At 71.3% G+C, this 57,671-nt stretch carries 47 protein-coding genes (1 of these 47 running past the window's edge); 26 read left to right on the top strand and 21 right to left on the bottom strand.

What is annotated here, in order from left to right; genetic code table 11:
- Positions 1-219, bottom strand: the 5' end (the start) of a protein-coding gene (locus tag ACFUK0_RS16600) for a cation:proton antiporter regulatory subunit (protein WP_380250640.1). The gene continues 267 nt to the left of window position 1, outside the view; 219 of the gene's 486 nt are visible here — the first part of the coding sequence; its start codon is at positions 217-219; the stop codon falls past the left edge of the window.
- A gap of 468 nt (positions 220-687) precedes the next feature.
- Between ACFUK0_RS16600 and ACFUK0_RS16595 the strand changes: the two genes are divergently transcribed.
- The 5 genes from ACFUK0_RS16595 to ACFUK0_RS16575 all read left to right on the top strand — a co-directional run bounded on the left by ACFUK0_RS16595 (position 688) and on the right by ACFUK0_RS16575 (position 11,228).
- Positions 688-3,708 carry a lectin gene (locus tag ACFUK0_RS16595; RefSeq protein ID WP_380250638.1) on the top strand — a complete coding sequence of 1,007 codons (3,021 nt, stop codon included), beginning with the start codon at positions 688-690 and terminating at the stop codon, positions 3,706-3,708.
- Positions 3,709-3,820: 112 nt separating this feature from the next.
- Positions 3,821-5,860 carry a ricin-type beta-trefoil lectin domain protein gene (locus ACFUK0_RS16590; protein WP_380250636.1) on the top strand — a complete coding sequence of 680 codons (2,040 nt, stop codon included), beginning with the start codon at positions 3,821-3,823 and terminating at the stop codon, positions 5,858-5,860.
- Positions 5,861-6,009: 149 nt separating this feature from the next.
- Complete coding sequence (locus ACFUK0_RS16585; RefSeq protein WP_380250634.1) at positions 6,010-7,458, top strand: glycoside hydrolase family 76 protein; 1,449 nt, start codon at positions 6,010-6,012, stop codon at positions 7,456-7,458.
- Positions 7,459-7,626: 168 nt separating this feature from the next.
- Entirely contained in the window at positions 7,627-10,011 is a 2,385-nt protein-coding gene (locus tag ACFUK0_RS16580; protein WP_380250632.1) for a ricin-type beta-trefoil lectin domain protein, read from the top strand.
- Positions 10,012-10,103: 92 nt separating this feature from the next.
- Positions 10,104-11,228, top strand: coding sequence for a ricin-type beta-trefoil lectin domain protein (locus tag ACFUK0_RS16575; RefSeq protein ID WP_380250630.1), 1,125 nt, complete (start codon positions 10,104-10,106; stop codon positions 11,226-11,228).
- Positions 11,229-11,329: 101 nt separating this feature from the next.
- Here the strand turns inward: ACFUK0_RS16575 and ACFUK0_RS16570 are convergent, their stop codons facing one another.
- The 4 genes from ACFUK0_RS16570 to ACFUK0_RS16555 all read right to left on the bottom strand — a co-directional run bounded on the left by ACFUK0_RS16570 (position 11,330) and on the right by ACFUK0_RS16555 (position 15,585).
- Positions 11,330-12,373 carry a LacI family DNA-binding transcriptional regulator gene (locus tag ACFUK0_RS16570; protein WP_380250628.1) on the bottom strand — a complete coding sequence of 348 codons (1,044 nt, stop codon included), beginning with the start codon at positions 12,371-12,373 and terminating at the stop codon, positions 11,330-11,332.
- Positions 12,374-12,630: 257 nt separating this feature from the next.
- A complete protein-coding gene (locus ACFUK0_RS16565; RefSeq protein ID WP_380250626.1) occupies positions 12,631-13,632 on the bottom strand; it encodes an ABC transporter substrate-binding protein in 1,002 nt (333 codons plus the stop codon).
- A 61-nt stretch (positions 13,633-13,693) separates the two neighbouring features.
- Positions 13,694-14,680: an ABC transporter permease gene (locus ACFUK0_RS16560; protein ID WP_380250624.1), complete on the bottom strand. Its 987-nt coding sequence runs from the start codon at positions 14,678-14,680 to the stop codon at positions 13,694-13,696.
- 65 nt (positions 14,681-14,745) lie between these two features.
- A complete protein-coding gene (locus ACFUK0_RS16555; RefSeq protein WP_380250622.1) occupies positions 14,746-15,585 on the bottom strand; it encodes an ATP-binding cassette domain-containing protein in 840 nt (279 codons plus the stop codon).
- A gap of 287 nt (positions 15,586-15,872) precedes the next feature.
- Here ACFUK0_RS16555 and ACFUK0_RS16550 point away from each other — a divergent pair, with 287 nt between their 5' ends.
- Both ACFUK0_RS16550 and ACFUK0_RS16545 read left to right on the top strand, forming a co-directional pair.
- Positions 15,873-19,001: a GH92 family glycosyl hydrolase gene (locus ACFUK0_RS16550; RefSeq protein ID WP_380250620.1), complete on the top strand. Its 3,129-nt coding sequence runs from the start codon at positions 15,873-15,875 to the stop codon at positions 18,999-19,001.
- A 176-nt stretch (positions 19,002-19,177) separates the two neighbouring features.
- Entirely contained in the window at positions 19,178-19,990 is an 813-nt protein-coding gene (locus ACFUK0_RS16545) for a phosphotransferase enzyme family protein (RefSeq protein ID WP_380250618.1), read from the top strand.
- A gap of 62 nt (positions 19,991-20,052) precedes the next feature.
- Here ACFUK0_RS16545 and ACFUK0_RS16540 read toward each other — a convergent pair whose 3' ends face one another.
- Together ACFUK0_RS16540 and ACFUK0_RS16535 are read right to left on the bottom strand one after the other, a co-directional pair.
- Positions 20,053-20,751: a substrate-binding domain-containing protein gene (locus ACFUK0_RS16540; protein ID WP_380250616.1), complete on the bottom strand. Its 699-nt coding sequence runs from the start codon at positions 20,749-20,751 to the stop codon at positions 20,053-20,055.
- A gap of 310 nt (positions 20,752-21,061) precedes the next feature.
- Positions 21,062-21,796 (bottom strand): TetR/AcrR family transcriptional regulator, encoded by a 735-nt coding sequence (locus tag ACFUK0_RS16535; protein WP_380250614.1) that lies wholly within the window; start codon positions 21,794-21,796, stop codon positions 21,062-21,064.
- 155 nt (positions 21,797-21,951) lie between these two features.
- Between ACFUK0_RS16535 and ACFUK0_RS16530 the strand changes: the two genes are divergently transcribed.
- Complete coding sequence (locus ACFUK0_RS16530; RefSeq protein WP_380250612.1) at positions 21,952-23,475, top strand: FAD-dependent monooxygenase; 1,524 nt, start codon at positions 21,952-21,954, stop codon at positions 23,473-23,475.
- A 10-nt stretch (positions 23,476-23,485) separates the two neighbouring features.
- Here ACFUK0_RS16530 and ACFUK0_RS16525 read toward each other — a convergent pair whose 3' ends face one another.
- Positions 23,486-23,941, bottom strand: a complete 456-nt coding sequence (locus ACFUK0_RS16525) for a MarR family winged helix-turn-helix transcriptional regulator (protein WP_380250610.1) — start codon at positions 23,939-23,941, stop codon at positions 23,486-23,488.
- A gap of 83 nt (positions 23,942-24,024) precedes the next feature.
- Here ACFUK0_RS16525 and ACFUK0_RS16520 point away from each other — a divergent pair, with 83 nt between their 5' ends.
- Positions 24,025-24,954, top strand: coding sequence for a zinc-binding alcohol dehydrogenase family protein (locus ACFUK0_RS16520; protein ID WP_380250608.1), 930 nt, complete (start codon positions 24,025-24,027; stop codon positions 24,952-24,954).
- Between the two features lie 498 nt (positions 24,955-25,452).
- On the opposite strand, the gene ACFUK0_RS16515 is transcribed toward ACFUK0_RS16520, so the two are convergent.
- Complete coding sequence (locus ACFUK0_RS16515) at positions 25,453-25,878, bottom strand: hypothetical protein (protein ID WP_380250606.1); 426 nt, start codon at positions 25,876-25,878, stop codon at positions 25,453-25,455.
- A 156-nt stretch (positions 25,879-26,034) separates the two neighbouring features.
- Positions 26,035-26,361 carry a carboxymuconolactone decarboxylase family protein gene (locus ACFUK0_RS16510; RefSeq protein WP_380250604.1) on the bottom strand — a complete coding sequence of 109 codons (327 nt, stop codon included), beginning with the start codon at positions 26,359-26,361 and terminating at the stop codon, positions 26,035-26,037.
- Positions 26,362-26,609: 248 nt separating this feature from the next.
- Here ACFUK0_RS16510 and ACFUK0_RS16505 point away from each other — a divergent pair, with 248 nt between their 5' ends.
- The 4 genes from ACFUK0_RS16505 (at position 26,610) to ACFUK0_RS16490 (ending at position 33,897) form a co-directional block, all read left to right on the top strand.
- Positions 26,610-28,352 (top strand): SulP family inorganic anion transporter, encoded by a 1,743-nt coding sequence (locus ACFUK0_RS16505; RefSeq protein ID WP_380250602.1) that lies wholly within the window; start codon positions 26,610-26,612, stop codon positions 28,350-28,352.
- 101 nt (positions 28,353-28,453) lie between these two features.
- Entirely contained in the window at positions 28,454-29,407 is a 954-nt protein-coding gene (locus tag ACFUK0_RS16500) for a polyphosphate kinase 2 family protein (protein WP_380250646.1), read from the top strand.
- A gap of 53 nt (positions 29,408-29,460) precedes the next feature.
- Positions 29,461-32,169 (top strand): cation-translocating P-type ATPase, encoded by a 2,709-nt coding sequence (locus tag ACFUK0_RS16495; protein WP_380250600.1) that lies wholly within the window; start codon positions 29,461-29,463, stop codon positions 32,167-32,169.
- Between the two features lie 150 nt (positions 32,170-32,319).
- A complete protein-coding gene (locus ACFUK0_RS16490; RefSeq protein WP_380250598.1) occupies positions 32,320-33,897 on the top strand; it encodes an alpha/beta hydrolase in 1,578 nt (525 codons plus the stop codon).
- Positions 33,898-33,976: 79 nt separating this feature from the next.
- Here ACFUK0_RS16490 and ACFUK0_RS16485 read toward each other — a convergent pair whose 3' ends face one another.
- The 4 genes from ACFUK0_RS16485 to ACFUK0_RS16470 form a co-directional block, all read right to left on the bottom strand.
- Entirely contained in the window at positions 33,977-34,426 is a 450-nt protein-coding gene (locus ACFUK0_RS16485) for a molybdopterin-dependent oxidoreductase (RefSeq protein ID WP_380250596.1), read from the bottom strand.
- A gap of 695 nt (positions 34,427-35,121) precedes the next feature.
- Positions 35,122-35,655 carry a GNAT family N-acetyltransferase gene (locus tag ACFUK0_RS16480; protein ID WP_380250644.1) on the bottom strand — a complete coding sequence of 178 codons (534 nt, stop codon included), beginning with the start codon at positions 35,653-35,655 and terminating at the stop codon, positions 35,122-35,124.
- 221 nt (positions 35,656-35,876) lie between these two features.
- Positions 35,877-36,239 carry a hypothetical protein gene (locus ACFUK0_RS16475; protein WP_380250594.1) on the bottom strand — a complete coding sequence of 121 codons (363 nt, stop codon included), beginning with the start codon at positions 36,237-36,239 and terminating at the stop codon, positions 35,877-35,879.
- A gap of 612 nt (positions 36,240-36,851) precedes the next feature.
- Positions 36,852-37,217 (bottom strand): hypothetical protein, encoded by a 366-nt coding sequence (locus tag ACFUK0_RS16470; RefSeq protein WP_380250592.1) that lies wholly within the window; start codon positions 37,215-37,217, stop codon positions 36,852-36,854.
- 143 nt (positions 37,218-37,360) lie between these two features.
- On the opposite strand from ACFUK0_RS16470, the gene ACFUK0_RS16465 reads away from it, so the two are divergent.
- The 5 genes from ACFUK0_RS16465 to ACFUK0_RS16445 all read left to right on the top strand — a co-directional run bounded on the left by ACFUK0_RS16465 (position 37,361) and on the right by ACFUK0_RS16445 (position 41,701).
- Positions 37,361-37,720: a hypothetical protein gene (locus ACFUK0_RS16465; RefSeq protein ID WP_380250590.1), complete on the top strand. Its 360-nt coding sequence runs from the start codon at positions 37,361-37,363 to the stop codon at positions 37,718-37,720.
- Positions 37,717-38,724, top strand: a complete 1,008-nt coding sequence (locus tag ACFUK0_RS16460; protein ID WP_380250588.1) for a hypothetical protein — start codon at positions 37,717-37,719, stop codon at positions 38,722-38,724. The genes ACFUK0_RS16465 and ACFUK0_RS16460 overlap by 4 nt, the downstream gene beginning before the upstream one ends.
- Complete coding sequence (locus ACFUK0_RS16455; protein ID WP_380250586.1) at positions 38,724-39,113, top strand: roadblock/LC7 domain-containing protein; 390 nt, start codon at positions 38,724-38,726, stop codon at positions 39,111-39,113. The genes ACFUK0_RS16460 and ACFUK0_RS16455 overlap by 1 nt, the downstream gene beginning before the upstream one ends.
- A gap of 504 nt (positions 39,114-39,617) precedes the next feature.
- Positions 39,618-40,343 carry a dienelactone hydrolase family protein gene (locus ACFUK0_RS16450; RefSeq protein ID WP_380250584.1) on the top strand — a complete coding sequence of 242 codons (726 nt, stop codon included), beginning with the start codon at positions 39,618-39,620 and terminating at the stop codon, positions 40,341-40,343.
- A gap of 434 nt (positions 40,344-40,777) precedes the next feature.
- The gene (locus ACFUK0_RS16445; RefSeq protein ID WP_380250582.1) at positions 40,778-41,701 is read left to right on the top strand and encodes a Gfo/Idh/MocA family protein; all 924 of its coding nucleotides are present in this window, start codon (positions 40,778-40,780) and stop codon (positions 41,699-41,701) included.
- Positions 41,702-41,844: 143 nt separating this feature from the next.
- On the opposite strand, the gene ACFUK0_RS16440 is transcribed toward ACFUK0_RS16445, so the two are convergent.
- Positions 41,845-42,219: a nuclear transport factor 2 family protein gene (locus tag ACFUK0_RS16440; protein ID WP_380250580.1), complete on the bottom strand. Its 375-nt coding sequence runs from the start codon at positions 42,217-42,219 to the stop codon at positions 41,845-41,847.
- A 320-nt stretch (positions 42,220-42,539) separates the two neighbouring features.
- On the opposite strand from ACFUK0_RS16440, the gene ACFUK0_RS16435 reads away from it, so the two are divergent.
- The 5 genes from ACFUK0_RS16435 to ACFUK0_RS16415 are packed head-to-tail and all read left to right on the top strand — an operon-like array spanning position 42,540 to position 48,374.
- Positions 42,540-43,913 (top strand): TrpB-like pyridoxal phosphate-dependent enzyme, encoded by a 1,374-nt coding sequence (locus ACFUK0_RS16435; RefSeq protein ID WP_380250578.1) that lies wholly within the window; start codon positions 42,540-42,542, stop codon positions 43,911-43,913.
- Between the two features lie 16 nt (positions 43,914-43,929).
- Positions 43,930-45,729 (top strand): gamma-glutamyltransferase family protein, encoded by a 1,800-nt coding sequence (locus tag ACFUK0_RS16430; protein WP_380250576.1) that lies wholly within the window; start codon positions 43,930-43,932, stop codon positions 45,727-45,729.
- Positions 45,730-45,746: 17 nt separating this feature from the next.
- The gene (locus ACFUK0_RS16425; RefSeq protein ID WP_380250574.1) at positions 45,747-46,235 is read left to right on the top strand and encodes a VOC family protein; all 489 of its coding nucleotides are present in this window, start codon (positions 45,747-45,749) and stop codon (positions 46,233-46,235) included.
- A complete protein-coding gene (locus tag ACFUK0_RS16420; protein ID WP_380250572.1) occupies positions 46,232-47,203 on the top strand; it encodes an L-tyrosine 3-hydroxylase in 972 nt (323 codons plus the stop codon). Before ACFUK0_RS16425 ends, ACFUK0_RS16420 begins: the two co-directional genes overlap by 4 nt.
- Positions 47,193-48,374 carry an NAD(P)/FAD-dependent oxidoreductase gene (locus tag ACFUK0_RS16415; RefSeq protein ID WP_380250570.1) on the top strand — a complete coding sequence of 394 codons (1,182 nt, stop codon included), beginning with the start codon at positions 47,193-47,195 and terminating at the stop codon, positions 48,372-48,374. Before ACFUK0_RS16420 ends, ACFUK0_RS16415 begins: the two co-directional genes overlap by 11 nt.
- A gap of 17 nt (positions 48,375-48,391) precedes the next feature.
- Here the strand turns inward: ACFUK0_RS16415 and ACFUK0_RS16410 are convergent, their stop codons facing one another.
- The 3 genes from ACFUK0_RS16410 to ACFUK0_RS16400 all read right to left on the bottom strand — a co-directional run bounded on the left by ACFUK0_RS16410 (position 48,392) and on the right by ACFUK0_RS16400 (position 51,107).
- Entirely contained in the window at positions 48,392-48,877 is a 486-nt protein-coding gene (locus ACFUK0_RS16410) for an aminoacyl-tRNA deacylase (RefSeq protein ID WP_380250568.1), read from the bottom strand.
- Positions 48,878-48,888: 11 nt separating this feature from the next.
- On the bottom strand, positions 48,889-49,434 hold the full coding sequence (locus ACFUK0_RS16405) for a flavin reductase family protein (protein ID WP_380250566.1): 546 nt from the start codon (positions 49,432-49,434) through the stop codon (positions 48,889-48,891).
- A 125-nt stretch (positions 49,435-49,559) separates the two neighbouring features.
- On the bottom strand, positions 49,560-51,107 hold the full coding sequence (locus ACFUK0_RS16400; protein ID WP_380250564.1) for a tryptophan halogenase family protein: 1,548 nt from the start codon (positions 51,105-51,107) through the stop codon (positions 49,560-49,562).
- A gap of 245 nt (positions 51,108-51,352) precedes the next feature.
- Here ACFUK0_RS16400 and ACFUK0_RS16395 point away from each other — a divergent pair, with 245 nt between their 5' ends.
- Entirely contained in the window at positions 51,353-52,045 is a 693-nt protein-coding gene (locus ACFUK0_RS16395) for a LuxR C-terminal-related transcriptional regulator (protein ID WP_380250562.1), read from the top strand.
- A 142-nt stretch (positions 52,046-52,187) separates the two neighbouring features.
- Here the strand turns inward: ACFUK0_RS16395 and ACFUK0_RS16390 are convergent, their stop codons facing one another.
- Together ACFUK0_RS16390 and ACFUK0_RS16385 are read right to left on the bottom strand one after the other, a co-directional pair.
- Positions 52,188-52,823, bottom strand: a complete 636-nt coding sequence (locus ACFUK0_RS16390; protein WP_380250560.1) for a LysE family translocator — start codon at positions 52,821-52,823, stop codon at positions 52,188-52,190.
- A gap of 334 nt (positions 52,824-53,157) precedes the next feature.
- Positions 53,158-54,108 carry a LysR family transcriptional regulator gene (locus ACFUK0_RS16385; protein WP_380250558.1) on the bottom strand — a complete coding sequence of 317 codons (951 nt, stop codon included), beginning with the start codon at positions 54,106-54,108 and terminating at the stop codon, positions 53,158-53,160.
- A gap of 115 nt (positions 54,109-54,223) precedes the next feature.
- On the opposite strand from ACFUK0_RS16385, the gene ACFUK0_RS16380 reads away from it, so the two are divergent.
- Complete coding sequence (locus ACFUK0_RS16380; RefSeq protein ID WP_380250556.1) at positions 54,224-55,738, top strand: MFS transporter; 1,515 nt, start codon at positions 54,224-54,226, stop codon at positions 55,736-55,738.
- Here ACFUK0_RS16380 and ACFUK0_RS16375 read toward each other — a convergent pair.
- A complete protein-coding gene (locus ACFUK0_RS16375; protein WP_380250554.1) occupies positions 55,659-56,165 on the bottom strand; it encodes a hypothetical protein in 507 nt (168 codons plus the stop codon). The two genes, ACFUK0_RS16380 and ACFUK0_RS16375, sit on opposite strands and share 80 nt — an antisense overlap.
- A 371-nt stretch (positions 56,166-56,536) precedes the next feature.
- On the opposite strand from ACFUK0_RS16375, the gene ACFUK0_RS16370 reads away from it, so the two are divergent.
- Positions 56,537-57,403, top strand: coding sequence for an SDR family oxidoreductase (locus tag ACFUK0_RS16370; RefSeq protein ID WP_380250552.1), 867 nt, complete (start codon positions 56,537-56,539; stop codon positions 57,401-57,403).
- The last annotated feature ends 268 nt before the right edge of the window (positions 57,404-57,671 follow it).

The raw sequence follows: 57,671 nt of genomic DNA, 5'->3' as shown, positions 1-57,671 counted from the left end.
GTGAGCGGGCATCAGCGCGTCGACCAGTGCCGTCGACTCGTCCGCGGTCAGGCGCAGCGCCTCGGCGCAGGCGTCCGGGTCGTCGTTGCGGTAGAAGTTCAGGCTGCGCGTACCGTCCCGGTGCGCGATCACCGACAGCTGCCGGTGTTCTCGGGTCGTCAGGTCGTACCGGACCCCCACACCGGGCAGGCTCGTCGTCCGGACACGCGGAATAGGCACGTCACTGGTCCTCTCGGTCGGCGGTCTCAGGGGAGTGAGGCCAGCCTAATAGTAATGGGAAAGTAAAAACCCCCTCGGGGTCGTCAGTGAGCCTCCGCCGTGGCGCAGGAGGCGATGCCCCGCGAGACCGACGTGCCGGGCGGTCGCGTCGGGCTCCGGAATGTCGTCGGAACTTGAAGGCGATTGCATTTGATTCGTTATGGTTCGCGGCTTTTGTCCTTATTTCTGACTTCACGGCTTTATCTGCCGGGCGCGGCCGTCTGCCCGGATGTCGTCGACTGCCGACCAGCAGCCGGTGATTGCTGCCGGTCGGGATCCGGGGACCATCGCCGGAGTACAAGTCCTGAAGGCTCGCGATTGATTCGGTCCGGTGCGTTGACAACGTTGCCATGCTCATCTTTGCTTACCGGCATACGAGCCCCACCCGGTTCGGTGACAGTCCGTCTGTTCAGCTCTGGAGCCGCAAAGATGAAACGATGGCGCCTTCCGCTCGTCTGCTGTCTCGTGGTCCTCGGGCTCGCCGCGCCCGCCTCCGCCCAGGCCGCGCCCGCCTCCCTCCGGGCCGTGGCCGAGGCGGTGGCCGCGGTGTCCGATCCCGCCTCGCTGGTGAATCCCCTCCTCGGCACCTCGCACGAGGGCAACACCTTCCCCGGCGCCGACGCGCCGTTCGGCATGGTGCAGTGGAGTCCTGACACTCCGTCACGTCCGCCCGGGGGTGACTACGCCTACTCCGACACCGTGGTGACGGGGTTCAGCCTGAACCACCTGTCCGGGCCGGGCTGCGGGGCGATGGGCGACATCCCCGTGCTGCCGACCGTCGGCGGCGTCGACGGCGGTGCGACGGTCGGCTTCTCGCACACGGCCGAGTCGGCGAGCGCGGGTGCCTACTCGGTGAACCTCGCCAACGGTGTCAACACCGAACTGACCACCACCGCCCGCTCCGGGATGGCGCGTTTCACGTTCCCCGCGACCACCCAGGCCAACCTGCTGTTCAAGCTGAACGCGGACAAGGCCACGAACCTGCACTTCGACAGGGTCAGCAGCACCGAGGTCAGCGGTTCGGTGGACGCCGGCCTCTTCTGCGCGTCCAGCCCGTCGTACACGGCGTACTTCGACATGGTCTTCGACCGGCCGTTCACCTCCACCGGCACCTTCAACGGCGGGAACTCGGTCACCTTCGACACCACGGGCAGCCGGACGGTGCAGGCGAAGGTCGGGCTCTCCTACGTCTCGGTCGCCGGTGCCACCGCCAACCGGGTGGCGGAGAACCCGAACTGGGACTTCAACGCCGTCCGGAGCGCCACCCACAACGCCTGGAACGACGTCCTGGGCCGGATCTCGGTCGCCGGCGGCACCCCGGACCAGCGAAAGGTGTTCTACACCGCGCTGTACCACGCACTGTTGCACCCGAACCTGATCAGCGACAGTGACGGGAAGTACCGGGGCTTCGACCGCCAGGTGCACACCGTCAGCGGCCGCCAGAAGGCCCAGTACGGCACCTACTCCGGCTGGGACATCTACCGCACCCAGGCGCAGTTGGAGGCCCTGGTCGCCCCGCAGCAGGCCAGTGACAGTGCCCAGTCGCTGGTCAACGACTTCGCGCAGAGCGGTCAGCTGCCCAAGTGGTCACTGAACTCGGCCGAGACCAACGTGATGAACGGCGACCCGGCGCCGGCCGTCATCGCGGACTACTACGCCTTCGGCGCCCGGGACTTCGACACCGCCGCGGCGAAGAACGCCATGGTGCAGCAGTCCGTGGCCGGCAACGGCATCCGGCTGGGGCTCGACTACCAGACCAACTACGGCTACCTGCCGTCGGACGGCTCGTACGTGCGCGGGTTCGAGGGTTCGGTGGCGACCCAACTGGAATACGCGGCACAGGACTTCGCGGTCTCCGCCTTTGCCGGTGCGCTCGGTGACACCACCACCCAGAGCCAGTTCGCCAACCGTGCGCAGGACTGGCGCAACGTGTTCAACCCCGCCTCCGGCTTCATGCAGCCGAGGCTGAAGGACGGCTCCTGGCGCCCGGGGTTCAACGCGGCAAGCAGCGACCAGTTCGTCGAGGGCACCTCCTGGCAGTACACCGGCGCCGTTCCCCACAACATCCGCGGGCTCGCCGACGCCATGGGCGGCAACGCCAAGCTCGCCGCCTACCTGGACAGCGTCCTCTCCGACTTCCACGGCGCCGGCGGCTCGCACGCCGACCTCGGGAACGAGCCCTCCATCGAACTCCCCTGGGAGTACGACTACATCGGCCAGCCCTGGAAGACCCAGAAGATCGTCCGCGACGTCCAGAACCAGCTGTGGCCCAACAACCCGGCCAACTGGAGCGTGGGCAACGACGACCTCGGCACCATGAGCGCCTGGTACGTCTTCTCCGCCATGGGGATCTACCCCGAGACCCCCGGCACCGGCGACCTGGCCCTCGGCTCACCCCTGTTCACCAACGTCACCGTCACCCTCGCGGGCGGCGGCAAGCTCACCGTCAACGCCCCCCAGGCCGCGACCGACGCCCCCTACGTCCAGAGCGCCACCCTCAACGGCACCAACTGGAACAACGCCTACCTGCCCGCCGACGCCGTCATCAACGGCGCCACCCTCAACCTCACCCTGGGCACCACCGCCAACACCAACTGGGCCGCCACCCCAGCCTCCGCGCCGCCCTCCTACAACGGCAACGGCGGCGCGAAGCCGCCCGTCGTCCAGACCGGCCCGACCGGACCGCTCGGCTCGGGCATCACGGGCAAGTGCCTGGACGCGGCCGCCGGCGGTACCGCCAACGGCACCAAGGCGCAGTCCTACGACTGCAACAACACCTCCGCGCAGCGCTGGACGCTGCCCGGCGACGGCACCGTCATGCAGTCCGGCAGGTGCCTGGACGTGAACGCCGGGTCCACCGCCAACTACGCGCTCGTCCAACTGTGGGACTGCAACCAGAGCGACGGGCAGAAGTGGCAGCCCAGGGGCGGCGCCCTGGTCAACACCGGTTCGGGCAAATGCCTGGACGTGCCCAACTCCGGCACCGCGAACAGCCTCCAGCTCCAGCTCTTCGACTGCAACGGCAGCGCCGCCCAGAAGTGGAACCTGCCGAAGGTCCGCACCGGCGCCACCACCTCCGCCGTCGCCGGCAAGTGCCTGGACGACAACGCCGCCTCCACCGCGAACGGCACCCGCATCCAGTCGTGGACCTGCAACGGCTCCGCCGCCCAGTCCGTCACCGTCCCCGGTGACGGCACCCTGCGGATCCTCGGCCGGTGCGTCGACGTGACCGGCGGCGGTACCGCCGACAACACGTCGGTGGACCTGTGGGACTGCAACGCCGGGGCCAACCAGCAGTGGTCCTACGACACGGCCACCAAGGCGCTGCGGAACCCGCAGTCCGGCCGGTGCCTGGACGTGCCGAACGCGAATGCGGCCGACGGCACGCAACTCGTCCTCTGGGCCTGCAACGGCGGCGCCAACCAGCAGTGGACGCTGCCCGCCTCCTGACCCGCGCCCGGCCCGGCGGCCCCGGCAGCGGCCGCCGGGCCACCCCGTGGCGCGAGCACGTCCCTGCTCCGCGCGGGGACACACCCGACTGACACCTCCTGGAGGAACGACGATGTTCGAGGCCATCCGCGCAGGACGGCGCGGTACGGAACGGGACGGCAGCAGAGCCGGACGGGCGGGCACGGCCGCGCCACCCGCCCGGCGGGCCGGCCGACCCCGGAGAACGGCCGCGCTGATCGCCGCGGCGCTGGCGGCGGCCGCCGCGTCCGGCGTGCTGCCCTCGGCCGGTCCGGCCCTGGCCGCCGCCGACACGCCCCGGCCGGTCCTGCGGTTCGCCGACCCGGGCATCCAGGCGAAGCTCGGAGCGGCCTACACCATGGCCCTGGCGAACCTGCTGGACACGAACACGGTCGGCTACGACCCGGCGGTGTACAACTCCTCCGGCCTGATGACCGACTCCCCTCGGACGTTTGTCCGCGCCGGTGGCGGCTACGAGCAGCCGTGGACCAGGGATGCGGCCGTGAACTCGTGGAACGCGGCCAGCCTGCTGGAGCCGAGGGCGGCCGCGAACTCGCTCTGGGCTGCGGTGACCAAGCAGCCGAACGGACAGCTGATCGTCCAGCAGGACAACCAGCAGTGGGACCAGGTGGTCTGGATGACCGGAGCCTGGAACCACTACCTGGTCACCGGCGACCAGAGCTTCCTGGCCAGTGCCTACCAGGTCGCGACGAACACCCTCGACGCGCGCCGGAGCCAGAATTACAACGCGTCGTACGGGCTGTTCCAGGGCCCGTCCTTCTTCAACGACGGCATCGCGGGCTACCCGGCCCCGCCGGCGGACAGCACCGAGAGTCACGGCGGCTTCGTCGGCAACTACTCGGCGACCGGCACGATGATGGCACTGAGCACCAACACGCTGTACTACTCCGCCTACCGCAGTGCGGCCCAGATGGCCACGGCGCTCGGCCGGCCGGCGGCCGAGGCCGCCGCGCTGAACTCGGCGGCCGACACTCTGAAGAACCGGATCAACCAGTATTTCTGGATCCCCGGCAAGGGTCTGTACGGCTACTTCGTCCACGGCAACGACAGCATGGCCGGCCAGTTGGACCAGACCGAGGAGGGCACCGGCCTGTCGTTCGCCGTGCTGTTCGGCATCGCGGACAGCAGCCAGGCGCAGTCGGTCATGCGCAACGCCCACCTCCAGCCGTACGGGATCGCCGACACGTACCCGAACTACGCCCGCTACAGCGATGCCAGGCCCGGCCGTCACAACAACGTCGTCTGGCCGATGGTGCAGGGCTACTGGGCCGACGCCGCGGCCCGTACCGGCAACCAGGCCCGGTTCGCCAACGAAGTCCGGACGCTGGCGGGCCTCGCCGTCGGCAGCAACCAGTTCGCGGAGATCTACAACGCCCAGACCGGCGCGGTGGACGGCGGCTGGCAGACCGGCGGCCACTGGGGCGCCGCCCCTGACCAGACCTGGTCCGCCACCGCCTACCTGCGCATGATCGACAGCGGCCTGTTCGGAATGACCTTCACCCCCGGCGGCATCAGCTTCCAGCCGACCCTGCCCGCCGGCTGGGGCGACGTCACCCTGTCCGGCGTCGCGTACCGGGGGGCGAAGCTCACCGTCGCGCTGCACGGCTCCGGCAACACCGTCGCGGCGTTCAAGGTCGACGGCGCGACCACCGAGGGCAACACGGTGCCCGCCTCCCTGACCGGGGCGCACTCCGTTGACATCACGCTGACCGGAGGCCAGTCCGTCCAGGGCACCGGCACGCTGCTGTCCGCCGTGAACAGCGGCAAGTGCGTCGATGTCAACGGCAACGCGTCCGCCAACGGCACGGCCGTCCAGCTCTGGGACTGCAACAACACCACCGCGCAGAGCTGGACCAGGCAGCCGGACGGAACGGTCCGGGCCAACGGATCGTGCCTCGACGTCAACGGCGGCGGCACGGCCGACGGCACCCTGATCCAGCTGTGGACCTGCAACGGGACCGGCGCCCAGCAGTGGCAGGCCGTCAACGGCACGCTGGTCAACCCGGCCTCCGGCAAGTGCCTCGACGATCCCGGCTACAGCACGACGAACGGTGTCCGGCTCGACCTGTGGACCTGCGACAACGGGTCCAACCAGCACTGGGCCATCCCCTGAGTCCCCAGCAGTCCCCAGCAGTCCGTAGCAGCCGGCCGCACCGGCGGGCCGTGGGCTGACGACGCGGCCCGCCGCAGCCCCCCGCAGAGCGCCCCAACGTCCATCCCCCCACGGATGACGCCCCACAGTCGATCTGTCAGGAGTCCCCCATGCGCATGCCCCGATCACTCGGTGCCGCACTCCTCTCCCTGGCCATGGCGGCCGCGCTGCCCGGCATCGCCGGGGCGGCGGCCGCCGCCGCCCCGACCGCGGCCGCCGCAGCGGTCTGCAACAAGTACTGCGACACCCGGGACCCGGCACTCAGCCCGCAGGACCGGCAGCCGGTGTCCGCGGCCCTGTCCGGACGCTCGGTCGTGCTGCACTTCGACGACACCGACGCGATGGGCTGGGCGTCGATCGCGGGCGCCGCCGCGGGCGACGAGGTGTGGCTGGACCGCTCGACGGACGGCGGCCGCACCTGGGCCGGCGGCAGCAAGCTCGGCGACACCAGCGTGCCGGCCGGCGGCAACGGCTGGCGCACCCTGATGTACAACGTGGACGACTGGAACACCCAGGGTGTCGGCGCGCTGCGGGCGTGCGGGCGGGTGGGCACCGGCATCACCTGTACGCCCTGGGCGCGGACCACCTGGAACGCCGGCGACCGCCGCACCGCCGCGGCGACCGCGCTGATGATGTCGTTCGACCGCGGCAGCAAGCTCTTCGGCGGCAACGGCTGGTGGACCAGCGCCAACGCGCTGACGGCGATCATCGACAACGCCCGGGTCAGCGGCATGGGCAGCTACACGTACGCGATCGCCGACACCTATAACAGGAACATCGGCGCCCAGGGCGGCAACTTCACCAACGAGTACCTCGACGACACCGGTTGGTGGGGTCTGGCCTGGGTGGCCGCCTACGACCAGACGGGTGACAGCCGGTACCTGGCCACGGCCCGCGCCGACGCCGACCACATGTTCGCGAACTGGAACGGCACCTGCGGCGGCGGGGTGCGCTGGAGCACGAACGGCAACTACAAGAACGCCATCACCAACGAGCTGTTCCTCCAGCTCACCGCCGCTCTGCACAACCGCACCCCCGGCGACACCACCTACCTGAACCGGGCCAGGAACGAGTGGACCTGGTTCCAGAACAGCAAGATGATCAACTCCGACCATATGATCAACGACGGGTTGAACGACGCCTGCGCCAACAACGGCCAGACCACCTGGACGTACAACCAGGGTGTGGTGCTCGGCGGCCTGACCGAGCTGTACCGGGCGACCGGCGACGCCGGTCTGCTGACCACCGCGCGTACCCTCGCCAACGCCTCCACCACCCGGCTCCAGAGCAACGGGGTCCTGCGCGAGCCCGGCGAGGGCGACGGCTGCACCGGAGACGGCCCGTCCTTCAAGGGGGCCTACGTCCGCGGCCTCGGACGGCTCAACACCCAGCTGTCCGACCACCCCTACGGCCCAGTCCTCAGCTCCTGGGCGAACTCCGCCTACACCCGGGACCGCAACGCGCTCGACCAGTACGGACCGCACTGGGCCGGCGGCCCCGGCAGCACCGACTACGGCTGCCAGCAGAGCGTGCTGGACCTGCTCAACGCCGCCAGCTGACCACCCGCGGCCCCGTCGCCCCGTCACCGGCCGCGGCCCCATCGCCCCGTCACCGGCCGGCCGGCCACGGTTCAGTCCGGCCGCCGACCGGCCGAAGCTCCGTATGTCCACCGAGGCGCGCAGGCCCCCCCATGCCGCGCGCGCATCCCGAACGGAAGGGCTCGTCCTGTGAAACACGTCAGCAAACTCGTCCCCCTGTGGCTGTTGGCGCTGCTCGCCGCCCTGCTCGCGGTCGGCGTCACGCCCGCCCAGGCGGCCACCACCACGATCACGGTGGACGGCGGCCAGAGCGGCCGGACGTTCGACGGGATCGGTGCGATCAGCGGCGGTGGCGGAAACTCGCGGCTGCTGAAGGACTACCCGCCGGCGCAGCAGTCACAGATCCTGGACTACCTGTTCAAGCCCGGGTACGGCGCGAACCTGCAGCTGCTGAAGCTGGAGATCGGTGGTGACGCCAACTCCACCGACGGCTCGGAGCCGTCGATCGAGCACAGCCGCGGTGTGATCAACTGCAACGCCGGCTACGAGTTCTGGCTGGCCGAGCAGGCCAAGGCCCGCAACCCCGCCATCGGCCTGTACGGTCTGGCGTGGACCGCGCCCGGCTGGATCAACGGCGGCTTCTGGTCCACCGACACGATCAACTACCTGATCTCCTGGCTGGGCTGCGCCAAGCAGCACGGCCTGACCATCAGCTACCTCGGCGGCTGGAACGAGCGCGGCCACGACGCCAACTGGTTCGTCCAGCTCCGTTCGGCCCTCAACAACGCCGGGTACTCCGGCGTCAAGCTCGTCGCCGACGACAGCGGCTGGGGCGTCGCCGACGACATGGCCAAGAACCAGGCGTTCAACGACGCGGTCGCGATCATCGGCGCGCACTACTCCTGCGAAGGCGGCGACGGCGGGAACGCCAACTCCTGCTCCAGCAGCACCGCCGCGAAGAACAACGGCAAGCCGCTCTGGGACAGCGAGAACGGCTCGCAGGACATGAACACCGGTGCCCCGGCGCTGATCCGGGCCATCACCCGGGGCTACATCGACGCGAAGATGGTCAGCTACTTCAACTGGCCGCTGCTCGCCGCGATCTACCCCAACCTCCCCTACAACACCGTCGGCCTGGCCACCGCCAACTCACCCTGGTCGGGGAACTACACCATCGGCGCCAGCACCTGGGCCACCGCCCAGGTCACCCAGTTCACCCAGCCGGGCTGGAAGTTCATCGACTCCGCCTCCGGCTACCTCGGCGGAGCCGAGTCGGGCGGCACCTACGTGACCATCAAGTCCAACACCGGCTCCGACTACTCCACCATCCTGGAGACCACCACCTCCAACGGGCCGCAGACCGCCAACTTCCACGTCCAGGGCGGCCTGTCGACCGGCACCGTGCACGTCTGGGCCACCAACGTGAACACGCCCGCCCCGGCGACGTCCTTCGTCCACACCCAGGACATCACCCCGAGCAACGGCTCCTACTCGCTGACCATGCAGCCCGGATACGTCTACACGGTCAGCACGACGACCGGCCAGGGCAAGGGCACCGCGACCGCGCCGGCCGCGTACCCGCTCGCGCTGCCCTACAACGAGAACTTCGACAACGTCGCCGTCAACGACGAGGCGAAGTACCTCTCCGACATGCAGGGTTCCTACGAGGTGCAGACCTGCGCCGGCGGCCGCTCCGGCCGGTGCCTGCAGCAGATGGCCCCGGTCAAGCCGATCGAGTGGCAGGACGACTCGGACTCGTACTCGCTGATCGGCGACACCACCTGGTCCAACTACACCGTCAGCGCCGACGTGTTCCTGCGCGGCGCGGGCACCACCGAGCTGATCGGCCGGGCGAACACCCAGCAGCGCCCGCAGTCGCACATGAACGCGTACTACCTGCGGATCAGGGACACCGGGCAGTGGTGGATCGAGAAGATGTACACCGACGGCTCCAACCACACGCTGGCCACCGGCACGACCGCCGCACTGGGTACCGGCAGCTGGCACAACCTGTCGTTCGCCTTCCAGGGCACCCGGATCACCGCCAAGCTGGACGGCAACCAGATCGGGACGGTCACCGACTCCTCGTTCCTCTCCGGCCAGGCCGGCCTCGGTATCCAGGGCTACCGCACCGACCAGTTCGACAACCTGTCGATCGTCGCCGGCAACGGAAGTGCGCAGCCTCCGGTCGGCCCGGTCACCTCGGGCCTGAACGCGGCCAAGTGCCTGGACGACTACACGGCCTCGAACGTCTCCGGCACCAAGATCGACCTGTGGGACTGCAACGGTTCCACGGCCCAGCAGTGGACGCAGACCGGCGGCACCCTGCAGGTCAACGGCAAGTGCCTGGACATCACCGGAGCCGCCGTCACCAACGGCAGCCCGGTCGAGCTGTGGGACTGCAACGGCGGCGCCAACCAGCGCTGGGAGCCCGCCAACGGCACCCTGGTCAACCCGGTCTCCGGCCGCTGCCTCGACGTCCCCGGCTTCGACACCACCAACGGCGTCCATCTCGACATCTGGGACTGCAACAACGGCGCCAACCAGAAGTGGAACCTGCCGGTCGCCTCCTGACCCACCGCGGCCCGGGCGGACACCCGCACCCCGTCCGCCCGGGCCCCGCCGTCGCACCCGCCGCCACACTGACTTCGAATGAGGAACCGGTGATGATCAAACACCTGGCAGGCCCGCTCACAGCCCTGCTCGCCGTGCTCGGACCGGGCGCCGCGCTGCCGGCGACGGCCGCCGCCGCGGAGGTCCCGGCCGTCGCCGCCGCGCCCGCGGCGTTGCGCCTGCTGCCCCTGGGCGACTCGATCACCTGGGGTGTCGGAAGCCCCAGCGGCAACAGCTACCGGGGCTTTCTCGCGGACCGGCTGGCCGCCGAGGGCCATGCCACGGACTTCGTGGGCTCCGGCCGCAACGGACCGATGGCCGATCCGGACAACGAGGGCCACTCCGGCTGGCGGATCGACCAGATCGCCGCCATCACGGACGCCACGCTCGCCCGCTACCGGCCCAACGTGGTGACGCTGGAGATCGGCACCAACGACCTGAACCAGGACTACCAGGTGGCCACCGCGGCAGACCGGCTCGGGGCGCTGATCGACCAGATCACCCGGGGCGCCCCGGACGCCACCGTCCTGGTGGGCTCCGTGATCGTCTCCACCAGCCCGACCGAGGAGGCGAGCCGGCCCGCCTTCAACCAGAAGCTCCCCGGCATCGTCCAGGCCAGGCAGGCCGCCGGCAAGCACGTCCGCCTCGTGGACATGGGCGCCCTGACCGCAGCCGACCTCTCCGACTCCCTGCACCCGAACGACAACGGCTTCGCGAAGATGGCCGAGGCCTTCAACGCCGGTGTCCAGGCGGCCGACGCGGCCGGCTGGATCAAGGCGCCCGTCGCCCTCGGCGGCCCGGTCGAGTCCGGTATTGCCGGCAAGTGCCTGGACGTCAACACGGGCAGCACCGCCAACGGCACCGCCGTGCAGATCTGGTCCTGCAACGGCACCCAGGCGCAGTGGTGGAACGCGTACGCCGACGGCACCCTGCGCTCGCTGGGCAAGTGCCTGGACGCGACCGCCGGCGGTACCGCCAACGGCACCAGGATCGAGATCTGGGACTGCAACGGCGGTGCCAACCAGGTCTGGCAGGCGTACAACGGCGGCTACCGCAACCCGGTGTCCGGGCGCTGCCTCGACGACCCCGCCGCCGCCACCACCGACGGTACGCAGCTGGCGCTGTGGGACTGCAACGGCGGCGCGAACCAGCGCTGGACGGCGCTGCGGCCCGGCTAGTACCTCGCCGGGTGCCGGCCGCGTCCGGCACCCGGCACCCGGCGCTCCGTGTGAACCGGGGGCCGGGGGCCGGGTACCGGTGCCCCGGACGCGGCCAGGGCTCAGCCGGGCACCGGCGGCGGGTGCGGTACGCCCGCGGACCCTCCTGGAACGGGCTGTTCACCCGACCTGCGGACGACGAAGCGGGTGAGCAGGATGACCTTCCGCGGCGCGGAGCGGTCGCCGGCGATCCGGGAGAACAGCAGGTTGGCCGCGGTGCTGCCGAGCGCGACCGGGTCCTGGCTGACGACGGTCAGCGGCGGGTCGAGCTGCTTGGCGAGCGGCAGGTCGTCGAAGCCGACGATGGCCATCGGGGCGGGCCGCTCCAGGCCGTCCAGTACACCGAGGGTGATGAGGTCGTTGCTACTGAACAGGGCGGTCGGCGGGTCCGGCAGGGCGCGCAGCCCGGCCAGGGCCTCCCGTGCCTGCGGGTGGGAGCGCAGCCCGTGCCGGACGAGGGTGGGGTCGGCGGTCAGGCCGTGGGAGGTGAGGGCGTCGAGGTAGCCGGCGTAGCGCTCGCTCTGGGTCCAGATGTCGAAGCGGTCGCCCAGGTACGCTATCCGGCTGTGGCCGTGCCCCAGCAGGTGGGTGACGGCCTGCCGGGCGCCGTCCCGGTTGTCGACGGTGACAGTGTCCACGTCGAGGTCCTTGGCCGGGCGGTCCACGCAGACCACCTGGGTGCCGGCCTCCATGGGCGGTTTCAGGAAGCCGTGGCCGCCGATGGTGGGGACGATGATCAAGCCGTCCACCTGGCGGGCGGTGAACGCGGCGATGACCTCGCGCTCCCGGCGCGGCTCGTCGTTGGTGCTGGCGACCAGCACCACGTAGCCGCGCCGGTGCGCCTCGTCCTCGACCGAACGGGCCATCAGCGCGTAGAAGGGGTTGGCGAGATCGTCCACCACCAGGCCGATCGTGGTGGTGCCCAGCTTCTTCTGCCGCAGGTTGCGCGCGTTGTCGTTGCGCTGGTAGCCGAGTTTGCGCACCGCCTGCTCGACCCTGGCGGCGGTGTCGGGCGACACTCCCGGCTCGCTGGAGACCACCCGGGAGACCGTCATGAGACTGACCCCCGCCGCCTGGGCCACGTCCTTCATCGTCGGGCGCTTCACAGGCTTCCTCCTCGGCACGCTCCCGGACGGCCTGCCGGTCGGCGCAGGCGTCGGAGTCTGCATCCTACGATGCCCGGTGCCGCGGCACGGCGGACGACCGGTCGTGGCGGAGCGCCACCGGGCGTACGCGGCCACGAGGGCCCGGTGGCAGGGGACTTCCGATGACTGACGCGGGGTCGGCGGGTGGCGGCCGGAGGTTCGGCAGTCGCCCGGTCCGAAGGCCGGCGCGGGGCTGCGGGGGAGGGCCGCCGCCGGGCTCAGCAGGCGGCTCGGTAGATGTACTTGCTGACCTCGGGGTCGTCGATGTTCGCCTTGGTGATCGCCACCATGGTGGTGCCGATCTGTGCGGTCACCGGCTTCTTCTCGATGGCGGCGAGCGCCTGGTCGACCCCCTGGGCGCCGATTCCGGCCGGGTCCTGGGCGACCAGGATGTCCAGTGTGCCGCTCTTCAGGGCGGTGACCTCGTCGGGCTCCGCGTCGAACGCGGCGACCTTGACCTTGCCCTGCCGGCCCGCGGCCTGCAGCCCGGTGGCGACCCCCTGCGCGGTGTTGGTGTTGCCGGCGAAGACCCCGCCGAGGTCGGGGTGCGCGGCCAGGGTGGCCTGGATCTGCGAGGCGGCGGTCGCGGGCAGGTCGTTGTCGTAGAGGACGGGAAGCAGCGAGACGGCGGGGTGGTTGGCCCGCATCTCCTCGGAGAAGCCCTTGATCCGGGCGTCCGTGGTGGAGACCCCGGGCTTGACGCTGATCACGATGGCCGAACCCTTGTCGCCCATCAGCTCGGCGAGGGCCTTGGCGGCGGTACGGCCGCCGGCCTCGTTGTCGGAGGAGATCCGGGAGACGCCGATGGAGGTGTCGCTGACCGTCGTGTCGACCAGGACGACCTTGGTGCCGGCGTTCTGCAGCTGAGACAGCGACGGTGTGAGGGCGGCGGTGTCCACGGGGGAGATCAGCAGGCCGTCGGGGCGGGTGGCGGCGACCGAGTCGACGATGGGCCGCTGCACGGCGACGTCCCACTGCGCCGAGCCGTCCACGGTGAGCTTGACGCCGCGCTTCTCGGCCTGCTCCTGGGCGGCGCAGGCCATGGTGATGTAGAACGGGTCGCTCTTCACCCCGGTGACGAGCTTCAGCGTGGTGCCCCTGGAGCCGGCCTGCCCGCTGCCGTCGCCGCCGTCGCCGCTGCAACCGGCGATGCCGGCCACCACCAGGGCGAGGACGGCGCAGCCGCGCGCGAGACTGCTGGATCTGCCGAATTCGGGCATGGTGAACTTCCTTCGGTGGGAGGGAAACTGGGCCAGGAAGTGGCTGGGCGGGGAGCCGGGTTCAGCCGCGTTCGCGGCCGCGCCTGCGGAACTGGTCCAGGTAGACCGCCGCGACCAGGACGATGCCGATCGCGACGTCCTGCCAGTACTGCTGGACGTCCATGATGATCAGCCCGGTGGTGAGCACCGCCGGGATGAAGACACCGATGACCGTGCCGAGCACGCTGCCGCGTCCGCCGAACAGGCTCGCGCCGCCGAGCACGACGGCGGTGATGACCTTCAGGTTGTCGGTGGAGTGCCCGGCGATCGAGGTGGTGCCGAAGTAGGCCAGCCACATCACGCTGCCGAGCCCGGACAGCAGGCCGGTCAGGGCGTAGATCTTGACGAGGTGCCGGTCCACGTCGATGCCCACCCGGCGGGCGGCCTCGGGGTTGGAGCCGATGGCGTAGGTGTACCGGCCGAACCGGGTGAAGGCGAGGACCAGGCCGAAGACGACCATGGCGGCGAAGGCGATCACGACGAGCCAGGGGATCTGGCCGAAGAGCTTGCCGAAGCCGACGCGGTGCTGGAGTTCGCGGGAGACGGCCCCGGTCGGGTCCTGGCCGCCGGTGATGATCTGCGCGATGCCGAGGGCGGCGCCGAAGCCCCCGAGGGTGACGATCAGCGGCGGAACCTTCGCCTTCGCCACCAGCCAGCCCTGCAGGGCGCCCCAGAGCACTCCGGTGACCAGCGCGATCAGCGTGGACACCGCGATGGTGCCCCAACCGGATTCGGCGCCGCCGTGGTGGATCGTGTACTCCGCGGACAGCACGGCGGACAGGACCAGCACCGAACCGACGGACAGGTCGATGCCGGCGACGATGATCACGTAGGTCATGCCGACGCCGAGCACCAGGTAGATGGCCGCGTTGGTGGCGATCTGGGTGAGGTCGTAGCGGGTCAGGAAGGTGTCGGGCCGGGCCGCGGTGAAGAAGGCGACGAGCAGGAGCAGGACGCCGAAGGTCCAGGCCTCGTTCACCGCGGCGAGCCGGCGCATTCGGCCGGGCACGCCGGACCTCGGCCGGGGCGGCGGTGCGAGGGCTCTGTCCGCTTCGCCCGGAGACGGTGTGGTGGTCACGCGGCACCGTCCTCTCCGGGGGTGGGCTCCGTCGGCCTCCGGGGCGCGGAGGCCGACACGGTCCCGGACCCGGGTGTCTCCGGCGCCGAGTCCAGGGCGCCGGTCATCGCGCCGACGAGCTCCTCCACCGAGGTGTCCGCGGCGTTGAAGGACGCCACCCGCCGCCCCAGCCGCAGGACTTCGACGCGGTCGGCCACCGAGAGCACCTCCGGCATGTTGTGGCTGATCAGCACCACGGATATGCCGCGGTCGCGGACCCGCCGGATGGTCTCCAGCACCCGGCCGCGCTGGACCACGCCGAGTGCGGCCGTCGGCTCGTCCATGAAGATGATGCGGTTGGCGAAGGCGACCGCGCGGGCGACCGCCACCGACTGCCGCTGGCCGCCGGACAGGGAGGCGACGGGAACGCCCACATCCCGCAGGTCGACGCCGAGTTCGGCGAAGGCGGTGACTGCCGAGCGGCGCATGGCGCCCCGGTCGAGGACGCCGAGCCGGCCGAGCAGGCCGGGGCGGTACAGCTCGCGGCCCAGGTGCAGGTTGGCGGCCGCGTCCAAGTCCTGGGCGAGTGCCAGGTCCTGGTAGACGGTCTCGACCCCGTGGCGTCTCGCGTCGAGCGGGCTGGTGAGCCGTACGGGCACGCCGTCCACCAGGATCTGCCCGCTGTCGGGCCCGACGGTGCCGGACAGCGTCTTGACCAGAGTGCTCTTCCCGGCGCCGTTGTCGCCGATCAGGGCGACCACCTCGCCCGGGTACGCGGTGAAGTCGGCGCCCTGGAGGGCGTGGACATGGCCGTACCGCTTACTCACCTTCCGGGCTTCCAAGAGGGGTTCTGTCATCAGGCTGGCCTCCGAAGCGTGTTGGTAACGTTCACGCGAGTCATCGGAGTGTGCTGTCGAGGGTGACGGCCTGTCAATAGTCGCGCAAGCCCCCGATGGATCTGCCCAACTACCTTTTTGTGGAAGGTGATTTGATCACGTGTCATGCTCTTGACGCACGATCGGTGATGCCGAAACAATTCCCATCGCTCGGTAACGTTCACATCGCCCTGGAGCCACGTCGTGCCCCCCGGGCCGCCGGCCCAGCGGTTCCCGTGGCGATCCGTCTCCACCCGAAGGTGGTCCCCGTGCTCCCAACCGTCCTCAGATCCCGTGCCGCCGGGGTGGTCAGCAGTGTCCTGCTGGTCGCCTTCGGCGCCGGCGCACTCGCGGCTCCTCCGGCCCGTGCCGTGGCGGCCCCCGCTCTCACCCAGTACGTCGACCCGTTCATCGGCACCGACGACAGCAACGCGCCCAACCCGGTCGGTGGTGGCGCGGGTGGCTCCACCTACCCGGGGGCGGTGGTGCCGTTCGGCGGGGTGCAGTTCAGTCCTGACACGCCGACGGCCTCGCCGTCGGGCTACCGCGACTCCGACCGGTCGATCGAGGACTTCAGCCTCACGCACTTCGACGGAGCCGGCTGCCCGAACAACGAGGACCTGCCCCTGCTGCCGGTGACCGGCGCCCTCGGCGCCTCGCCCGGCACCAACTGGACGGGTTACGCCTCGGGTTACACCAAGGCCAACGAGTCCGCCGCGCCCGGCTACTACCGCAACCGCCTCGACCGGTACGGCACGGACGTGGAGCTGACGGCGACCACGCGCACCGGTATGGGCCGACTGACGTACCCGTCCTCGACGGCCGCGCAGCTGCTGATCGGTACCGGGCGCAGCGCGACGGGCAGTCGCGCCGGTTCGGTGCGGGTGAGTGGTTCGGAGGTGACGGGGAGCGTGACGGCGGGCGGGTTCTGCGGGTCGTCCAAGACGTACCAGATATTCTTCGACATCCGTTTCGACCGTGCTCCGAGCGGTTTCGGGACGTGGTCGGGCGGCACGGTGAGCGCGGGGTCGGCGAGTACGTCGGGAACGAACACCGGCGCGTACGTCACCTTCGACACCAGCGCCGCGCAGGCGGTGCAGTTCAAGGTGGCGCTGAGTTACGTGAGTGTCGCCAACGCGCAGGCGAACCTGACCGCGGAGAACGGTGGTTGGGACTTCGGCGCGGTGCGGTCGGCGGCGGACGCCTCCTGGAACGGCGTCCTGGACCGGGCCCGGGTGACCGGCGGCTCGGCGACCGATCTGAAGAAGTTCTACACCTCGCTGTACCACGTCTTCCAGAGCCCTAACATCTCCAGCGACGTCAACGGTGACTACCGGGGCTTCGACGGCGCCGTCCACAACTCCTCGCGCCCGGTGTACCAGAACTACTCCGGCTGGGACATCTACCGTTCCTGGGCGGCGCTGATCGCGCTGATCGCCCCAGCCGAGGCGTCCGACATCGCCAACTCCATGGTGCTGGACGGCCAGCAGGGCGGTCTGCTGCCCAAGTGGTCGCAGCAGACCAACGAGGACTTCGTGATGACGGGTGACCCCGGGCCGATCATCGTGGGCAGCCTGTACGCGTTCGGGGCGCGGGGGTTCGACACCGCCGCCGCGCTGGCCCTGATGAAGAAGTCCTCCGAGGGCGGCACGGCGCAGGGCTCACCGATCCGTGGCAACCAGTCCACGTACACCGGTCTGCACTACCTGCCGGGTGCGCCGTCGGACTCGCTGGAGTACTCGGCGTCGGACTTCGCGGTCGCGGCGTTCGCCAAGGCCCTCGGCAACACCACCGACTACACCACGTACATGACCCGGGCGCAGTGGTGGCGCAACACCTACAGCCCCGAGTCGGGCTACACCCAGCCCCGGAACAGCGACGGGACGTGGAAGTGGCCGCTGGACCCGGCCTCGCAGAGTGACTTCACGGAGGGCAACGCCGCCCAGTACACCTGGATGGTGCCCTACGACTTCGCCGGGCTGATCAACGCGATGGGCGGCCGGCAGACCGCCGTGCAGCGCCTGGACCACCACTTCACCCAGGTCAACGCCGGGCAGAGCCTGCCCTACTACTACATCGGCAACGAGCCGGAGCACGGCGTGCCGTGGGCCTACAACTACGCGCGCAACCCCGCCGGTGCGTCGGCGGCCGTGCGCAAGGTGATGGCGGAGTCGTTCACCACCGGCGCGGGCGGACTGCCCGGCAACGACGACCTGGGCGCCACCTCGGCGTGGTACGTCTGGGCGGCGCTGGGCCTCTACCCCTCCACGCCGGGTGCGGACACGCTGGCCGTGCACGGCCCGTCCTTCCCCTCCGTCCTGATCCAGCGCCCCGGCGGGAACATCACCGTCAACGCCACCGGCAGCGGCCCCTACGTCCAGGGGCTGAACGTCAACGGCACGGCCACCGGCCACAACTACCTGCGCTACCCCGACCTCGCCGCCGGCGGCACCCTCGACTTCTCCATGGGCACCGCACCCAGCACGAGTTGGGGCACCGGCGCGACGGACGTACCGCCCTCCTTCCAGGACGGCGCGACGCCCGTACCCACCGCCCCGGAGCTCGGCACCAACCTGGCGCAGGGCAGGCCCACCACCGCCTCGGCCCCGTGCGCCACGGCGGAGTCCGCGGACAAGGCGGTCGACTCCACCCTCAGGAACAACAGCAAGTGGTGCTCGCAGACAGCCGGCGCCACGCTCCAGGTCGACCTGGGATCAGCGCAGACGGTCGCCTCCGTCGTCCTCAAGCACGCCGGACTCGGCGGCGAGAACACCTCCTGGAACACCGGTGCCTTCCAGATCCAGACCAGCACCGACGGCACCAACTGGACCGCGGCCGGCAGCGTCACCGGATCGCGCTCCAGCCGCACCTACACCCCGTTCACGGCGCGCTCGGCCCGGTACGTTCGGGTGGTGGTCTCGACCCCGTCCAACTCCGGCGGCAACACGGCCACCCGGCTCTACGAACTGGAGGCCTACGCCTCCGGCCCCGCCGCGCCGGGCACCCAGGCCGGGCCGATCACCTCGGGCCTGAACGCCGGGAAGTGCGTGGACGACGCCAACGCGTCCACCACCTCCGGCAACAAGATCGTCGTGTGGGACTGCAACGGAACCGGCGCCCAGTCCTGGACGCCGGCCGGCGGGGCCCTGCAGATCCTCGGCAAGTGCCTGGACGTCACCTCGTCGGGTACCGCCAACGGCACCCTGGTCCAGCTCTGGGACTGCAACGGGACCGGCGCCCAGCAGTGGCAGGCCGTCAACGGCACGCTGCTCAACCCCAACTCCGGCCGCTGCCTCGAAGTCCCCGGCTTCGACACCACCAACGGCGTCCAACTCGACATCTGGGACTGCAACAACGGCGCCAACCAGAAGTGGAACCTGTCGGCCACCTCGCTGTAGCGAGCGGCCGCCCGGTGCCGCCCGTCCCCGTCGGGGGCGGGCGGCACCGGTGCGTGAGCCCCGCCCCCTACGGCGCCCCGTGGCGCGAGGCGACGGTCAGGTCAACCTGCCAACCCGCCAACCTGCCAACCCGCCTGGCTATCCTGGCTTTCGTGGAAGACCGAGTGGAAAACCGAGTGGAAGACCGCGAAGTGCTCGTCGGCGGCGTGAACCGAGTCGTCCGGGAAGGCAGCCTGGTCCGGCGCCCGGCCGGCCCCTGGAGCGCCACCGTCCAACGCCTGCTCGCGCATCTGCGCGAGGCGGGATTCACCGGCGCGCCGCGCCCGTACGGGCTCAGCGACGACGGGGCCGAGGAACTCGTCGAATACCTTCCTGGAACGGTGGGGCACGACTTCGCCGCACCCGAGGTGCGGAGCGATGCTTCCCTGGTGGCCGCGGGACGCCTGCTGCGTGATCTCCACGACGCCTCCGCCGGGTTCGCCCGGGAGCCCGGCGACGTTTGGCAGTTCGCCCCGCGCGAGCCGGCGGAGGTGATCTGCCACGGTGACGCGGCGACGTACAACACGGTCTTCCGGGAGCAGCTGCCCGTTGCCTTCATCGACTTCGACACGGCCCACCCCGGCCCCCGGCTGTGGGACGCCGCCTACACCGCCTACCGTTTCGTCCCGTTGTACGCCCCGGACGAGGTGGAGCACACCCTGCCGATCCCGGAGGCCGGGCGCCGCCTCGCCCTGTTCGCCGACTCCTACGGCCTGTCCCGGGCGGAGCGGGACCGGCTGCCCGCCACGGCGGCGGAGCGGCTGAGAGCGCTTGTCGCCTGGATGCACCGGCATGCCGCAGCAGGTCATCCGGCCTTCAGCCGACACGTGGCGGAGGGCCACGACCGCCGTTACCTGACGGATGCCCGGTGGATCGAGGACAACTTCGCCGCCGGTCGACCGGGTTCCCGTCCCGGTGCGTCACAGGAAGAGCCTCGCCCACCCCACTGACGGGTGGTCGCCGGCACGGCCCGGACTTCGTCGTCGAGCCGCCCGTACCGCGCCGGGGGCGTTCAGCCGGCGGCGAGCGGCGCGGTGCTCTCCCGTTCCACGAGGCGGGTCGAGAGCTCGACGCGGGGCAGGTCGACCTCTTCGCCGTCGATCAGGCGGACCAGGGTCCGGACGGCCATGGCGGCCATGTCGTGGAGCGGCCGGCGGACGGTGGTGAGGGTGGGGCGGCTCCAGCGGGTGACCGGGAGGTCGTCGAAGCCGACGACGCTGATGTCCTCGGGGATCCGCAGGCCCCGGGCACGCAGGCAGGTGTACGCGCCGGACGCCTGGAGGTCGCTGGCGGCGAAGACGGCCGTCGGCGGGGCCTGGCCGCTCGCGGCGGTCTCGTCGAGCAGCTTCGCGAGCTCGGTGCGGCCGGAGTGGTTGTTGAACTCGCCGGGGCGCAGCCAGCCTTCGGGGACGGGGAGTTCGGCGCGTTCCATGGCCGCTCGGTACCCGTCCGCCCGGGCCCGGCTGCAGAGCAGGTGGCGGGGGCCGGCGAGGTGGGCGATCCGGCGGCGGCCGAGGGCGATCAGGTGCTCGACGGCGGAGACGGCGCCGGCCCAGTTGGTCGCACCGATGGTGGGGACCCCGGCCTCCACGGTGCCGATGGGGTCGACCAGGACGAACGGCACCTTCACCGTGCCGAGGCGGGCCCGCTGGCGGACGGTGAGGTCTCGCGCGCGGGTCGCCGAGGAGATGTCGCTGCGCCCCTTGAGCACCGCTGCGCCCCTTGAGCACCATGGACACGGTGGCGTTGGAGACACCTGCCTCGGCGGCGATCTCGCCGAGCGTCACCTTGTGCTGTGCGTGGCCTGCCGGCTGCCGTCGTTCGTCGTGTGCCGCGTCCCGGGAGCCGCCGGGTCTGCATTCCTGCGCTCACACTCGGCAGTCGCCGGTGAACCCATGTGTTCGCCGTCCGCGCCGCCACCGTCGGGGAGGGCCTCGGCGCCGCCCGCGCGGGCGTGGCAGACCACTGTCGCCCCGCCCACCGCCGAGGCGCTTCGCCGTGGGGCCCGGGCCGACGGAGGGTCAGCCGGTCGGCCGGCCGGCGGTGATGCCGGCGAGGATCAGGGCGATGCCGGTGAGGAACTGTTCGCGGTCCTCGTGCTCGCGCATCTGGTCGGCGATGTCATGGAGGAACGGGTAGTCGTCGGGGTCGAGGCCCTGCCATGCCCTGGAGGCGGTGTCGAGGAAGTCCGCGCGCTCCTCCGCCGACTCCGGGGCCGCGCCGGTGCCGTCCGGGGTCTGGGCGTTCTGGGCGGTGGCGCCGAGGATGTAGTGGACCAGCGTCGAGGTCGTGGTGAACCAGTCCTGGCGCGGCACGCCCAGGGCGCGCACCTGCCGGCCGATGCTCTCGAAGACCCGGGGTGTCACCGTCCCCCAGGGGCTGCGGGTGAGCTGCACGGCGAGCTGGCCCGCGAGCCAGGGGTGCTCGGCCGCAGCGTCGAACAGGCCCAGTGCCGCGGCGCGGATCGCCTCCTCGGGCGAGCCGGTGGATTCGCAGGTCTGCGGGGAGCCGGCCGGTGTGCGCAGCGGCGGGAGCGCCCCGGCGACGACGGTCGCGGTCGCGGCCTGCAGCAGTTCGCCCATGTTGCCCACGTGGTGGTAGATCGCCCCGGACCCGGTCGACAGGCGCTCGGCCAGTGCCCGCACCGTCAGGGCTTTCTCTCCTTCCGCGTCCAGCAGCTCGACGGCTGCCTCGACGATGCGCTCGCGGGAGAGGACCTGCCTGCGCCGCTGTGACTGGCGTGTCTGGGTGACCATGTCCTCATCCTCCCAGGTTTGGAGCGGTGCTCCAAAGTGGAGTACGGTTCCAATATTGGAGCGCTGCTCTAAACTTGCGTCCGGCACCGTCGGACGCGATCCCGACCCGAGGAGCCCCGGGCGTGGCAAGGGGTTCGAACCGGAGGAGGTTCCACATGTACGACGTGGTGATCGCGGGGGCCGGCCCGGTGGGCCTGTTCCTCGCCGCCGAGCTCGCACTGGCCGACTGCTCGGTCCTGGTGCTGGAGCGGGACGGGGAACCGGCCTCGCCGTTGAAGACGCTCCCGCTGGGCATGCGGGGCCTGAACGCCGGATCGGTCGAGGCGTTCTACCGCCGGGGCATGCTGGGCGAGCTGCTGGAGGCCTCGGGCGTCGACGCGGCGCGGGTCGGAGCCGGCCCCGGCGTACCGGGTGCGACGGCCCCTCGGGACGTGAGCCACTTCGCGGGCATGCGCCTCGACCCGGCCGGCATCGACCCCGCCGCCGTCTCCTTCCGGCTGCCCGGCCCGGCGATGGAGGGCGTCATGACCAGCCTCGACGCCGTCGGAACGGTCCTGGCGGACCGGGCGAGCGGGTGCGGCGCGCAGATCCTGCGCGGTGCCGGGCTGGAAGCCGTCACCCAGGACGGCCCCAGCGTCCTCGTACGCGCCGGTGGGCGCGACCACCGGGCGCGCTGGCTGGTGGGATGCGACGGCGGACGCAGCACGGTGCGCCGGCTGGCGGGCTTCGACTTCGTCGGCACGCCGCCGATGTTCACCGGCTACGTCGCCCGTGTCACCTTCGACGACCCGCAGAAGCTGGACCTCGGCTTCAACCTGACGCCCACCGGCATGTACCTGAGGACCCCCTTCGAGGGGCACCTGGGGATGATGGACTTCGACGGCGGCGCCTTCGACCGCTCGCAGCCGCTGACGCGCGAACACCTCCAGACGGTGCTGCGCCGGATCTCCGGCACGGACGTGGCGCTGGACGAGGTCCACCTCGCCTCCAGCTTCACCGACCGCGCCATGCAGGCCACGACCTACCGCCAGGGCCGGGTCCTGCTCGCCGGCGACGCCGCCCACATCCACTCCCCGCTGGGCGGCCAGGGGCTCAACCTCGGCATCGGCGACGCCGTGAACCTGGGCTGGAAGCTCGCCGCCACCATCCGCGGGACCGCCCCCGAGGGCTTGCTCGACACCTACGCCGCCGAACGCCACCCCGTCGGCGCCGCGATCCTCGACTGGTCGCGTGCCCAGGTGGCCACGATGAACCCCGGCCCCAACGCCCCGGCCCTGCGCAAGCTGCTCCGCGACCTGCTCGGCACCCCCGACGGCACCACCCACGTGTTCCACCGGACCGCAGGCCTGTCCCACCGCTACGACCTGGGCAGCGACCAGCCGCTCGTCGGCCGGACCGCCCCGGACTTCCGCCTCGCCGACGGCACCCGCCTCGGTGAGCTGCTGCGCGAAGGGCAGGGCGTCGTCCTCGACTTCACCACCGGCCGACGACTGCGCGGTGCGGCCGCAGGCTGGAAGGGCCTGATCCGCTACGCGGCAGGGCCGGTGGGCGACGACCTCGGATTCGGTGCTCTGTTCGTCCGCCCCGACGGCATCGTCGCCTGGGCCGACGGCCACCACCCCGACCTTGAGGAATTCCGGCGCGCTGCCGCCCGCTGGTCCGGCGAACCCACTCCCTGAGGCGGATCGCTCAGCGCCGGGCGGAGGGGCGCGGCGGGTGCGGCAGTGGCGGGGTGAGGACGGGTTCGAGCAGGTCGGCGAGCTGTTGGCGCTGCTGCGGTCCGAGCCGGCCGGTGGCCGGCGCGAGGGCCTCCCTGACTTCCTGGTACATGCGCTGGTTGAGCTCACGTCCGGCGTCGGTGATCAGGACGACGACGGCGCGCTTGTCCTCGGGGCTGGGGGCGCGGGCCAGCAGCCCTCGTCGTTCGGCGCGGTCGATGAGACCGGAGAGGGTCGACTTGTCCAGGCCGAGGAAGGCCGCCAGGTCGCTCATGCGAGGGCGCCGGTCACGCACGATGCCGAGCACGCGCAGCTGGGTGAGGGACAGGTCGTGCTCGGCGCCGATGCGGGTGAGCACGCCCATGACCTGGAAGGCGCTGCGGACCAGGCCGTCGAGCAGGGCGTCTTCGGAGTCGTCGGGTGCCATGGCCACCACCCTACTTGACATTGTTTGGATTACCAATGACTCTGGTTTTAATTGGGAATGCAAACCAACCAGGGAGCCTCTTCATGCACGCAGCGGTCATCACCGCCCACGACGCCCCGCCCGCCTACGGCGAGTACCCCGAACCCGTCGCCCGGGGCGAGCACGAGATGGTCGTGGACGTCCTCGCGGCAGGCCTGCACCACCTCACCCGGGCCAAGGCGAACGGCACCCACTACTCCGCCACCGGCGTCTTCCCCCTCGTCCCCGGCGTCGACGGCGTCGTCCGGGACTCCTCGGGCCGCCTGCGGTACGCGGTCCTGGACGACACGCCCCACGGCACCTTCGCCCAGCGCACCGTCATCGACGCCCGCCGGAGCGTCGTCCTGCCCGACGACGTGGACCCCGTCCGGATCGCCGCCGCGATGAACCCGGGCATGTCCTCCTGGGTCGCCCTGCGCCGCCGCATCACCTTCCGTGAGGGCCAGCGCGTGCTCATCCTCGGTGCCACCGGCAGCGCCGGACGCATGGCGGTCCAGATCGCCAAACGGTTCGGTGCCGCCCACGTCGTCGCCGCCGGCCGCGACGCCGCCCGGCTCAAGGCGCTGCCCGCCCTCGGTGCCGACCAGGTGCTCACCTATGACGAGATCGCCGCGGCAGCCGACGTCGACGTCGTCCTCGACTTCATATGGGGCGCACCCGCCGCAGGCACCATGCTCCCGATCCTGACCGCCCGTGCCGACCGCTCCGCGCCGCTCACCTGGATCCAGATCGGCTCCATCGCCGGCGCATCCGCTCCGATCCCGTCGGCGGGGCTGCGCGCGGCCCGGTTGCAGATCGTCGGCAGCGGCATCGGATCGGTCTCCCCCCGCGAGTTCATCGCCGAACTGCCGGAGTTGGCCGCCGCGGTGACCGAGGGCGCCATCGACGTCCAGGCCCGGGCCGTGCCGCTGGCCCGGATCGGGCAGGCCTGGAACGAACACGGGAGCAGCGAACGCCTCGTCCTCGTCCCGTAGGCCTGGGCTCCACCCCTCGGGGGCGGGGGGGGCCCGCCCCCCCCCCCCCCCGGGGGGGGGGGGGGGGGGGGCGGCCCCCCCCCCCCCGCCCCCCGGGCTGAGCGGCGGGGCCCCCCCCGGGCGCGCCCCACCCCCGGCGCCCCCCCCCCCCCCGCCGCCCCGGGGCGCGCCCCCCCCCCCCCCCCCCCGCCGGGCCGCGGCCCCCCCCCCCCCCCCCCCCCAGGGGGGGTGGGTCATGGGGGACTGCGCCGGGCCGGGTGGACTCCGGTGATCGTCGAGCGGGCACCCGGGTTCTTCCGACCTGCCTGAACGTCGGCGTCGGCGAAAGTGACGGGGCAACCCGGAAGCAGGCACGGCCCCCCGGGACCACGGGCTTCTCGACATCCCGTGAACCGAGCGGGGGACCGTGCCTGCCGACGCGTCATCGCCGACCCTTGGCCGCTCCTGACCGGCTTTCCTGACCGGCTCTCCTGACCAGGTCTCCGGAGCGGCCGAACCTCAGGCGGCCAGGGTGCGGTCGTCGGGCCGGACCACGCACAGGGCCCAGATCACGAAGCCGCAGATGGCGATCACCGTGATGGACCAGAACGGGTAGTACGGCATGGACAGGAAGTTGGCGATGATGATCAGGCCTGCCAACGCCACGCCGAGGATCCGGGCCCAGAAGGAGAGCCGGAGCAACCCGATGCCCACGACTACGGAGATGGCACCGAGGACCAGGTGGATCCAGCCCCAACTGGTCAGGTCGAACTTGAACACGTAGTTCGGCGTGTTCACGAAGACGTCGTCCTCGGCGATGCCCATGATCCCGCGGAAGACGCTGAGAGTGCCCCCGATGAGGAGCATCACGGCGGCGAAGATGGTCAGGCCCCCGGCCGCGGTGGACGAGCTGCTGTCGGTGCGGGTGTTCGAAGGTGAGGACATGGCGGGTCTCGATCCTGTTGTCACGTCCGTCCACGGGTCCACGGCCCGGTGGCACCGGCAGGGTCACCGGTCGACGGCTTGTGCGGGAGGAGCAGGGGGTTCGTGGTCGCCGTCCGAGGGCGCTGGACGTGGGCCGACGGCCGTTCGCCGGACGGGCTACGAGCCGAGTCCGGCGTCGGTGTCGGCCACGGCGATGGCGAATCCGAGTGCCTCGGTGATGTGGGCGGCCGCCGACATCACGCGGGCGGTGCCCACGATCGGTGCGATGGCCACCAGGACGTCCTGGAGCTGGTCGACGGTCAGGCCGGATTCCATGGCCGGGCCGATGTGGGCGAGGTAGGACATCGGCGGCGCGTCGACCGCGACGAGTGCGGCGATGCGGGTGAGGATGAGCGTGTCCGTGGGCATGCCGCACCGCTCGACCGAGTCGAGGGTCATGGCTGCGAGGGTGTCGAGGACGGGGGTCTCGGACGAAGTCGTCATGCCGGTCATCTCCTGAACCAGTGGACCAGTTGAAAGGCGACGCGGCCGTCGGCGGGGAGCCTCGGTCCGCTGCACCGTGTTGCCGTTCATCGACATTAAGGACATTTCGTCCGGCTCGCATCCGGATGCCGTTGCGGCGGCGACGTGGGCGTCGGCGCCGCCGGCCATCCCGACACGCGGTGCGGTGCTTCGTCCGGCAGAGCTCGCGGCCGGTTCATCATGAGTCCGGGCGGACGTAAGGAGACCCCGTGCCGGAGCCTGTTTCGCACAGCGGCGGATGGCGCCCCGCCGTCCCCTCACTCCCCGGACTCACCGTGCTCGGGGGGTACCGGCGTGCCTGGCTGCGCGGTGACCTGCTGGCCGGCGGCACCGTCGCGGCGTACCTCGTACCGCAGGTCATGGCCTATGCCGGCGTCGCGGGCCTGCCGCCGGTCGCGGGGCTCTGGGCGATCCTCCCGGCGCTGGCCGTGTACGCCTTCGTCGGGTCGTCCCGGCTGCTGTCGGTGGGGCCCGAGTCGACGACGGCGCTGATGACCGCCACCGTGGTCGGGCCGCTGGCCGGCGGGGACGCCGGCCGCTACGCGGTGCTCGCCGCGACACTCGCCGTGGTGGTCGGCGTGCTGTTCACGTTGGCGTGGCTGGCCCGGCTGGGATTCGTCGCCGACCTGCTGTCGCGGCCGGTGCTGATCGGCTACCTGGCCGGGGTCGCGCTGATCATGATGGTGGACCAACTGTCCAAGCTCACCGGAGTCGACGTGGAGGGCGAGGGCTTCGGCCCGCAGCTGACGTACTTCGTGCGGCACCTCTCGCAGGCGGACACCGCCACCGTGGTCCTCAGCGCGGTGGCGCTGCTCTTCCTGTTCGCCGTGAGCCGCTTCTTTCCCAGACTTCCCGGTCCGCTGCTGGCCGTCGTCGCGGGCACGGCCGTGGTCGCGATGTTCGGTCTGCAGGACCACGGCATCGCGGTGATCGGCGAGATCCCGGCCGGACTGCCCAGCCCCTCCCTGCCCGACCTGGGCGAGGTGCGCCGACTGCTGCTGCCCGCCCTGGGAGTGCTGCTCGTCGGCTACACCGACGTGATCCTCACCGCGCGGGCCTTCGAGTCCCGTCACGAGGGCGAGCGGCTGGACGCCAACCAGGAGCTGCTCGCCCTGGGCGGGGCCAACCTCGGCGCCGGATTCCTGCACGGGTTCCCGGTGAGCAGCAGTGCCAGCCGCACCGCGCTGGCCCAGTCGGCCGGCGGCCGCACCCAGGCGTACGCGCTGACGGCCGGTGTGGCGGTGCTGGCCGTACTGCTCTTCCTGAGTCCGCTGCTGAAGTACACGCCGTCGGCGGTACTGGGCGCGCTGGTCGTCTTCGCCGCGATCCGGATGATCGACGTGGCGGGGCTGCGCCGGCTGAAGGGCTTCCGGCGCCGGGAGTTCCTGCTGGCGGTCGGCTGCCTGGTCGGGGTGCTGGCGCTGGACATCCTGTACGGGGTGCTGGTGGCCGTGGGGTTGTCGGTGGCGGAACTGCTGAGCCGGGTGGCCCGCCCGCACGACGCCGTCCAGGGCCTGGTGCCCGGTGTCGCCGGGATGCACGACGTCGACGACTACCCGCAGGCCCGTACCGTCCCCGGGCTGGTCGTCTACCGCTACGACTCGCCGCTGTTCTTCGCCAACGCCGAGGACTTCCGCAGCCGGGCGCTCGCCGCGGTCGCCGAGGAGACCGGCCCCGTCCGCTGGTTCGTCCTCAACGCCGAGGCCAACGTGGAGGTCGACATCACCGCGCTGGACTCGGTGGAGGCGCTCCGGGCCGAACTGTCCGGCCGCGGGGTCGTCTTCGCCCTCGCCCGGGTCAAGCAGGACCTGCGGGGCGAGTTGGACGCCTACGGGCTGACCGCGTCCGTCGGAGCGGACCGGATCTTCCCCACCCTGCCCACCGCCGTGGCCGCCTACCGGGAGTGGGCCGGCGGGGGCGGCCCCGCGGCGCGGACCACCGGCCAGGACTGAGGACCGCGGACCCCGAACGGCCCAACCCGGTTTGACGGGTCCCGGGGCCGGCCGGAGCGTGGCAGGTACGGATGACCGGCGGACGGGAGGCGGTGTCGGCGATGTCGCACAAGCAGGCCCGGCGGATCGCGAAGTTCATCGAGCCGCTGCGCGTGGAGCCGGGCTCGCGGGTGGACCTCGGCGAGGACTTCGACCCCCGCTACAAGGCCCGGATGAAGAAACGGGACGGGGCCGAACTGCTGCGCAACGGCGTCGCCCTGCTCGCCGAGTACCAGGCGAAGCTGGCCGCCCAGGACACCTACGGCGTGCTGCTCTGCCTCCAGGCGATCGACGCGGGCGGCAAGGACGGGACGATCCGCCACGTCATGAGCGGCGTCAACCCGCAGGGCGTACACGTCAACAGTTTCAAGGTGCCCTCCGCCGAGGAGCTCGACCACGACTACCTGTGGCGCTACGCGTGGCGCCTCCCGGCCCGCGGGGACATCTCGATCTTCAACCGGTCGCACTACGAGGAGGTCCTCGTGGTGCGGGTCCACCCCGAGAACCTCGACCGCCAGCGGCTGCCCGAGGAGGCGAAGGGCCGCGACGTCTGGGCGCGCCGCTACCGGGAGATCAACGACTGGGAGCGCTACCTCTGCGACAACGGGTTCAGGGTCGTGAAGATCTTCCTGAACCTCTCCGAGGAGGAGCAGCGCACCCGCTTCCTGAAGCGGATCGACCTGCCGGAGAAGAACTGGAAGTTCTCGGCCGCCGACCTCCGCGAGCGGGAGCGGTGGGACGACTACCAGCACGCCTTCTCCGAGATGCTCTCGGCCACCAGCACCCCCTGGGCGCCCTGGTACGTCGTGCCGGCCGACCGCAAGTGGTTCGCGCGCATCTGCGCCGCCGCGGTGCTCGCGCACACGCTGATGGAGATCGACCCCCGGTACCCGGAGGTCGGCAAGAAGGCCCGGAAGGAGCTGCGCGCCGCCAGGCGGCTGCTGGAGGAGCAGGCCCCCGAGGGCGCCGCGCGCGACCCGTACGCGGCCGGGCACCGGAGCGGGCGCCGTGACTGAGCCCCGCCGCACACCAGCCGCGGTGAGGACCGGAACGCATCGGAGGAGCGGGCATGCCGGCAGGGACTGACCCGACGGACCCGGGCGCCGCCCTGCGGCCCTGGTACGCGACGCCGCCCCAGGAGGTGGCGGCACGGCTCGGCGTGGACCCGGAGGTCGGGCTCTCCGCCGCCCGGGTGGCGGACCTGCTGGCCGCGAACGGCCCGAACGCCCTGCCGGAGGAGAAGACCCGGCCGGGCTGGCTGCGCTTCCTCGACCAGTACCGCAGCTACATGCAGATCATCCTGGTCGTCTCGGCGGTGGTGGCGCTGGCGATCAAGGAGTGGAGCACCGCCGTCCTGCTGATCGTCCTGACGCTGTTCAACGCCGTCGTCGGCCTGCGGCAGGAGGGCAAGGCCGAGAGCGCCATGAACGCGCTGCGGTCGATGATGAAGACCACGGCCCGGGTCCGGCGGGACGGCGTCGAGGCGGAGATCCCGGCCGAACAGCTGGTGGTCGGGGACGTCGTGCTGATCGCCGCCGGCAACACCGTCCCCGCGGACGGGCGGATCGTGCGGGCCAGCTCACTGCAGATCGACGAGTCGGCGCTGACCGGTGAGAGCGTGCCGGCGCTGAAGGACGCGGGCACCCTGGCCGGTGACCGGCTCGGCCCGGGCGACCAGTCCACCATGGCGTTCATGAACACCCCGGTCACCCACGGCAGCGGGGTGCTGATCATCACCGGGACGGGCGCCGGTACGGAGCTCGGCAAGATCTCCGGGATGCTCATCGAGACGGAGAAGGAACAGACGCCGCTCACCCGGGAACTCAACACCCTGACGCTGTGGATCGCGGCGGCGGCCGGCCTGACCATGGTGGTGATGTTCGCCCTCGGCCGCAGCCGTGACCAGGCCTGGGACGCCCTGTTCGTCAGTGCCGTCTCGCTGGCCATCGCCGCCATCCCCGAGGCGCTGCCCACCGTCACCCAGGTGATCCTCTCGGTCGGCAGCCTGAACCTCGCCAAGCGGAGCGCCATCGTCAAGGAGCTGCCGTCCGTGGAGACGCTGGGGTTCACCTCGGCCATCAACTCCGACAAGACCGGCACCCTGACGATGAACCAGATGACCGTCGTCGAGGTCCTCAGCCCCACCGACCGCTACACCGTCTCCGGCAGCGGCTACGCCCTGGAAGGTCGGATCCACCACGCCGCGGGCTCCGCACCGGGCATCGAGGACGCCATCCTGCCGTACCTGATCGCCAGCGACGCCAGGCTGGTGGACGGCGCGGTGGTCGGTGACCCGACCGAGGGGGCGCTGCTCGTCCTCGGCCACAAGGCCGGGCTGGACATCGACGCCACCCGGGAGCGCCACCCCAGGCTCGCCACCCTGCCGTTCGACCCCGAGTACAAGCTGATGGCCACCTTCAACTCGGCCGTGGACGCGGCCGGCCGGCCGGTGGTGCGCTGCTTCGTCAAGGGGGCGGCGCCCGCCGTGACGGCCCGCGCCACCACCGCCCTCGCCGACGGCCGGACGGTGCCCTGGGACGCCGACCTGCGGGGCCGCGCCGACGCCCAGTCCGAACGGATGGGCAGTGAGGGACGCCGGGTGATGGCGGCGGCCCAGCGCGACCTGGACCCGTCCGAGTTCGATCCGGACGGTGACCTCCTCGCGCTCGTCACCGACCTGCGGATGACCAGCCTGGTCGGCATGGTCGACCCGCCGCGCGCGGAGTCCAAGGAGGCCGTGGCCAGCGCCCAGGCCGCCCACATCCGGGTCCGCATGGTCACCGGTGACGACGTCACCACCGGCGAGGCCATCGCGCGCCAGCTCGGGATCCCCGGCGGGGCGATCCTCGGAGCGGACTTCGCCGCCATGCCGGAGCACGAACGGCTGGCCCGGATCGACGGTATCGGGGTGGTGGGCCGGGTCGCGCCCGAGCACAAGGTCCTGCTCGCCGACACGCTCAAGAAGAAGGGCGAGGTCGTGGCGATGACCGGCGACGGCGTCAACGACGCACCCGCCATCAAGGCCGCCGACATCGGCATCGCCATGGGCAGCGGCACCGACGTGGCCAAGAACGCCAGCCGGATGATCCTCTCCGACGACAACTTCGCCACGATCGTCTACGCCGTCGAGGAGGGGCGCAAGCTCTACGACAACCTCACCAAGTACATCAGGTTCGTCCTGATGCTCCTGGTCACCTTCGTCCTGACCTTCCTCGGCGCGACGGTCTTCAACATCGCCGCCGGCGAGCCGTTCACCCCGCCGCAGGTGCTGTGGATCCACTTCGTCGTCAACGCGCCCTTCGGCTTCGCGCTCGGCTTCGACCTGGCGAGCCCCGGACTGATGCGGCGCACCCCGCGCCCGCGCGGCGAATCGCTGCTGACCAGGTCGGTCATGGTCACCGTCGGTCTCAGCGGACTGGCCGTCACGGTGGCCCTGCTGCTGCTGATCAAACTGGGTGAGCACCACTACGGCAGCCTGAAGACCGGCAGCTCGATCGCCTTCACCGCCTTCGCGCTCTGCCTGATCGTGGCGGCCTACGAATGCCGCAGCGAACGCGCCACCGTGCTGAGCAGCAGCACTTTCGACAGCAGGCCGATGAACCTGGCGGCCCTGTCCGAGTTCGTGCTGGCGGTCCTGGTGACGCAGATGGACGCCTTCCGCCGCATCCTCGGCACCACCGAGATCACCCTCGCCCAGTTCGGCTGGGCGCTGCTGGCCCCCGTCGCGCTCCTGCTCCTGTGGGAGACGGGAAAGGTGCTCGCCCGCCGTACCTCCTGACACCCCCACGTGATCGGTCGCCCCATGAACACGCCCACGGAGGTCCCGGACCCGGCACAGAAGCCGGGGCCTGAGCCAGAGCCTGAGCCGGAGCCGGCAGAGCACCGGAAGGCCGCGCGGCTCACCCTCCCCGGTTGCTGGGGCGCGCTGGTGGCCTCCTGCCTGTCGTTCACCCCCTCGCTCCTGCCGCGCGGCGGTCTCGTCCAGGGGCTGGTGTGGGGGATCAGCGCGGCCATCGGGTACGGCCTCGGGGTCCTCGCGGCGTCCGTCTGGCGCGCCTTCGCCGACCGGGGCGCCCGGGTGCCCGGCCGCCGGTCGTGGCGGATCCTCCACATCGGGGCAGCCGTCCTGCTCACCGTCTTCTTCGGGCTCGGACAGTACTGGCAGTACCTGATCCGCGGTCTGATGGGCGTACGCGACCACAACATCTGGTTCGTCGTCCTGTCACCCGTGGTCGCGGTAGCGGTGTTCGGTGCACTCCTGCTGACCGGACGCGGGATCCGGGCGCTGTACCGCAGGACTGCGGCGGTGCTCGACCGCCGCATCGGGCACCGTGCCGCGCGGACCCTCGGCTGGGCCCTCACGGCGGGCCTGACGTACCTGGTCGTCACCGGTCTGCTGCTGGACGGTTTCGTCGGCCTCGCCAACCAGGCGTTCTCGGTCCGCGACACCGAGACCCCGACGGGTGTGCACCAGCCCGCCAGCGCCCTGCGTTCCGGCGGGCCCGGCTCGCTCGTCCCCTGGGACTCGCTCGGTCGCCAGGGGCGCGCCTTCGTCGGCTCCGGCCCCTCGGAGGGCGACATCGCCACCTTCACCCGCCGCCCGGCCATGGATCCCATCCGGGCCTACGCCGGTCTGGGGTCGGCGCAGACCACGGAGTCCCGGGCCGCGATCGCGGTCCAGGACCTGGAGCGCGCCGGCGGATTCGAGCGCCGGAACCTGCTGGTGGTGACCACGACCGGGAGCGGCTGGGTCGATCCGGCCTCGGTGGACTCCCTGGAGTACCTGAGCGGCGGCGACTCGGCGACCGTGGCGATCCAGTACTCCTACCTGCCGTCCTGGATCTCCTACCTGGTGGACCAGTCCAAGGCCAGGGCGGCGGGCCGCGACCTGTTCGACGCGGTCTACGACGTCTGGTCGAAGCTTCCCGCCGGGTCGCGCCCCCGGCTCCTCGTCGCGGGGGAGAGCCTCGGCTCGTTCGGTGGCGAAACCGCCTTCAGCGGCGAGTACGACCTGCGCAACCGAACCTCGGGAACCCTGTTCGCCGGCCCGCCCAACTTCAACACGCTGTTCCGGCAGTTCAGCGACGGACGCGACGCCGGAAGCCCCGAGGTCCAGCCGGTGTACAAGGACGGGCGGACGGTGCGCTTCACCAACGACCCGGGCACCGGGATTCCCCCCGCCGGCCAGCCGTGGGACGGCACCAGGGTCCTCTACCTGATGCACCCGTCCGACCCGATCGTCTGGTGGAGCCCGCACCTCGTCCTCGGCAAGCCCGACTGGATCTCCGAGCCGCCGGGAGCGGACGTGCTCAAGGGGATGGTCTGGATTCCTTTCGTGACCTTCTGGCAGGTCACCGCCGACCTGCCGTTCTCCACCGGCGTGCCGAGCGGCCACGGCCACAAGTACCAGGCCGAATACGTGGACGGATGGAACGCCGTCCTGCAGCCGTCCGGGGTCTCCCCGCAGGATCTGGACAACCTCCGGCAGATCATCTCGAACGGGTGATGACCGCGGGCCCCGGCCGGGGCCGCCCTCAGGCCGGGACCCCGCCGACGGCCGAGCCGAGCCGAGCCGGCCTCTTCGGTCAGTGTTCGGTCGGGCCGACCCAGACGGTGGTGATGCCGCTGATGTACCGGGCGCCGCAGCGGTCGGCGGGCACCACGAGCTGAGGGCCGGCGTCGTCGAGCGGCATGCCGTCGATGCTGGTCGCGAGGAGGATCTGCTGGCCTCCGAAGTCCGGGTCGATCTCGGCCCAGGACAGCACCGTGCCGTGGCCGTCGGCCGCTGCGACGGTCAGCAGGAACCGCAGGCGCTTCTTCCGCCCCCGGAGGTCGACCTGTGGGCGGGCCGTGCGCAGCACGTCCCACAGCTTCGGCCCTTCGAAGGTGTGGCGCTGCTCGCCCTCGGTGCGGCAGTCGAAGGTCACGTCCACCCGGTGGGCCGGCAGGGTACGCAGTTGGGCGACCGTCAGCTCGACGGGCTCGTCCACGCTGCCGTGCAGACGCACGACGGCGGGTGTGGCGGTGCTGCTCACGATGCTCCTTCCCGGCCAACGCCCTGCGGCCCGGCAGAGTGATACCCGAGCATGTCGCAGATACCCGCCCTGGTCGAGATATTCACCAGCAGATGCCATGAAAAAGTGCATCTTGCGTTTGCACATGCCACCTGAACGTATCGGCCCGGCGGGCTGGAGACACGGCATCAGGAACGGCCCGTACAGCCTGCTGGACGAAGCCGTGCACGCCTCTGCTCGCCCGGCTGGGCACGGCCCCCGGCCGGTGGGGCGACCGGGACCCCGTAGGCCGCTCTCGTCGCCGCCCGCACACGGCGCGCACCCCCTTTTGCTGGTGGGGCTTCGCCGGGCCGGCCCTGCCCGCGCTGCCGCAGGACGGTCAGGCGGTGGCGAGGGAAAGCTCTGTGGCCTTGATGAGCGCGAAGACGGCGGACCCGGTGGTGAGGCGGGGCTGCGCCTGCTCCGGGGGCCGCCTGTCGGCGCGCGGCGAGGACCCGGAGTGAGCCTCCGCAGTCCTGAGGCCGGGCGGACACCTGCACCGGTTCGGCGTGCCCGCTTCGTGCGCACGCCACCCGAGGGCGGTACGTTCCGGGCGATGAGTACGTCGACAGTGGACCGGGCCGAACCGTCGGGCTCAGCGATCGGCCCACCGCACGGCCTCTCGACGGGCCGGGTCTCCTTCGGTGGTGCTCATGGCGAATCCCGGCGGGTACCGGTCAGCTGGTCAGGTCACCTGGGCGGATGCGGTAGACCTGCAGACCGAGTCCGTAGTACTTGGTGGTCTCGCCGACCCACTCCATGCCGAGCCGCCTCGCCATGGCGATGGCGCGGACGTTGTTCGGCCGCGCGACCGCGAAGAGTTCCTCGGCGTCCTGCCTGAAGGCCCAGGCGATGAGCGCGCGGCCGCCCTCGGTGGCGTAGCCCTGCCCCCAGGCCCCGGGGGCCACCTGCCAGCTCATCTCCAGGTCGTCCTCATACGGTGGCAGCAGCCGGATGCCGAGGCCACCCACGACCGCGTTGTCGTCCCTGCGCTGCACGGCCCACCGGCCCCGAGGTGCCGGCAGATTCGGCTGTGCCTCCTGCCACGCCTGCAACACCGAGCGCATCGCCGCCACGTCACCGACGCGTTCCATCGCCGGTGTGAGCCAACGCGCGACCTCCGGCGAACCGTAGATCGCCAGGGCGTCCTCGGCATCGTCGACGGACCAGTCCCGAATGACGAGCCGATCGGTGACCAATGCGGTGTCCATCACCCGGACCTCCTCAGTCTTCCCGATGCCCATGATGCCCCCGCCTCCCGACGGCTGCACGACTGGATCGTGGACGAGGGCAAACCAGCGGCAGGCCGTTCCCCGAGCGGGGGAGTCGACTGCGGCCGGTACCGCACCTGTACCACCGGCCCTGGCCGGCCCCGGCCGCTCCGCCGGCCGTCCAGCCCCTGCGGAGGCGCGGGGGATATTTCGGGTGGTGGTCAGATGCCGGCGGCGGTGCGGATGGCTCGTACGGTGCCGTCGGGGTCCGGGTCGGTGACAGCCAGGCGGGTGTACGGCGAGGAGCGCCACAGGTCGACGCAGACGGCGGGTCGGCGGCCCCGGACCCGTACAGCAGAAAAGTCCTCCCCCAGGCGATGCGGACGGACGCCGTAGGACAGGACGCCGGGAATCCAGGTACCCCGTCCCCGCACGCCGCGCAGAGCACGCCACCAGTCGGGCTCGACGCTCACCTGCTGGATCGCGGACAGCGGCACGCGGACCTCATGGCGACGTGCCACGGCCTTCTCCCACCACGACAGGTCGACGATCAGGTCGTCGCCCTCCACCACGAGCCGCGCCATCGCTCCTCCGTACCCCCTCCCGGCACTGCGCCGGTCGTTGGCCTCGGGTGGCCAGCCGGCTGTGGGACGGCAGACACACCATCCCCTCCGAATCCCCTCCGACGCGATCCAGCACCCTCCTCACCCCGTACCAACCATCCCATTCCCGGCCTGGCCACCACCATGCTCGCCGACTGCGCCGACCTTCGCGTCGACCTGGCGGGCCGGCCGGACCGGGTGGTCGGTGCGGGACACCCTCGCTAGGCCAGGTGCCGGAAGGCGTCGCCTCACGTGCCCGGCCCGCGGCGGTCCGGCGGCGGTACATCGACCCGCCACCGGACCGTGCGGTCGCGCCGCGCGACATGCTCGCGCCGATTCCGCGTCACCGGTGGCGGTGTTACGACCGCACTCTTCCGACGATTCCGCATTCATGTCCGGCCGGGACGTGGCGAAATGTGACGCCCTGTCATTGGAAAGTAACGCACTTCCGAGATTGATGCGTACCTGGATATCCGCACACTCATAGCCGCCCGGGGCTGATCCCGTAGTCGGTTCATCACGCTCAGCATTCCCGCCGCGCGGCTCCGCAGGCCTGGCCGACGGAAGTCCTGGGGCGCGCAAACGAGCCGCCGCCTAGACGTCGAGCGTGACCTCGATGCGCTTGAGGCTGTGTCGGGCGAGCGCCAGGTTGGCGCGCGAGCGGTCCAGCGCCAGGTAGAGGAACAGCGACCCCTGAGTGCGGGCGAGCGGGCGGATCAGGTGGTACTGGGCGCCGAGGGTGATCAGGATGTCCTCGATGGCGTCGTCGATCGACAGCGCGGCCAGGGCGCGCACCTTCGCCCGGACGACCTCGGTGTTGACGGCCGCCGCGACCTCCAGGTCGAGCAGCTGCCCCCCGCCGAGGAACCCGAGTGACATACCGCTCTCGTAGTCCGCCACGGCCACGCCGATGGCACCCTCGATAGTCATCGCGCTCTTGAGTGCGTCGTCAATGTTCATGCGCTGTTCGTCCTTTGCGTGACTTCCGGGCAGAACTCCCGTGTGCGGGAACAAAGTAGCAAGAAGTCACGGATGGTGGTCACCCCGGCGGAAATGGTGGAATAAAATACGTTGCCAAGTGTTCACAACGCGAAGGGGTATCAGTGCGCGCACTCGAGGCATCCCTCTCCGATGTGCTCGGCTCTCCCGGAGCGGTCGGCGCCGCCCTCGTCGACGCCGTCACCGGCCTCACCTACCAGACCGCCGGGGACCACCGGCTGCTCGGGAGCGGGGCCGAACTCGCCGAACTGGTCAATCTGATCGGCGAACGACTGTACGAGGCCGGAGCGGAGAGCGAGTTGGAGAGTCTGGTGGTCACCAGCACCCGTCACCACGAGGTCGTCCAGGTGGTGTCCCGGCAGGGCGACGCCCTGCTGCTGGCCACCGTGCTGGACCGGGGGCGGACCAACCTGGCACTGGCGCTCCGTCAGAGCGCCGACCGGGCGGGGGACCTGCTGGCATGAGCGACCCGCGCCACGACCGGCCTCCGCCCGCAGCGCAGGCGCCGCCTGCGGCTCGCAACGTGCCCGCACTGCTGCTGACCCTGCGCCGGGAGGGCTTCACCGGTTCGGTCACCGTCTCCGGCGCGCCGGGCGGCACGATCCACCTGGAGCACGGGCTGGTCACCGCCATCGAGACGCCCGGTGCCCCGACCGCAGAGACCCTGCTGCTGAAGTCGCGACGCGTCGCCGAGGCGGACTGGACGGTCGCCGAGGCGTCCGCGTCCGCCGCACGCGCCGGCGGCGCCGCCCCGAACCGGGGCAGCGACCTCGGCGCGGTCCTGGTGGCCCAGGGGTCGGTAGGCGCCGCCGAACTCGAAGCCGTCTGCGCCGCCGCCGCGTTCGACGGAGCGTTCACCCTTGCACTGAGCCCGCCCGGCACCTGGCAGGCCGTCGCGGCCGCCCCGCCCGCCGGCATCGCGCTGCGCCCGGGGATCGAACCACAACGCATCTTCGAGGAGACCGCCCGGCGGACGGCCCTGCTGACCGACCTGTGGGGCTCGCCCGCCGAGCTGACCCGCGCCCGGATCAGGGCTTCCGCCCAGTCCGCGTCCGCGGCCTCACGGATCCCGGTCCGCTACCGGGAGATCCTGGCCGCCGCCAACGGCCGGCACACCGCCCGCGACATCGGGTTCGCCCTGGGGCGCGGTGTGTTCGCGGTGCTCCTGGACCTCGTCCGGATGGACACCCGGCACCTGATTCACTGGGAATCGCCGCACCAGAGCGCCATGGCACCGAGCGTCGCCCCGCGCAGGCCAACGAGCGGGCTGCTGCCGGCCGCGACCGAGGTCGGACCTCTGCCGCGTCGCGTCCCCGCCGGACGCGACGCGGGGAGCTCGGGCGGTCCCACCGGCCCGGCCGGCCCGGCCGCTCCGGCCGAACGAGCGGCAGCCCCTTCCTACGGTCCACCGAACGCACACCGCGTCAACCGCACCGAGTCGACAGAGACGACCGAGAAGAGCACATGATGAGCAGCCAGACACCGATCGCCGTACTCGTCGAAGAGTTGAAGTCCCTCCGTGACCGGGTCATGGGCATCTCCGAGACTGTCATCTCCACCGCAGACGGCCTGCTGGTGGCCGCCGACACGGCGACCGTCCACGCCGAGTCGGCCGCCGCGTTGTCGGCCGCCATGCTCGGCCTGGGCCGGCGTACCGGGGTCGAGGTGGGTGTGGGCGGACTCCGCTACGTGGAAACCCGCTGCAACGGCGGTTACGTGGTGGTACTCGCGATCGGCGAGGAGGCGCTGCTCATGGTCCTGGGCGACGAGGGGCTCGACATCGCCGGCCTGCACCGCGAGTCGCCTGCAACGGTGCGGCGTCTGAGCGAGCTGCTCGGGATGGTCCCCGCGACCTAGGGCGCGTCTTCAAACTTCCGTCTGCCGGGCGGTGTTGGGGCACGCACCTCGCCGCGTTGTCGTCAGTCGCCAATACTCCGCATTGGGCTCCCTCCTCCGCCTTGCGATGCACGCACCCCAACACCGCCCGGCCGCCCTACGGGCGAACAACGGAAGTTTGAAGACGCACCCTAGGGGCTGAGTGAGGTCGTGATCAGTCGGTCTGTCGTACGAGGTCGTCGATCCAGATACAGGCACAGTTCCCAGCGCCGTTCCTCACGGTCCTCGTAGCTCTCCTCGACCAGGACGAACCGTCTGCCGTCGGACCCCATGCCCGCTCACCCCCTGCACGGCGGCTTACGGGCGGTTCACAGAACTCGCACGGCCGCCACAAGCGGCTGGTCGGGAACGGGGCCTGTGGCGGATCTGGTGTGCCATCGACGCATTTCAGAGGCATACCCGCGCTGTTCCGCCGGCGGTGAACACCGGCCCTGCCGAGCTCGACCGTCACTACGGTCCAGTCTCATGACGACGATGACGACGCGTACGGTCGAGTACCCGGCCGACGGTCTGACGATGATCGGACACCTCGCGCTCCCGGCCGGTGTCGACCGCCGGCCTGCGGTGCTGCTCGGACCGGAGGGCATGGGGCTCAGCGACGTCGAGCGCCGCCGGGCCGATGCCCTCGCCGAGCTGGGATACGTAGCGCTGGCCTTCGACCTCCACGGCGGGCGCTATCTGGGTGACCCCGAGGAGATGCTGGCCCGTTGCATGCCGCTGCTCGCCGACCCCGACCGGATGCGGGACATCGGCCACGCGGCGCTCGACGTGCTGCGCGCCGAACCGCGGACCGACCCCGACCGGATCGCCGCCGTCGGCTACGGCACCGGGGGCGCCGTCGGGCTGGAGCTCGGGCGCGACGGCGTCAACCTGCGCGCGATCGGGACAGTCAACGCAACCACCACAGGCCGCCCGGGCGAGGCGGCGCACATTCGCTGCCCGGTGTGGGCCGGGGTCGGGTCGGAGGACCCGATCATGCCGCCCGCGCAACGGGACGCGTTCACCGCCGAGATGCAGGCCGCGGGGGTCGACTGGCGCCTCACGGTCTACGGCGGCGCCTTGCACGCCTTCCACCACCCGCCGGTCGACCACCCCACGGTCCCCGGCGTCGGCTACCACCCACAGCACGCGCAGCGAGCCTGGCGCGACGTCGTCGAGCTGCTCGCCGAGTGCCTTCCCGTATCGGAATGATCTGGCCGGCAACCGCGACTCCGGGCTCCGCCCTGTCGAGGGCGCAGGAGTCGGAGCGCCGGCTCCTGCACACCCTGCACGCGGCGGTTGCCGACCGCCTCCGCCGTGACCCCGGAGCACCGTCCGCGAGGGACGGCGGGGGCTGATCGGGCCGGGCCCGCCCGTCGCCCGGCGGGCCGGCTTCTCCGCGACTCCCGTGACTCACTCCGCGCGCACCGGTGGGCAAACCGCTCAGGCAACCCGACCAGCCCGTCCGACCGGCGACGAGCACCGACCACGGACATGTCCCCACCCATGAACCGCACAAGGAGCGAACCCGACAACCGTTTGCAGTACTGAGGACTTCTCGCCCCTCGGGTGGGGGCTCCGCGGCGGGAGACCTGCCACGCATAGGGTGGGGCCAGTCGATGTTCGTGCGCACCATAGGAGACCCGATGAGCCCGACCCCTGCCCCCGACGCCCTGCTCCCGGTCGCGGTGATCGGTCTCGGGGACATCGCGCAGAAGGCCTACCTCCCGGTCCTCACGGCACTGCCCGGCCTGGACCTGCGGCTGATGACCCGTGACCGGGCGAAGCTCGACCGTATCGGCGACGCGTACCGTCTCGACCACCGCTACACCGACCTGGGCGACCTGATCGACTCCGGCGTGCGGGCCGCCTTCGTCCACGCGGCGACCGACCAGCACGTGCCGATCGTCGAGCGGCTGCTGACGGCCGGCATCGACGTCTACGTGGACAAGCCCCTCGACTACACCGTCGAGGGCGCCCGGCAGCTGGTCGACCTCGCCGAGAAGTCCGGCCGCTCCCTGATGGTGGGCTTCAACCGCCGCCACGCCCCCTCCTACGTCCAGGCGAAGGAGCGTCCGCGCGACCTGATCGTCCTGCAGAAGAACCGCGAGGGCCTGGCGGAGGCCGCGCGCCCCCTGGTCTACGACGACTTCATCCACGTGGTGGACACCCTCCGGTTCCTGGTGCCGGGCGAGATCGAGCATGTGGACGTCCGTTCGCGGTCCCGTGGTGGCCTGCTGGAGCACCTCGTCCTGACGCTCGCCGGGGACGGGTTCACCGCGCTCGGCATCATGAACCGGATGTCCGGCTCCACCGAGGAGATCCTGGAGGTCTCCGGCAGCGACTCGAAGCGTGAGGTGCACAACCTCGCCGAGGTGATCGACCATCGCGGCCAGCCCACGATCCGCCGCCGCGGCGACTGGGTCCCCGTCGCCCGCCAGCGCGGCATCGAGCAGGTCGTCACCGCCTTCCTGGACGCCGTCCGGGCCGGCAGGACCCTCGACGCCCGCGACGCGCTGCGCACCCATGAACTGTGCGAGCTGATCGTCGAGCGGATCGAGTCGGCCTGAGGCCGGGCCGGGCCGGGGCAGGCCGGGGCCGGACGGATGAGGTCGCGTGCGCCCGCCGTCCGGCCGGCCACCGCCGGCACCGCGCCGGTCCTGGCTGAATCCTGAGGGCGGCCGGCAGCGCACGCGGCGCACGTGAGGTGCGCTCACTTCCCGGGGGTGGCCTGGTAGGCCAGGAACCGCCATCGGCCGTCCACCCGTGTCCACACCGCGAGTGAGCGGTTATCCAGAAGCCTGTGCACGCCGTTCACGGCGAGGTCGGCCCGCATGCCGCCGATCACCACGGCCGTGTCGCCGATCACCGTGATCGTGTCTATCGGGTGTTCTATCCAGTGGTACACGAAGAATCCGCTCGCGCATTTCGCGAGATAGGACTCCAGCGTGTCCAGGGTGCCGCTGGAGTGCGTGAAGGTGAGGTCGGGGTGGGCGAGCTCGGTGAACCCGCCGAGATCGCCTGCCACGAGGGCCTCGAATCGACGGTTCTCCAGCGTTCGGATTTCTTCGGCATCGGTCACGGTCATGGAATCGTCCTCCAACGCACTGGCGGATGTGCGGACAAGGGCGCGGCGGGGCAAGGCCGGTGGCCCGGTCCGTCGGGCAGGGCACTGCTCCGTGCCGATACCCCGCTCCCGTCTCACGGAATCACCGCGTGGCCGAGCGGCCTCCGCCGACGGGATCACGGACTACGGCTGGAGCAGGAGGGCCGCTTCTTTCGGACTAGGCACATCTACCGGTCCGCCTTTCGGAGATCAGGCAGAACGGGCGAAGATCGCGTACTTCGGATGTCCATACGATGCACGGGCGTCATCGACATCTCGGCCCTCGGTAAAGGAAGAATCCTGTGCAGAAGCGAGTCCTGCTGTCAGAGAACGACCTGCCCGACCGCTGGTACAACATCATTCCTGATCTGCCCGCTCCGCTTCCCGGCCCGCTCAACCCGGCGACGCTGGAACCGCTGAAGCCCCAGGACCTCGCCGCGCTGCTGCCGCAGAAGATCATCGAGCACGAGTTCTCCCAGGAGCGCTGGGTGGACATCCCCGAGCGGGTCCGTGACGTGTACAAGATCTGGCGGCCCTCCCCGCTGGTCCGGGCATCGGAGTTGGAGCGCGCCCTCGACACTCCGGCGCACATCTACTTCAAGTACGAGGGCGTGTCCCCGTCCGGCTCGCACAAGCCCAACACCGCGGTGGTGCAGGCCTACTACGCGGCGGAGGAGGGAGTCCGCCGGCTGACCACCGAGACCGGCGCCGGGCAGTGGGGCTCGGCGCTGTCCTTCGCCGGGTCCCTCTTCGGGCTGGAGGTGAACGTCTACATGGTCAAGGCCTCCTTCGAGCAGAAGCCGTACCGCAAGTCCCTGATGCAGAGTTGGGGCGCCCAGGTCTTCGCCTCGCCCACCGCGCGGACCGAGTCCGGACGCGACATCCTGGCCCAGCACCCGGACTCGCCCGGGAGCATCGGCATCGCCATCAGCGAGGCGGTCGAGGACGCCCTGAGCCGGGACGACACCAAGTTCGCGCTCGGCTCGATCATGAACAACGTCCTGCTGCACCAGTCCGTGATCGGTCTGGAGGCGAAGAAGCAGATGGAGATCATGGGGGAGTACCCCGACGCCGTGGTCGCCTGTGTCGGCGGCGGTTCCAACTTCGCCGGGCTGGCCTACCCGTTCCTGCAGGACCGGCTCAACGGCGAACGCCCCCGGACCAGGTTCATCGCGGCGGAGCCGGAGGCCTGCCCCACGCTCACCCGCGGCAAGCTGGCCTACGACTTCCCCGACACCGCCGGGCTGACTCCTCCGCTCTACATGCACACCCTCGGGCACGACTTCATCCCCGGCTCCATCCACGCCGGCGGCCTGCGCTACCACGGCGACGCTCCGAGCCTGTGCCTGCTCAAGGAGCACGGACTGATCGAGGCTCGCGCCTTCCCGCAGACCGAGGTGTTCGAGGCGGCCGTCCGGTTCGCCCGCAGCGAGGGATTCGTCATCGCGCCGGAGTCGGCACACGGACTGCAGGCGGCCGTCGTCGAGGCACTGGCGGCCCGCGAGGCGGGCGAGCAGCGGGTGATCCTCTTCAACATCTCCGGGCACGGCAACTTCGACCTGGCCGCGTTCGACTCCTTCCTGGCCGGTACGTTGGAGAACCCGACCGTCACCGACGAGCAGATAGCGGCCAGCCTGGGCAACCTGCCGTCGCCCTCCCCGTCGGCTGCGGTCTGAGGCCGCCGCCGTGGTGATGACGCGTCCCGAACTGCGCGGTACCTTCGGCGCGGTCTCCTCCACCCATTGGCTCGCCTCGGCGGCGGGCATGGCGGTGCTGGAGGCCGGAGGCAACGCCTTCGACGCCGCCGTGGCGGCCGGCTTCGTCCTGCAGGTCGTCGAACCGCACCTGAACGGGCCCGGCGGTGACGTGCCGATCATCAGCTTCGACGCCGGCTCCGGACGCACCTCGGTGATCTGCGGGCAGGGGCCGATGCCGCTCGCCGCCACGCCCGCGGCCTTCCACGATCTGGGTCTCACCCGGATCCCCGGCTCCGGGGTCCTCCCGGCCACCGTTCCCGGAGCCTTCGGGGCCTGGCTGAGGCTTCTGGAGGAGCACGGCACGCTGAGTCTGCGTGAGGTGATCTCGTACGCCATCGGATACGCCGCCGACGGTTACCCCCTGCTGCCCCGGGCCGCCGAGGCCATCGAGATCCTGGCGCCGCTCTTCCGGGAGGAGTGGGCGGAGTCGGGTCGTACCTACCTGGTGAACGGTGCGCCGCCGGCCGCCGGTTCGCGGATGCGCAACCCGGTGCTCGCGTCGACGTACCGGCGGATCCTGCGCGAGGCGGAGGCCGCCGGACCGGGCCGCGAGCAGCAGATCGGGGCGGCCCATGCGGCGTTCTACAGCGGCTTCGTCGCGGAGGCCATCGACGGTCACCTGCGCACCGAGGTGCTGGACGCCACCGGGCGGCGGCACCGCGGCCTGCTCACCGGCGACGACCTGGCGCGCTGGAAGCCGCAGACGGAGAGCAGCACGAGCCACCACTACCAGGGCCTGGAGGTGCACAAGCCCGGTCCCTGGTCCCAGGGGCCGGTCTTCCTCCAGCAGTTGGCGCTGCTGGAGGGGTTCGACCTGGCCGCGATGGGCCTGGACAGCGCCGACTACCTGCACACCGTCACCGAGTGCGCCAAGCTGGCCTATGCGGACCGGGAGGCCTGGTACGGCGATCCCGACTTCTCGGAAGTGCCGATGGCCGCCCTGCTGGAGCCGGACTACAACGAGCAACGCCGGAAGCTGGTCGAGGACCGGGCCGCCGCCGAGCTGCGCCCCGGCTCTCCGCGTGGTCTCGAACCGAGGATCCCGGAGCTCGACCGGGTGGAGCCGCCGCACGGGCCCTCGTGGCAGCGCCAGCTGGCGGCCGGGCTCCCCACGGTGGTGCCGTCCGTCCTGGTGCAGACCGAGGCGCGGGGGGACACCTGCTGCCTGACCGTCACCGACCGGCACGGCAACATGGTGGCCGCCACCCCCAGCGGCGGCTGGCTCAAGAGTTCGCCGGTGATCCCGGGACTGGGCTTCGCCCTGGGCACCCGGGGCCAGATGGCCTGGCTGGACGAAGGGCACCCGAACGCGCTGGCACCCGGGAAACGCCCCCGCACCACGCTGAGCCCCACCCTGGTCCTGGCCGACGGCCGGGCCCGGTTCGCCTTCGGGACGCCGGGCGGGGACCAGCAGGACCAGTGGACGCTCGGCTTCTTCCTGGCCCACGTCCACTTCGGGCTCGACCTGCAACGCTCCGTCGAGACCCTCGCCTTCCACTCCGAGCACGTGCCGAGCTCCTTCACGCCCCGCACCAACCAGCCGCGCACCCTGCGGATCGAGCGCCGCTGCCCGGACGCCGTGGTGGCGGAGCTCCGACGCCGGGGGCACGAGGTCGAGTCCGTCCCCGACTGGTCGCTCGGCAAGGTGTGCGCGGTGGGGACCGACCCGGGTGACGGCCTGATCCGCGCGGCCGCGTCCCCGAGGGGCGAGCAGGCCTACGCGATCGCCCGATGAAAGGACATCCGAGCCCCGTGAACGAAGTACGACAGCCCTCCGAACCGCTCCGGGCCGCACTGCACCACCTCGCGGTCGAGACGGCGGACCTCGACAACTGCGTGGCCTGGTACACCGAGTTCTTCGGCGGCACCGCCGCCTGGAGCCTCGACGAGTTCTCCGACCTGACCCGCAGCAGGCTGCCCGGCATCGTCCGGCTGACCGAGGTGGTGGCGGCCGGCACCCGGTTCCACCTGTTCACCCGTTCGGCCGACTACACCGTCCAGCAACCGGACGTGCTGCAGTTCCAGCACGTCTGCGTCACCGCCCGGTCGGCGGCCGAGCTGGAGCAGTGGCGCGTCCGTTGGCAGCAGCTCTTCGCCTCAGGACGCTACACCTTCTCCCGGCCGGATCCGCCGACCGAGATCGTCGTGGACGACGACAAGGTCAGCAGCTTCTACCTGTACGACGTGAACGGGCTGGAGTTCGAGTTCACCCACGTGCCGGCGGAGGCGGAGGGACGGTGACCAACGTTGACGGCGCCTCGCCCACCGCCCAGCTGGAGGCCGCGGTCAGCCGGTTCGGAGGCCGCCCCTACGGACTGGAGCCGCTGATCCTGCCGGTCGAGCCCGGACCGATCGGGCAGCGTGCCGAAGGCGGGGAGCTGAGCGGGCGCTACCCCGAACTTCTGGGCTGTGAAGCGGACATCGACCCGCCGGGCGAACTGGACCGGCCGACCTCCGCCGACGAGCTGTTCTGGTTCCGCTGGATCACCGGCCACCAGCTGACCTTCGTACTCTGGCAGGAGCTCGGGCGGCTGGCGGCCGACGCCACCGGAACCCAGAACCCTCCGGACGATGCCCGGGCGGCGGCCCGCCTGATCCGCGGCTACTCGGCCCTGCTGCTCTACACCGCCTCCTGCACCCGGGAGGTCTACCAGCGGGTCATCAGACCCAGCATGGCCCTGTGCCACCCCAGGTTCACCGGTGCCTGGGCCCGTGACTACGTCCCGGTGCGCCCTCTGCTGCGCAACCGGCTGCCGGCCGCCTGGAGCGAGGAGGAGGAGGCCCTGCGCCACGAAGGCGCGCTCAACAACGCCGTGCACGAGGGGATCGGCGGCAAGCTGGTTCCCGGAGCGCCCTCGCTCCTGCAGACCGCGAGCAGCGGCCAGATGCTGCCGCGCGATGTCTGCGCGGTCCTGTTCGACACCTACTTCCTCACGCTCCGGGCGCCTTGCGAACCGTGGGAGGCCGCCGCGCAGTTGCTGCGCCGGGTACGGGCGGTGCAGAACGACCTCCGGACCAACGGGCTGTACCCCGAGTTCGCCTCCAGCCGGCACGAGAAGCCGTCATCGCTGACCGCACCGGACGTCCTGGCGATCGAACAGCGGATCCCGCAGATCCTGAGCAGCATCGCCCGCGACGCCGTGCGCCGGGGCGAATCCGTGCACGTCCACGCACTACCTGGAGGGGAGACCGCATCCCATGTCACCTGACGTGATCGTGGTCGGTGGGGGCATCGCCGGCTGCGCCTGTGCCGACCGGCTGGCCGCCCGCGGTCTGGACGTCCTGCTCCTGGAGCGCGGCGCGCTGGCCTCCGGCGCGACCGGCCGCAACCAGGGCGGCCTGCTGCCCAGCCCGGTACCCGCCTGCGGCAGCCTGTACGCGGAGGCGGTGGCGTACTACCGCCAGGTCGAGGCCGAGGGGGACGTGCCGTTCCGGCTGCGCGAGCACGGCTATCTCCTGGTGGCCCAGGACGAGGAGGGCCTGGACCGGGCCCGCAGCCACGGACGGGCGCTGACCGAGGGCGGGTTCCCCTCGACCGCGATCAGCACCCGCGAGCTCCTCGAACTGGAGCCCGGTCTCGCGCCCGACCTGGCCGGCGCCGTGGCCGTGCAGGGCGCGCACGCCCTGCACCCGGTGCTGGCCGCCGCGGCGTTGGCGGCGCGGGCGCGGCGCGCGGGGGCGGTGATCCGCACCAACACGCCGGTACGGGGTCTGCTGCGCCGGGGCGAGCAGGTCACCGGTGTGATCACCGACGACGGAGCGCTGTCGGCGGGTGCGGTCGTCCTCGCGGCCGGACCGTGGTCCCGGAGCCTGGCCCATCAGGCCGGATCGGACCTGCCGGTCTTCGGCGCGCGAGGGTGGCTGGTGCGGACCGCGCCCGTCACGAGCGCGGTGTTCCGGCACACCCTCATGCAGTCCACCTGGCACGGCTCGGGAGGGTTGCAGAAGCAGGGGCTCCCGCTGCTGACGGAGGTGGCGGGTGCTGCCCCGGGAGCGGGCACCAGGGTCGTCTTCTCCCTGCAACCGCTGCCCGGCGGCGACGTGGTGCTGGGTTCGAGCAGCGGCCCGGCCCTGCAGCTCGACGACGCGCAGGACGGTGAGCGAACGGCCGCGCTGATCGTGGCGGCCGCCGCCCGCCACGCGCCGGCACTGGCCAAGGCATCGGTGCGGGAGACCTGGGCGGGTGTGCGCCCGATGTCCCCCGACGGTCTGCCGGTCGTCGGGCCGGCGCCGGGGGCACCCGGGCTCTGGTTCCTGTCCGGCTACGGGATCGACGGCATGCCGCTCGCCCCCGGGACGTCACGACTGCTGGCTGATTACCTGATCAACGGTCAATGTCCCCCGCAGGCAGCGGCGTTCAGCCCCGACAGGTTCGGCTGAGGCGGCGGCACCTCGGCTCACGAGGACAGTTCCTCGATCGTCGGTCCGACCAGCTCGATCAGGCGCGCCGCCTCGATCCGCACCGTCCGGTCGGCCCGTCCGCTGCCGCAGTAGACCACGTCCATGGCGGCCACCGAGGCGTCGAAGACGACGGTCACCCCAGGGCGGTCGCACACCGGGCTGGCGCCACCGACCTCCATGCCGAGCAGGGCGAGCTCCTCCGGGGCCGCCTGGCGCAGGCTCGAACGGGACACGCCCGCCGCCCGGGCCAGCCGGCCGTAGTTGACCCGGCCGGTGACCGGCAGCGCGGCGAGCACGAAGGTGCCGTCCGCCGTCCTGAACACCATGGTCTTCAGCAACTGTTCGGTGGCCAGGCCGAGTTTGGTCTCGGCGTCGCGCTGACCGACGATCGGTACGTGGTCCAGCACGGTGAACGGCACGCCGGAGTTCCGGAGCACCTCCTCGGGGGACAGGACCACATCGTCACGCACTGAGTCTGACATCTGACTCCTCATCAGTCGGTGGGCACCACGCTACCCTCCGAAGGCCATGCGGCGTACCGGCGCAGGCCGTACAGGAGCGGCGCGTCGCCGGCTGTGGCGGGGAAACGGGTGCGCAGGACCCGCCCGAGCACGATGGTGTGGTCGCCGACCTGCTGGGTGCTCTCGACCCGGCAGTCGCCGACGGCGTGGGCGGCATCCCGCAGATGGGGTCCTCCGGCCAGCTCGGGGAGGTGCCATTCGGTGCGCAGGAACCGGTCCGGATCACCGGAGGAGAACAGCTCCGCCACGTACCGGGCGCCGTGGTGCAGGAAGTTGACACTGAACGTGCCGGTGCCGGTGAGCGCCCGCAGGGTGGGGCTGGCGCTGCGGAGGCACACCAGCAGGGTGGGCGGATCCAGCGAAACACCGCAGAGGGACGAGCAGGTCATGCCCCACGGCCGGCCGGCGCCGTCCAGTGCGCCGATCACCACCACCCCCGTGGGGAAGCGGGACATCAGACTCCGGAAGTCCCGTTCGCCGGCCGGTACCCGGTGCGCGGCCGCCTCAGGCGTGGTCATCCGGCAGCAACTCCTCGGTGCTCTCGGGGGCGGGCGGCGCCCCGCCGCGCGCCGCCCCGGCCGGGTGCGGATGCTCCGTCATGGATTGCGGCAGCAGCGCCGCGGCCCGGAGCGGAGCCGTCGTCTCAGCGCTGCCTCGACAGGTACTCGGCCTGGCTGGGCAGTGCCTTCAGCAGGGCCTGGGCCTGGTCGCGGACCCGGTTCAGTTCGTGCTTGGCCCGGCCGGCGTCGAAGAGGTCCAGGGCCGGTGGATGGTGCAGCGGGATCCCGCCGAGGCCGAGGGCCATGCAGACGTACGAGTAGGGCTCGAAGGCGTGGTAGTACGGGTAGGTGGTGTCGTTGTCCGGGAGCTTGCCCTGCCACTGCTCCAGGCGCCGGGCCATGTCGTCGGGCACCGGGCGCTGCTTGGCGTCGCGCCAGTAGTCGTTGTCCGCGCGGGCGGCGCCCCGGTAGTGCAGGATCAGGAACTCGCGGACCCCCTCGATGGCCCGGGCGACGCTGAGGTTGTAGCCCTCCCGCAGCACGGGGCTGCGGTCCGTGCCGGGGAAGTACCTGACCAGTTGTTCGATCGCGTGCTGGATCAGGAAGATGCCGGTGGACTGCAGCGGTTCCACGAAGCCGGCGGAGAGCCCTATCCCGACGCAGTTGTTCACCCAGGCCCGTTGGCTGCGTCCGATCCGCATCCGGATGTGGTTGGCCTCCAGCTCGTCCGCCGCCGGGCCGACGAACTCACGCAGCACGCGCTCGGCCTCCTCCGGCTCGCAGTAGTCCGCCGCGTACACGTAGCCCGTGCCGATGCGGTCGAGCAGGGGGATGGTCCAGATCCACCCGGCGTCCTGGGCGGTGGCGGTCGTGCACGGCCTGATCCCTTCGACGGCGGTGTCGACGGGCACGCGCAGTGCCACCGCCCGGTCGTTGGGCAGGGAGTCCCGGAAGGAGATGAACGGTTCCTGGAGGGCCTGTCCGAGCAGCCGGCTGCGGAACCCGGAGCAGTCCACGTAGAGGTCGGCCCGCACCTCCCCGTGCTCGCCGGTGACGAGGTGGTCGATCCAGCCCCGTTCGTCCAGGCGGACGTCCACCACGTCGTCGATGATCTGCCGGACTCCGCGCTCGACCGCGTAGCGGGTCAGGAAGTCGGCGAGCAGCGAGGCGTCGAAGTGGTAGGCGTACGGGAACTGGGTGTTCTGCTCGGCGAGCGTCGTCCGGTACAGGGGGCGGTCCTGCTCCTCCGCGAAGTCCTGCTCGAAGAGCCGGCCGTCCAGGTGGCGGGGTGATGCCTTGGCGTCGCAGAGCCAGGGGATCAGGAAGCAGTCGCGGTCGAACCGTTCGGTCGGACGGATCCGCTGCCACCAGTCGGTGAGCGGCACTCCGTCGACGACCCGCATGCGTTCGAACGGGTGGTAGAAGACGTCTCCCGGTGCCCGCCAGTCCTCCAGCCGCACCGCGAGCTTGTAGGTGGCGTTGCATTCCGGCATCCAGTCCGACTCACTGAGGCCCAGGTAGTCGAAGAAGTGCCGGACGGTACTGAAGGTGGCCTCTCCCACCCCGATCGTGCCGATCCGCCGGGACTCGACGACCGTGACGTCGATGTTGTCCCCGAAGGCTGCCCGTAGATAAGCGGAAGCCATCCAACCGGCTGTTCCGCCGCCCAGTACCACCACACTCTGTTTCATGGTCGTTGACCCTAGATCGCGGTACGGCGCGGTGTCCTCGGTAGATCGGGGGGGATCATCCGGGGTGTGCGCACCGAAAGTACTAGGTCGAAGTAACGGCGGAATGCATGAACACATGACATGTGAATATGGCAGAAAGTAGCGCCTGATTGCGGGGCGCTCGGGAGAGGATGGTGCTGTTGTTCGAATCTGTCGACCCGCGAGGAGAACGCATGCGACCAGTCCGGTCCACATACGTGCCAGAGGTGAAGATCGGGGAGCCGGCCGGGTCTGCCGACAGAGCGCTGAGGATCCTGCTGGTCGACGACTCCAGCCTCGTGCACGCCGGACTGATCCACATCTTCGGCGGCCATCCCGACCTGACCCTGGCCGGCTGTGCCTCCGAGAGCTCGACGGCCCTGGAGGCCTGTCTCGACCCCTCGCTCGACGCCCTCGTCGTCAACGTCTCCTGCCGGTCGATCGACGTAGGCCATTTGGTGCACCGGGCGGCGCACTTCGCCGATCGCGGTGCCTCCAGGATCCTGCTGCTGGCCAGTGACGTCGACGACCCGGTCTGTCTGGAGGCGGACACCCTGGGCGCCGGGGGCCTGGTGCTGACCAGGGAGGCCCCCGAACACCTGGTCTCCGCCCTGCGTCTGGTGGCCAGGGGGTACCGGGTCTCCGCGCCGGGCAGCCGCCGGGCACCCCGGGCCTCACCGCGCGGGGCGTCCGGCCGGCATCAGATGCTCGACCTGCTGACCCTGCGGGAACGCCAGGTGCTGGAGCTGCTGGCACGCGGTATGAAGAACTCGGAGATCGCCGCCGAGCTGGTGGTCAGTGAGAGCACGGTCAAGACACACGTGCAGAACCTGCTGCTCAAGCTGGGCCTGCGCAACCGGGCCAGTGCGGTGGCCGTCGCCTACGAGTTGGGCGTCACCCGGGCCGGGCTGGCGAGTTGAGGCCGTCGGCGAGCCGCCCCGGCAGCAGCGGATATCGCGTCCACCGGCCTGGCCCGGTCGGCGGGGTGCCGGCGGCCGGGAGGGCGGGCTTTCGGCTCTCGCCCGGCTCCGGCTCGCGACCCCCGACCGACCGGGCCGGGGGTCACTCCCGATTGCTGAACGCCAGCCGGATCCCCAGGCCGACCATGACCATCCCCGACGCACCACCGATCCAGGACAGGCGCCGGGGCGACCCGGCCAGCCAGATGCGCGCCGTCCCGGCGGCCACACCCCACGAGGCGTCGGAGACGAGGGCGATCAGGACGCAGATCGCTCCGAGCAGGAGCAGCTGGACGGCGACGTTCCCCCTGGAGGAGTCGATGAACTGCGGCAGCACGGCGGTGAAGATCAGCAGGCCCTTGGGATTGCTGACACCCACCACGAACCCCTCGCGCAGAATCCGGCTCGTGTCCGCGGTCTCCGGCTCGGCCTTGTCGGCCACGGCCAGGAGGTGGCGGTGCCGCCAGGCCTGAACACCCAGGTATACGAGGTAGACCGCCCCGGCGAACTTGATGATCGAGAAGAGCAGCAGGGAACGTTCGATCACGCTTCCCAGTCCGAATGCCACCAGGACCACCTGGACGAGCAGACCCGCCTCGTTCCCGATTGCCGTGGACACCGCGGCCCGCCGCCCGAGCGAAATGCCCCGGCTGACGACGAACAGCACACTGGGGCCCGGCACGGCGATCAGCAGGGATACCACGGTCAGGAATACCACCAGACGATCTAATCCAATCATGGGGTCAGACTACCGAGCGCCATCGCCGCGGATCACGGTTTTCGCAATTCCATTCCTGCGCGAATGGATGAACAGGGGCCGACCGGCGGGGCCGCACCGGGACGGGCACCGGGCCGGGCGGCTGCCCGGAGCCGCGGCGGCCACCGCCGTGACAGTGCCGGGGAGCGCAAGGGCGAGAATCAGCCGCACCGAACAGAGGGCGCGTCATGAGAGTTGCGCTGTCCTGATGCTGGTGGGGGTGCTGAGACTTGTCCGCGGGTCCGCTCCCGACCTGCGGACAGGAGGCCGGATCCTGCTGGTCGAGGAGAACCGAGCCCTCGGGGGAGAGGAGCACTCAGCCGGGTGGCGCTGCGCCGGGACCGGCCGGAGCCACGGCCCGCGCGATCTCGCGGGCCAGCCGCCCGAAGAGCTCCGCCGCCCCGTTGCGGCCGTCGGACCGCCACATCAGACCGTATTCGAGGGGCCTGTCCTCCTCCACCGGAACGTAGGAGATGCCGGGACGGCCGTGGTAGCGGGCGACGTGGGCCCCCGCGAGCAGGGCGCCCCGGCCGGCGGCGACGAGGGTCAGGGCCTCCTGGAAACCGGTGACGGACGGCCCCCGCCCGATCGGCCTGCCGCTGGGCGTGCGCGTCGGATGCTGATGCTCCGCCCGGTACTCCGGGATGTCGCCCGCGATCGTCAACAGCGTGACGTCGGCCAGGTGTTCGAGCGTCACCGAGCCCCGTCCGGCCAGCGGATGCGCCGCCGCCACAGCCAGCACCCTGTCCTCGGCGAGGAGCGTGGGCCCACGGGTGAGGTCGTCCTCGTGCACCGGGAAGTCCGCCAGCTGGAGGTCGAACTCGCCTGTGCGCAGCATTCCGTACGGGTCGCCGAGCGGCACCTCGCACACCTCGACGACGAGTTCGGGGCGGGTCGCGCGCAGCCTCTCGGTGGCCTTCATCACCAGCTCCCCGGCCAGGGGCGTGGAGAAGCCGACGTGCAGGACGCCCTCGATGCCGCGCGCCGACGCGACGGCACGCGCCAGGGCGGCCTCGATGCCGCGGTAGTGCGGTTCGAGGTCGTCGCGGAAGCGGCTGCCCAGCCCGGTGAGGGCCACCCGCCGGCTCGTGCGCGTGAACAGCGGTGCTCCGACACGGCGCTCCAGCTTCTGGACGAGCTGACTCACCCGGGCCCGCGAGAGATGCAGGCGGGTGGCGGTACGGCCGAAGTGCAGTTCCTCGGCGAGGACGAGGAAGCAGTCGAGTTCGTTCTGGTCCACGTACGTCTCCGGGAGGTAGGCGGACACGGATCGGTAAGCCTGGCTGACCGAACGTTGCGATCACCGCTGTTGTTCCCGCGCGGGCCGTGACGAAGGCTTGAGGCACCGACAACACCTCTCACTCCGGAAGGAGTTCATCGTCATGAGTGCCTTGAGTGCCCCGGGCGGGCTGGGCGCGCGCAAGTGGGGCGTCCTGCTCGTCCTGTGCGGCGCGATCTTCCTCGAAGGCATCGACGTGGCCATGCTCAACGTGGCCCTGCCGTCGATCCGCGCCGATCTCGGGCTGTCCACCGGAGAGCTGCAATGGGTCATGAGCGCCTACGTACTGGGGTACGGCGGCTTCATGCTCCTCGGCGGCCGGGCGGCCGACCTGTTCGGACGCCGTCGGATGTTCGTCCTCTGGCTCACCGTCTTCCTGCTCTTCTCCGGGCTCGGCGGCCTCGCCACCGACGGGTGGACGCTGATCGTCGCCCGGTTCGTCACCGGCGTCGCCGCAGCCTTCATGACTCCGGCCGGGCTGTCCGTCATCACCACGGGCTTCGCCGAGGGGCCCGAGCGGAACAAGGCGCTGCTCGTCTACTCCGGCACCGCCGCCGGAGGCTTCACGACCGGTCTGGTCGCCGGCGGCCTGCTCACCGCTGTGGGCTGGCGGTGGGTCTTCTTCACCCCGGTGCTGGTGTCCCTCCTCGTCCTCGCCGCGGCCCTGGTGCTCCTTCCCCGGTCGGTGCGCCCCGACAGGTCCGGCAAGCGCGTCGACGCCGCGGGCGCGCTCACCGTCACCGCCGCCCTGGTGCTGATCGTGCTGGGGATCGAGCGGGCGTCCCACGCCGGGGTCGCCGTCAGCGCCGCCACGCTGCTGGCCGGCCTGGGGCTCCTGGCGGCCTTCGTCGTCATCGAGCGGCGCGCCGCCGAGCCCCTGGTACGGCTGGGCATCCTCCGCAACGGCTCCCTGGTGCGGGCGAACCTCTCGGCGATGCTGTTCGCCGCCGGGTTCTTCGGCTTCCAGTTCCTGGTGGTGCTGTACCTCCAGGAGCTGCGCGGCTGGACGACACTGCAGACGAGCCTCGCGATGCTGGTCGTCGGCATCGACGCCGTCCTCTCGCCGACCCTCACCCCACGGCTGGTCCGACGCTTCGGCAACGCCCGGGTGATCCTCGGCGGTCTCCTGCTCGCGGTGCTCGCCTACGGGCTGTTCCTCCCGCTGGGAGCGGACTGGGGCTACGCGGCGATGTTCCCGAGCCTGACCGTCCTCGGGCTCGCCTTCTCGCTGGCGTACGGCCCGCTCACCATCGCGGCCACCGAGGGCGTCGCGGAGGAGGAGCAGGGGCTCGCGGGCGGTCTCCTCTACACGGCCTTCCAGTTCGGTGCCGCCGTCGGACTCTCCGCCGTCACCGCCGTCAGTGCGGCCGCGACGCGCGCGGACACCCCCTCCGCCCTGCTGGACGGCTATCGGGCCGGTCTGCTGGTCCCGTTCGCGGCAGCCGTGGCCGCCGTTGCCGTCAGCGGCCTCGGCCTGCGGTCCCGGCGGGGCGGCGCCCCGCGGCCGCTGCCGGAGCGGTCGCGGGGCCGTTCCCGGACTACGCGGGCGGAATCGCCAGCAGGAGCCCGCCGTCGAGGCGCTCCTGCATGTGCCGGCCGTGAGCGGAGCAGACGATGACCGTTCCGCCCTGCGCGTCCATCACCAGGAAGGTCGCCGGCTCGCCGCAGGGCCCCTGGGAGCGGTCGTAGCCCCACCCGGTGCCGCACTCGCGGCACCGGGAGCGGCCGTTCTCCGTCCGCAGCGTCGGTCCGCAACCCGGGCAGATCCCCCACCACGCGGTGCACGACCCCGGCCCCCGGGCGGCACGCACCCGCGCCAGCTTCTCGGCGGCGCCGCCGATCCGCTGTGCCGCCTGCGCGAGGGCGTCGTCCAGCGAGCCCGGCAGTGCTCCGCGCACTCCGCGCGGCAGGTCGGGCTGTTCGTTCAGCCGTTCGCGCATCACGGCGACGTCCTGCGCCAGCGCGTCGGCGCGCGCCTGGAGATCCCGCAGTTCCGCCGGAGTCGGCTCAGCACCGCCTCCGACGGGATCAGTATTCGTGTGCACGTCCCCCACCCCCCATACCGCCCTGTGCAAATGACCGCGGACGCGCCTTTGTCCGGCGCCCCTGCTGCCGGCACCCACCCACCCGCCGGAAACATCGTGATCAAAGCATGACAGTCATGTCCCGACAAGAGACGGAGGTCACATGCCCCCCCTGAGAGTGTGACGCGGCGCCCCGGTGACGGCAAGGCCGATCCGGCCCTCCCGGTGGTGCGGCCCGGGGAGCCCGCCGGACCGGTGGCGGTCGGCGGTCGCGCATCGCGCCCACACGTGGCGGGCGCGTTCGGGCGCCGCTCTCCCTGCTGCCCTTGCCAACCTGAGGGGCCCTCGACTTACTATGCTGAGGCAGCCTCACTTTAACCGAAGGGCTTCACATGATCCTGATCACCGGGGCCACCGGATCCATCGGCAGGCATCTGGTCCGGCAGCTCCAGGCACTCCGGGTGCCGTTCAAGGCCCTCGTCAGAGACGCCGGCAAGGGCCGGCTGCTCGGCTGCCCGTACGTGGTGGGGGATTTCGACGACCCCGACTCGATCACCGCGGCGCTCACCGGCATCGACCAGGTGCTGCTCAACAGTGCGGGCGCCGTCCCGACCCCCGACGGGGTGCCGCAGCCCATGATCGCCCAGCAGCGGGCCGTCATCGACGCGGCGGGGCGCGCCGGCGTCCGAAGGATCGTCAAGGTCTCGGTCTGGCACGCCCACCGGGGCGGCAGGCTCGCGGAGGGCGCGCACTGGGACATCGAGCAGCACCTGAAGGCCTCCGGCCTGGAGTGGACCCTGCTCCAACCCAGCGGGTTCATGCAGAACTTCTTCACCGGGGCAGGCACGTTCAGCGACGACGGGCGCCTCATCGCCCCCTCGCCCGACGCGCCCGTCTCGTACATCGACTGCCAGGACATCGCCGCCTGCGCGGCCGTCCTGCTGACCGAACCCGTCGGCCCGGCGCGGACGTTCGTCCTGACCGGCCCGGAAGCCCTCACGATGGCCGAGATCGCCGGGCAGCTCTCCGGGGCCCTCGGCAAGCCGGTCGAAGTCGTCGGACTGGACCGTGGGTCCATGGCGGAACGGCTCGCTGCGCAGGGTGTCCCGGCACAGTTCGCCGCCGACGTCGCCGAGCTCTGGGCCGAGGTCGCCACCGGCTCGCTGGCGGCGACGACGGACGAGGTCAGGAACCTGACGGGGCGCCAACCACGCACCTTCGCGGAGTTTCTGATCGCCAATCGGGCGGCATTCCGCTGAACCGCAATTCCGGTGGCCGGATGTCGTGCCGCTGCCCGGTGGAATATCCGGTCGGGAGGAATTCGACCGCTCGCCACCGGCCGGGAGCGCGGCGTTCCTGTGCATTGATTCCTCGGGTGCGGGACGGCAGTTGAACCTCCGGCGTGTTCCCGGCGGAAAGGCCGTCAGCCATCCTGCTGCAGGACGTCGAGGGCAACGGGATCCGTCTCGACCGAGCATCCGCTGATCCCGTGGGGGATCGCCGAAACGGCCCGCCGGGGTACCGGCG

This window comes from Kitasatospora sp. NPDC057223 (assembly GCF_042669755.1).
In the GTDB taxonomy this organism is placed as follows: domain Bacteria; phylum Actinomycetota; class Actinomycetes; order Streptomycetales; family Streptomycetaceae; genus Kitasatospora.
Note: the sequence above shows the minus strand (reverse complement) of the source record. Positions and strands in the feature narration are given on the sequence as shown.

What these genes read in the sequence shown, in the direction of transcription:
- ACFUK0_RS16380 (WP_380250556.1), top strand. Translation starts at nt 54,224, where the DNA reads ATGAGTGCCTTGAGTGCCCCGGGCGGGCTGGGCGCGCGCAAGTGGGGC.
- ACFUK0_RS16405 (WP_380250566.1), bottom strand. Translation starts at nt 49,434, where the DNA reads ATGACCACGCCTGAGGCGGCCGCGCACCGGGTACCGGCCGGCGAACGG.
- ACFUK0_RS16400 (WP_380250564.1), bottom strand. Translation starts at nt 51,107, where the DNA reads ATGAAACAGAGTGTGGTGGTACTGGGCGGCGGAACAGCCGGTTGGATG.
- ACFUK0_RS16555 (WP_380250622.1), bottom strand. Translation starts at nt 15,585, where the DNA reads ATGACAGAACCCCTCTTGGAAGCCCGGAAGGTGAGTAAGCGGTACGGC.
- ACFUK0_RS16480 (WP_380250644.1), bottom strand. Translation starts at nt 35,655, where the DNA reads ATGGACACCGCATTGGTCACCGATCGGCTCGTCATTCGGGACTGGTCC.
- ACFUK0_RS16445 (WP_380250582.1), top strand. Translation starts at nt 40,778, where the DNA reads ATGAGCCCGACCCCTGCCCCCGACGCCCTGCTCCCGGTCGCGGTGATC.
- ACFUK0_RS16460 (WP_380250588.1), top strand. Translation starts at nt 37,717, where the DNA reads ATGAGCGACCCGCGCCACGACCGGCCTCCGCCCGCAGCGCAGGCGCCG.
- ACFUK0_RS16410 (WP_380250568.1), bottom strand. Translation starts at nt 48,877, where the DNA reads ATGTCAGACTCAGTGCGTGACGATGTGGTCCTGTCCCCCGAGGAGGTG.
- ACFUK0_RS16535 (WP_380250614.1), bottom strand. Translation starts at nt 21,796, where the DNA reads ATGGTCACCCAGACACGCCAGTCACAGCGGCGCAGGCAGGTCCTCTCC.
- ACFUK0_RS16430 (WP_380250576.1), top strand. Translation starts at nt 43,930, where the DNA reads ATGACGCGTCCCGAACTGCGCGGTACCTTCGGCGCGGTCTCCTCCACC.
- ACFUK0_RS16450 (WP_380250584.1), top strand. Translation starts at nt 39,618, where the DNA reads ATGACGACGATGACGACGCGTACGGTCGAGTACCCGGCCGACGGTCTG.
- ACFUK0_RS16510 (WP_380250604.1), bottom strand. Translation starts at nt 26,361, where the DNA reads ATGACGACTTCGTCCGAGACCCCCGTCCTCGACACCCTCGCAGCCATG.
- ACFUK0_RS16475 (WP_380250594.1), bottom strand. Translation starts at nt 36,239, where the DNA reads ATGGCGCGGCTCGTGGTGGAGGGCGACGACCTGATCGTCGACCTGTCG.
- ACFUK0_RS16440 (WP_380250580.1), bottom strand. Translation starts at nt 42,219, where the DNA reads ATGACCGTGACCGATGCCGAAGAAATCCGAACGCTGGAGAACCGTCGA.
- ACFUK0_RS16595 (WP_380250638.1), top strand. Translation starts at nt 688, where the DNA reads ATGAAACGATGGCGCCTTCCGCTCGTCTGCTGTCTCGTGGTCCTCGGG.
- ACFUK0_RS16500 (WP_380250646.1), top strand. Translation starts at nt 28,454, where the DNA reads ATGTCGCACAAGCAGGCCCGGCGGATCGCGAAGTTCATCGAGCCGCTG.
- ACFUK0_RS16470 (WP_380250592.1), bottom strand. Translation starts at nt 37,217, where the DNA reads ATGAACATTGACGACGCACTCAAGAGCGCGATGACTATCGAGGGTGCC.
- ACFUK0_RS16415 (WP_380250570.1), top strand. Translation starts at nt 47,193, where the DNA reads ATGTCACCTGACGTGATCGTGGTCGGTGGGGGCATCGCCGGCTGCGCC.
- ACFUK0_RS16390 (WP_380250560.1), bottom strand. Translation starts at nt 52,823, where the DNA reads ATGATTGGATTAGATCGTCTGGTGGTATTCCTGACCGTGGTATCCCTG.
- ACFUK0_RS16370 (WP_380250552.1), top strand. Translation starts at nt 56,537, where the DNA reads ATGATCCTGATCACCGGGGCCACCGGATCCATCGGCAGGCATCTGGTC.
- ACFUK0_RS16530 (WP_380250612.1), top strand. Translation starts at nt 21,952, where the DNA reads ATGTACGACGTGGTGATCGCGGGGGCCGGCCCGGTGGGCCTGTTCCTC.
- ACFUK0_RS16495 (WP_380250600.1), top strand. Translation starts at nt 29,461, where the DNA reads ATGCCGGCAGGGACTGACCCGACGGACCCGGGCGCCGCCCTGCGGCCC.
- ACFUK0_RS16585 (WP_380250634.1), top strand. Translation starts at nt 6,010, where the DNA reads ATGCGCATGCCCCGATCACTCGGTGCCGCACTCCTCTCCCTGGCCATG.
- ACFUK0_RS16575 (WP_380250630.1), top strand. Translation starts at nt 10,104, where the DNA reads ATGATCAAACACCTGGCAGGCCCGCTCACAGCCCTGCTCGCCGTGCTC.
- ACFUK0_RS16455 (WP_380250586.1), top strand. Translation starts at nt 38,724, where the DNA reads ATGAGCAGCCAGACACCGATCGCCGTACTCGTCGAAGAGTTGAAGTCC.
- ACFUK0_RS16520 (WP_380250608.1), top strand. Translation starts at nt 24,025, where the DNA reads ATGCACGCAGCGGTCATCACCGCCCACGACGCCCCGCCCGCCTACGGC.
- ACFUK0_RS16590 (WP_380250636.1), top strand. Translation starts at nt 3,821, where the DNA reads ATGTTCGAGGCCATCCGCGCAGGACGGCGCGGTACGGAACGGGACGGC.
- ACFUK0_RS16525 (WP_380250610.1), bottom strand. Translation starts at nt 23,941, where the DNA reads ATGGCACCCGACGACTCCGAAGACGCCCTGCTCGACGGCCTGGTCCGC.
- ACFUK0_RS16565 (WP_380250626.1), bottom strand. Translation starts at nt 13,632, where the DNA reads ATGCCCGAATTCGGCAGATCCAGCAGTCTCGCGCGCGGCTGCGCCGTC.
- ACFUK0_RS16515 (WP_380250606.1), bottom strand. Translation starts at nt 25,878, where the DNA reads ATGTCCTCACCTTCGAACACCCGCACCGACAGCAGCTCGTCCACCGCG.